The sequence below is a fragment of the Pantoea sp. M_10 genome, from assembly GCF_008631515.1.
Taxonomy (GTDB): Bacteria; Pseudomonadota; Gammaproteobacteria; order Enterobacterales; family Enterobacteriaceae; genus Pantoea; species Pantoea anthophila.
The window spans coordinates 114,645-158,212 of sequence record NZ_VWUL01000008.1 but is presented as its reverse complement, the minus strand read 5'-3'; the positions used below and the strand labels follow the sequence as shown (position 1 = coordinate 158,212).

Here is a 43,568-nt window from a genome sequence, read left to right as displayed (position 1 = left end):
TCCGGCGCGCTGAGGAGCAACCGGAGGCCAGGATGAGCCGACAGGACGTCGGCGAGAGGACGGCACGAGCCAGGGATGGCGAGTCCGGACGGTCCGTCGGCCGCAGGGCGTGACGAAGGCACCCCGCTACGCGGGGCGCAAAGGCTGCCGGACGCCGGGATTGTTAAGGGGCGGGCGTCCGCCCCTTGACGCGTCCGCCTGCACGGGCGAACTGAAACTCCCTCACGCCTGGCGGGCGAAACCCTCTCAGAGCCACCCCGCCGCCAGGTAATAACTCCCGCGCCCGACAAGCGAAACCCTCTCAGAGCCAGCCCGCCGCCAGGTAATCACTCCCACGCCCGACAGGCCAAACCCTCACAGAGCCAGCCCGCCGCCAGGTTATAACTCCCCGCCGCCAGGCGCTCCCCTTTTACTGCGAAACCGCATTCCGCTGCCGCTTAAGCAGCGTCGGAAACAGAAACAGCGACTGCCCCACCCCGCGGTTGGTCAGCGACCAGATCGCCACGGAACAGAGCGAGCAGAGCGCCACGATCACCACCGGATAGAAACAGGCCCAGAAAAATGAAAACCACGCCTGTTCAAACAGGTGATGCCGCTGCGCGAAGAGGATCGCAGACATACCAAAGAACTCGATAAAGATGCGGTGAATCACATAAATCTGCAGGGTATTGCGGCCCACCCAGTTGAGATAACGCATGCTGAAATGCTGATTCAGCCAGCGACAGGCCGCAATGCTGAATAACACCGCCAGCACACACAGGAACAGACTCTTATCCAGACCGAAGATCACATGGATACCCGCCACGGCGGCCAGTATCGCCCAGGGCATGACGTTCTCACGGCGCCATTCACTCAGACGCAGCATGGTCTGGCTCCAGAACGCGCCCAACAGGAAGAACAGGAAATACTGGGCCAGGCTCTGTGGTCCCCAGAACGGGATCACTTTCTCGACCGCCAGATAATTAAGCAGGATAGCCACCGCCACCAGGGCCAGCTTATATTCACGGAAAATTTTAGCGCAGAGGAAATAGAGTCCTAAGCCATAGAGATACCAGGAGGTACTCATCGCCATAAAGGTCAGCTTGAGAAACTCAAACAGCGAACCGGCATACGCAGCATTCAGGTTCTGTGAAATACGCTGCCCGGTAATTTCCGTGGAGATACCAATAATGGACCACCACTGAATAAAGCCCCACAGAATATAGAGATAAAAAAGATTAGTAATACGACTGGTAAATACCTGTTTCCAGGGCCGGTTGAGAATACCGTTGGCGGCCAGCAGTCCCGAAACAAAGAAAAAGGCTGGCATCCGTAAGGGTGACAGAACCGTATTAAACTGTATCCATATTTCGGCCGGGACCCATCCGGCGGAGAGATATTTTATTGTCCCTTCAAAACCGGGTAACACGGTGTGGTACAGGACCACCAGCAATATGCAGGCACCCTTCAGGGTGTCTACCCACAATATCTGGTCTGATTTCGTCTGGTTCATTAATTGACTCCTGCTGCGTAGGTCAGAATGCGGAAAAGGAAAGCGAGGAAATCTCTGTGGCTTTTATGATTATCCAGCGATTATTCGCCATTGATGCCGCATTGAATGTAGCGAAACTCCTAAAACCCATTATCTGGCCCTGACGTTACCGTTATTTACTTAGCAGAACGTTTCCTTACACTTATTGATTCTCCCTGCTCTTCGCCCGATATCATCCGCGGTGATGAATTAAAGGAAAATAATCTTTAATAATGCTGACGGGGTAAATAAGAGAAAGCGGAAGAAATAAAAACCAGTCAGCCGTTGATGAAAAGAAAAGATTTGTCAGATGTGGCAAAAGGTTTAACCGCTTATCAGCGCATTATGGTACGGCGACCCGAAATAGCATGACAGCGCGCTATTCCGGATTAAACAGAGAGGAGTAAAAAGCAATGCGGCCTTCCGGAGAAGGCCACTGAATTACTGACTGAGGAACTTGTCGAGGAACTGGCGGGTACGCGGCTGCTGCGGGTTACTGAACAACGCTTTCGCGTCGCCCTGCTCCACAATGCGCCCCTGATCCATAAAGATGGCGCGATCTGCCACGTCGCGTGCAAAGCTCATCTCATGCGTGACGATCACCATGGTGCGTTTCTCTTCGGCCAGTGCGCGGATGGTGCTGAGCACCTCCCCCACCAGCTCCGGATCCAGCGCCGAGGTGGGTTCATCGAACAGGATCACCTCCGGTCGCATCGCCAGCGCACGCGCAATGGCCACACGCTGCTGCTGTCCACCCGACAGACGGCGCGGATAGCTTCCCTCTTTGCCGTGCAGGCCGACCTTCTCCAGCAGCGTGCGGGCGCGGGTGACGGCCTCCGCCTTCGCTTCACCTTTTACGATCACCGGTCCTTCAATAATGTTCTCCAGCACCGAACGGTGCGGAAACAGATTGAAGTTCTGGAAGACAAAACCGACCTGCTGACGCAGACGACGCACCTGCTCTTTCTGTTTGCTCTGCGCCAGCGCGGCATCCACCGTAATCTCGCCGACCCGGATAGTGCCGCTGTCCGGCACTTCCAGCAGGTTAATACTGCGCAGCAGCGTGGTTTTACCTGAGCCGCTGGGGCCGATAATCGCCACCACTTCACCGGCGGCCACATCAAGATCGATGTCGTGCAGCACCGTCTGGCCATTAAATGATTTCACCAGCTTTCTGACTTCGATGGCACTCATTTCGACTCCGAATCCTGACGGTTAACATGCTGTTCCAGACGACTCTGCAACGCAGACAACACCGTGGCCATCACCCAGTAGATCAGCGAAGCCGCCAGATACATGGTAAAGACTTCCAGTGTACGCGAGGTGATCAGCTGCGCCTGACGGAACAGCTCCGGCACCTGGATGGTGGCGGCCAGCGAGGTATCTTTTACCAGGCTGATAAAGCTGTTGCCCAGCGGTGGCAGTGCGGTGCGCGCCGCCTGCGGCAGGATAACCCGGCGCAGGGTTTGCCAGCGCGTCATGCCGATACTCGCCGCCGCTTCCCACTGTCCGCGCTCAATCGCTGCGATGGCGCCACGCAGGGACTCCGAGGCGTAAGCCGCGGTGTTGAGCGAGAGACCAATCATCGCCGAGGGGATCGGGTCCAGCTCAATGCCAAACTGTGGCAGGCCGTAGTAGATCATAAACAGCTGCGCGATCAGCGGGGTGCCGCGAAAAATCGAGACATAGATCCGCGACAGCATGCGAAACGGCCAGAAGTGAGACAGCCGCATCAGTGCCAGCAGAAAGCCCAGCAGCAGGCCGAAGAACATGCCACCAATGCTGAGCTGCAGCGTGAACAGCGCGCCCTTTAATAAAAAAGGTGCTGAATCCAGCACCAGTTGAAGGCTTTCCTGCATTATTTCGTCACGTCCGCGCCAAACCATTTCTGAGACAGCTTGCTCAGCGAGCCATCTTTCTGCATATCAGCAATAGCCTGGTCGATCGCCTTCAGCAGATCGTCGTTGCCTTTACGCACGGCAACGCCCGCTTCCTGACGGGAGAAAGCGTCACCCGCTACCGCCATGGTATCGCCGGTTTTCTTCACCAGATCCAGCGCCGCCAGACGGTCAACCAGGATGGCATTCAGACGACCTGAGCGCAGATCCTGATATTTGGTCGGGTCATCATCATAGGTACGCACGTCCACGCCCTTCACGTTCTCACGCAGCCACTGCTCGTAGTTGGTGCCGAGACCCACGCCAACCTTTTTACCCGCCAGATCAGCCGGTTTGCTGATGGTGCTGGCGTTGGCCTTCATGGTCAGCGCCTGAATACCGGAGATGGTGTAAGGCGTAGAGAAGTCATACTTCTTCTTACGCTCATCGGAAATGGTCACCTGGTTAATCACCACATCGATGCGCTTCGCGTCGAGGGAAGCCAGCATGCCATCCCATTTGGTCGGTTTCAGACTCGCTTTAACGCCCATGTGCTGTGCCAGCTGCTGCGCAAATTCCACTTCAAAACCGGTCAGCTTGCCCTGCTCATCCTGGAAGCTGAACGGCGGATAGGTGCCTTCCAGACCCACCAGCAGCGTGCCGCGCTCTTTAATCTTGTTCAGCAGATTTTCCGCTGCAAAGGTTTTAACGTTGACGCCCGCAATCAGCGCCACGGCCATAACGCCCATCACCATCTGACGACCTGCACGAGAAAAGGACATATTTACCCCATTTTTGACAGTATTGTGTGTGTGTTTTTATAAGGGCAGCACGGCGAGTCGCTGCCAGTCCAGAATGATAACGCCCGGAGTATAAACTGTTTTATTCGCTTGTCTCAGATCGAAGGATGATAAGCAAATAACGCGGGCGCGCCGCCAGTATGAATAAACAGCAACGGGCCTTCGCGACGGAAGCGGTTCTGACTGATGCCATCAATCAGGCCGGCCATCGCCTTGCCGGTATAGACCGGGTCCAGCAAAATGCCTTCCAGCCTTGCCAGCAGTTTCACCGCCTCCATGCCCTCCTCATTGGGCTCACCATAGCGGGGCGCAAAGTACTCATCCCACAGCGTGATCGGGGCCGTTGCCTGCACCTCCAGTGAGGCTGCCAGCGACTGACGCAGCCGCTCAACCAGAGGTAACTGCGCGTCGGTCTGACGTGAAACGGTGACGCCCACCAGCTCGGTTTCCGGCAGCAGCTGCTCCAGGCCGACCGCCAGCCCCGCATGGGTGCCCGCGCTGCCTGATGCCACCACGACGGCGGCAAAATCCACCACGCCTTCGCTCTGATGTGCAATCTCCTGGGCGCACTCCACATAGCCTAGCGCACCCAGCGCATTTGAGCCGCCGACCGGAACGATATAAGGACGGAATCCCTGCGCTTCCAGACGTGTAGCCTCTTCAGCCAGCTGTTCGGCGGGATTATGCAGCGCATCCACGGCGATCACCTCCGCATCCATCAGATCCAGCAGCAGGCGGTTGCCGTTGCTCAGGTAGTTTTCAGCGTGGGTACCAATCGGGTTTTCCAGCAGTGCCACGCACTTCAGGCCGAGGCGGGCTGCCACGGCCGCTGTCTGGCGTACATGGTTGGACTGGATCGCGCCCGCCGTCAGCAGCACATCCGCCCCTTCGCGCAGCGCATCGGCCGCCAGGAATTCGAGTTTACGCAGCTTGTTGCCGCCCATCGCCACTGGCGTGAAGTCATCACGTTTGATGAAAATATCGCGACCCAGATAGTCGGAGAGGCGTGGCAGGTGTTCTAACGGTGTCGGGGCGCCCAGCAATTCAAGACGCGGGAATTGGTGTAACAGATGTAAAGACAATGCTGCCTCCGTTCGGGCATTCAAATTATCCTTACAGTGTTGCAGAAGATGCGCAAAGGATCACTCTGATTCAGGTGACCGTCGATGCGGTGAGGAAGCGGCGCCGTGCTCCCCCCTTCTCCGTTACCCGGCAGGCGGATAACAGAGTAACGTGCCGCAGGCACGCGGGGGAGCCCTCGGTGCAGACCAGGGTTACCCCTGCTGCCAGCCTAAGAATTGATCGTACTTGCGCAGCGCGATGCGGTAATTATTATTTCCGGCATCCGGCAGGTCGCTTTCCAGACACTGATGCCAGCTCTCTCCCTTAAGCCTGTCGGCGGGGAAATTTTTGGCTTTGAGCATCTCATCCAGCCGACGCAGCCGCACCACATATTCGCGAATCGTGCTGGGGCTCATTTCTGTCTGTTCAAACAGGTACTGTTTAAACGCCATAATGTCGAAATAATTCGGATGAGTATTGCAAAAAATATCGCTGCAGAAGCGACAGAGCGCGGTCAGCTCTGGCTGAAGCTTCAGCCACAGTTGTTCATCAATCATCTGGTCCATCCGAGCGATGGCCTCTTTATTGATGATCTGACCACGAAAAACGAGCGCCATTCGATCTAATACCTTGCCACAATGCGAACAGTTGCTCTGGCTGTGTTTATAGTCTTTAAGATAACGACTTAACGGTCTGGCCTTGGTCTTGGCTCCCATTACTGAGTCCCCGGTTTCTTATATTTTTGAATCGCCAGGAACTGATACTGCTAGCGCGCTCCCGTAAGCCGGGCCCGCAGGCGTTTAATCGCCTGACTGTGCAGCTGACTGACGCGGGATTCACCCACATCAAGCACCGCGCCAATCTCTTTCAGGTTCAGTTCTTCCTGGTAGTACAGTGTCAGCACCATCTTTTCACGATCGGGTAACGCTTCGATCGCTTCAATGACGCGCTCACGCAGACTCCCTTCAAGCAACTGATGAAGCGGATTAGCCTCTTCATGGCCTTCCGTCACCAGCTCCGCACTGTCGCCGTGCTCTTCCCGATACTCGTCGTAGGAGAAAAGTTGACTGTTGTTGGTGTCCAGCAGGATCTGCCGGTACTCCTCCATGGAAACGTTCAGCTGCTGCGCCACTTCCTGCTCGGAGGCGGAACGCCCCAGCGACTGTTCTACCTTGTGCATCGCTCCGGCCACCTCACGCGCGTTGCGGCGCACGCTGCGCGGTGCCCAGTCCCGACTGCGAAGCTCGTCGAGCATTGCGCCACGAATACGCTGCACGGCGTAGGTGGTAAAGGCTGTTCCCTGTAGCGCGTCATAACGCTCTACGGCATTCAACAGCCCTATCCCCCCGGCCTGCAGCAAATCGTCAAGTTCAACGCTGGCCGGCAGGCGAACCTGCAGACGCAGCGCTTCATGGCGCACCAGCGGCACGTAGCGCTGCCAGAGCGAATGCTTGTCCATCACGCCTTCGGCGGTATAGAAATCGTTCACGTTGACTACCCTGCGTTAATGATGTTATCGGCATGATTATCCAATTCTGTAGCGTTTTCGATTGGAGGAATAGGCGGGGTAAAACGAGGCTATTTCACTTTTGTTACCTCAGAATGCAGATCCTTCTGCACTCTTCAGCAGGGATTATCGACGGGCGCGCAGCCGTTGCCGTGTGGCGGGTGGCACCGCAGCCCACAGGCTGCAAATCCGGCCATCCAGCTCCTGATACCAGGGCGAAATATGTTGTTGTGCATCCTCGCCGGGATGCACGGTGATCTGTCCCGACTCACCATCAATGCTAATCAATCGGTTAATAAACAACCGCTGCAAATCACTGCGTAAAAACAGGCCGTTATCGATACTGTTGTCCGCCACCAGCCCGTCGTCGCTCTCCTGGGTGTCGATATGGCAGGCTTCGACCCAGGGCCAGCTATGCCGTTCGGTCAGCTCTGTGCCGGTCATGACACAGGCACCGTAGCGGGCTTTTACTCCGGCGATAAACTCCGCCTGGCTGGCCCGCTGCAGTACTCGCGCCTTGACGCGTCGTCCGACTTCCGTCCCCGGCATCACCGCCGCAGGCACCTTGTGCTCTGGCGTACTCAGCACCACGATAAACTGGATAGTCTGCGACTGCGGAAAACAGGGGTTCGCCTGTGGGTTAAAGAGCTGCCAGTAGGCCTCATCCTCATCCTGATGCATCATCACCAGTTTATAGCCGCGACTCTGTAGCAGATTCTGCGCCGTGGCAGATTGCGGATCGATCATGGCAAAAACCTGACTGCTGCCCATCACTTTCCACAGGTTGTCGCGCTTTTCGTTCTCGCTGCGGCGGAAATAGAGGAAAGAGAGATTCTGCTTCAGATAGTGCTCAAAGCGGCGCAGGTAATTCTTGCGCTCGTTATCACTGGAGATAAACAGCAGATCCTCTAGCGGGCTGTTGCTCTCTTCCTGGGCGAAGACCGCGCGTATCTTCAGGGTTCGCAACCCGGTTGAGGGACTCAGCAGTGCACGTGCCGTCAGCTCTTTTTCATCAGGGTATTGCTGGGCATAACGCCGGGCAATCTCTTCAAACGTCAGCCGCTCACCCGGCAGCAGGTCATAGTTGAAGCGCATAGACACTCCACAAAAGTTAACATCGAAAGTTATAGTGTTCTGTGAAGAGTTATCGGCAAGCGTGGCGGGAACTGTAACGGGCGGGGGTAGTTGTGATGCAGGTACAGGCAGCCTGACCGAGGCTGGTTCTGCAAAAAACCGATGTCGTCTGAGCGGCTTTGCTACATGCCGCTCAGACGGAATTTATGAGGATTGCGTCTTCAGCCATGCGGGGCGTTCACCCGGAAGATGAATCCAGCATGCATTGACTTCCTCATACAGAGCCTCACCCAGGCTTCGCATCATAGAGGGATTGTTAATCAGTTTATTAATCATAAATCGCCACTGAGACGTTTTATTTTTAATGCGCTTAACACTGACAATCGCTTTGTAGGCCTCATGATCGCTGGCAAGCACCGGATAACCGCAGGCTCCTAACTGCGCAATGACCCGATGGCCTTCTGCCTGGTTAGGAAGTATCTCTGCAAGAGGTGCCAGCGCCAGGTCCAGTTTCAGTGACTGAAACATCGCCGGGAGCCTGCTGTGCGGAACTTTACGATGATATTCGTGGACCGTATGCTTCCAGGCATCAGGACAGGCCCCGTATATAATCCAGTCAACACGTTCGCTCATTTCTCTGATAAGGGTATCAATCAGCATCCAGTCTTCTGTCATTAAACATGTCAGCACCACCCCCACTCTGGGCTTGCCTGAATGTTCAGACGGACGATCCTGAGGAGGAGCGAGCCGCTGCCATGCTGTACTGAGTTTGTCAGCCTGAAGCACCGCGTGTTTATCACGAAATAGTGTCAGCGCCGCACTGTTTCTGACCAGTAACGTATCAGCATTCTGCAGGCCTTCATCAGGACACTGCCCGTTGCGAAACGACTCTCTGGTGACTTCAACGACGAAACGGGTCTCCGGAAGCGCTGCTTTGTTTTTAATCAACTGCGCATGGCGGCTCGCCACGCTATCGCTGAACACAATATGCGCCGGGTTCAGCCGATAAAGTTCAACAGGCGTTGAGCGTTGACAGTCCAGTGCGGCAATCAGGCTGTCCGACGCTGTAGTCAGCCGGGAAAGTTCTTTCACACGCTGAGCTTCGTCATGGTCGCCGGCATTAAACACCCATAAGGCGCTGAGTGGAAAGCCTAATCTGGCGGCCAGCAGCGGACGATTATTTTCCCTGACAACCTCCCCCTCCTTCCGGCTGATATTGGGATTCGAGGCGGGGTCGTGAGCTATATATCGAAGCCATTTCTCTGTAAAAAGGCTATTTCCGGAAACTAACGACACATCCGTCAGTACGTCGTCATAACTGACTCTGGAGAGCGGAACCGCTATTTTAACCACGCCTGGCACTGAAGCCCGCAACAGCAGATCGCTGATGGCCTCAGGAAGAGTCGCAAACTGCTCATCCAGCCCTCCTGCCTGCTGACAGGATGAGGTACGGATCATAATACATTCAGTCGTCAGCAGCAGATGTTGCTGCGGAGCAACCAGGTCAGCCTGGCCTGGCGAGTCTGTTGACGATGCTATTTCAGCCTGACCATATTTTCGGCGAAAGCCGCCATCAATTCGTCCGGAAGAGTAAAGATCTTCACGGTTGTCGACCAGAAAAGGCGCACAGGCGAGGAGTTCAGCGCGGCCACAGTGATCCAGTAAGGCTTCCAGCCAGCGCGTATGATTAAAATAAATACCCGCAGAGAGGCAGAGTGTAAATTCGCCTCGCGCCACTGAAATGCCATAATTCATGGCGCTGACAGCATTAATTTTCTCGTCTACAAAAAAGACCCTGAAGATAGCGTTATTCATCGCTGCCAGAGAGGAGAGCCACTCTCTGACCGCCGGGTCCGTTGAGCCGTTATCAATAAAAATAATTTCATAGTCGATATCCTCAACGGTATCGACAAAGGTCGCTACTGCTCGCTTAGTGCGGTTAATGTCATCTTCCACGATAAGAATAACGGTTAACTTACTGATTTCGCTTGCGCCGTATCGGACAGTAAAAACAGAGCCCTCTCTTTCAACCAACGCCTGGCTGTACTCGCTGCCCGCAAGATATTCAGCCAGCAGAGATTCCTTTAAAGAGGTATGCTCACGTTCTTTTGATAAAAGCTGAATCAGCGGAACCGGAACGTGCCGGATATCGGCAGCAAGGCCAGCACTGACCAGCTGTAATAAAAACGCTGTTTCGACAGTGTGAGGAGAAATATTTCGCGCGCGAACAATCTCCAGACACAATTCGCGCCTGAAGAAGGCTCCACGGGCAAATCGCTCGGGCAGCGCCAGAAAATAATCCCGATCAAAATCGGGTAAAAACATCTCACACAGGCCGTCAGCCTGCCGGACAACCCGGTCAGAATAAAATGCCAGTGACGCCGCGGTTTGCTCTTTGAAAAGCCAAAGGCCGGAAAACAGCTCCGGATAAATGAGGTCACCGGATCGCAGAAATAATACCCATTCACACGGGTCTTCGATAAGCAGTTGATGTAACCAGCCGCTAAAGTGACCCTTGCCCTGCTCCTGTTCAGCGGAGGCATCGACAGCATAAATTTCAGCCTCCAGCCCCACATACCTGAGTGATGAAAGTATGCTGTCGCACGCAACGGCAGGATTGTCGTCCAGAATGATAACGCGAACAGAGAGAGCCGTTTCTGCGCTGCTGTGCGCGTAATTTTTTACCGGGTAGTCGGCAAGCCACTTTTGCGTTGAGACAACCTTCTCTTCATTTTTAATACCGGCAGCCGTCTGCGTTTTAATAAAAAAGTGGCGAAGCTGCTGTGAGAAATCCGCTTCAAATTTTCTCATGTGGTCGCGAACTTTCCAGAGCCGGGCACGCTCGCGCTCTAATTCAGCGGCATCATCACTGAAGCAGACCCCGGCCCCTCCCATATCGCGAATCGACGCCTCCGAGATCGCGAGTTTCTCATACCCCTGTGCAACCATTGAGACGACGGGCGTTCCACAAAGCGCAGCAAGATTACAGGTCCCGGACCATTCAAAGGTATACATCACGCTGGCCGATTTCAGAATCTCAGCCAGTTCCGCCAGAGGACGAGGATTCTTCACCGATATGATGACGATGTTGTCCGGTAAGGTTGTAAAATCCACCTTCTCTACCGGCACGCGATTCAGATAAAGAAGCGTCGTCGTTTTTGCTCTGCCATCGTCATAAAACAGCTCTAAATCCGGCCCCACCATCGTCAGAAAATCAACGTCAGGTTCATTGATAATCAGTTGGGAGCTATACCAGAAAAAGAGATCCTCTTCGGATTCGTTTAACCGGTTTCCATTGAGTAACCCTTCATGATTTAACATGTAGCGCACGCAGACGTCAGCGTTAAGCGGATTGCCCGAATAGATCTCCGGGTAGACCGCGATGGGGGTAAGCTGAGCTTTTTTATGCTGACGCCAGGTTTCCGCATCCAGTCTGGGCGTCTTCCAGGCGGGATTAATCACATTGCAGTCGACCATCCAGGCGTTACCGCCCTGCAGGTTTATCTGATGGCAGAGCTTGTGCAAAGCCTGAATCCCACCGGATGACTCCCGATAGTCAGGTGAAACAATATAATACGGATGTTTTAATTCAGACATGACCATTCCCGCCTGCCACGTTAATGGCATCTCCAGACCGCGTCACCATGACATTACATCAGGCTATCTGACGTGATAGCCCGACACTATCTTTTGCTGAAACTGATTAGGGCCGCCACGCCTGTGCCCATAAACGCAGATTTTCGCCTGTCAGCATCCAGTCTCGCCGGACGATGGCCTGCAATTCTCTGCCCATTTTTGCGCTGGCGTCGGGATCGGCCAGATGCATGCGGATAGCTTCGCGCCAGTCGATAAATTTGTTATTAACCCGCGTGACCGGCAGATCATCCTGCTGGTAGCAGGCCACGTTGCTGCAGATAACCGGCACGCCGCATGCACCATATTCCAGTAACCGCAGATTACTTTTACAGGCGTTGAATATGTTGTCTTCAACAGGTGCCAGCGCCAGGTCCAGATTCAGTGCCGCCAGTGCGGCCGGGTAAAGAGGCAGATCGACGCCACTGTGAATTTCGTGCACATAGGGTCGAAGTTTATCCGGGCACATGCCCATAAACACCCATTCAACCTCTCCCGACAATTCCCGCACGATGTCAAAAATCATCTCAAGGTCGCCCCGATGGCTGATCCCTCCGGCCCAGCCTACACGCGGTTTCCTGCCCTGATTGCGCAGGGATTGCAGTGTGCCCCAGGCTTCTGACGGCAGGCGGTTTTTAACGACAACGATATCCGGATGCATATCCCTCATCGCTTCCGCCAGTGGGGCTGTCGACACCACAAAGCGGTCGAAGAAGCTCAGGCTCTTGCGTATTAATTTTGCCGTCTCCTGCTTGTACGCCTGACGACCATGATGCTTCATAGGAAGGTTAATAATGTAGTCATCCAGCTCGAACACTTTAAAGACGTTGTGTAGTTTACCGACCCGTTCCATCCAGGTGTGAAAGGCCGGTGAATAGCGACGCTGAATAATCAGACTGTCGGGTCTGAACTGTCCCATTTCACTTAACGTCAGGAGTGTCATGCCGCTGCTACCCTGAGCGACGCCCTCCGCTATCATCGCTTTAAGCGGTTGGGTAATACGGTAGTGACCGCAGCCGTAGATATCGGCATTGTGGGCCAGGAATGAAGGCAGATTTTCCGCCCGGAGCGGCTGCCAGCTGAACTCATCATTCCTTAATTCAAAATGCCGGCTTCTCAGGGAGAGATTCGGGTTATAGGCAGGATCGCTGGCGATGACCGGCATCCATTGCGCGTAGACCTTATCTTCTTCCAGTTGCTTTAATTTCGTGGAGGCGTGTACCGTTTCATCCGGGAAAGGACTTTTGCGGGCAGCCGGCCGATGCAGTCGGGCATAGGGGGTCCAGACTGTCAGATACCCTTGCTCGCGCGCCTTCAGGCAGAGATCAACATCGCCATAAAGACGTTTGTTGTCGTCAAATCCTCCCAGCTCGTCAAAGACAGATTTACGCATCAGCACCAGATCGCCAGACACCGCGCTGTAATTCTGATCGAGATGCATGCGTCCCAGATAATTGGGTTCATTATCATCGTTGCCACGGAAAACCTCACCGACCGCTCCGTTAACACCGAGAACATAGCCCGCATGACGAATTTTATTGTCAGACGAAAGATGTTTTGCGCCTGTGGCAAACACTTCCGGCCTCTGCCCATGATTAAGAAGATTGTCGAGCCACTCGCCATCAGTAACCGCCATTTCACAATGCATAAACAGCAGATAGTCACCCACGGCCAGTTCAGCGGCACGATTCGCCATGGCACCGTGACTGAATCCGCCATCGAACATTACCGTTTTTATCCGTTGAGGATCGACGCTGCCAATATCGGACAGCCATCTATCCCGCTCAGGCGTTCCCTGGTTATCGCAGATAATGATCAGTTCATAGCGGTGATAGGTGGTTTTCTCGAGCAGCGTGGTGACACAGCTAATCAGTGAGGCAAGGTGCCAGTTCGCCAGGATAACGATCGAGACGACCGGCTTATCAGGATGGTTATACCGTAAGCGGTAATTGAAAAATTTATCTAACGCCGCCCGCCCATCGGGATAGCCACGGTTCTGCAGATGGCGTTCAAGAATGGCCACATCTTCCAGGATAGATCGGCTTTTAAGCTGCCCTGTCAGCAGCGGCTCAGCCACGTGACCGATGGCCTCGAAACCCTGAGACTCAATCAGTTTAACAATAAGATCAAACTCAGCTGATGACGGATAGTCAGCATCCAGGCCCCCCGCCGCTAAAAGTAATTCGCGCCGGAACAGCCAGTGTTGCGCCATTGTTTTCGGTGAACTGAGTAAGAGATCGAGATTCAAATCAGGCCGGAAAGCGGCCCCCACGGGCGCATTATCAATATAGAAAAACTCATCCGCGTAAAGCGCAAGATAACTGTTTTGCGCGACCAGCCTGGCGCTGAGGGCGGTCATTCCTGAATCATGCATCGTGCAGGAGGCATCCAGAAACATCACCCAGTCATCGTGACGTGCGTCGATAATCTGATTGATCACGCTTATTCGAGTCTGCTGCGTCGCGGCATAGCATTCCGCGTCAGCGGCACAGTCCAGATCCAGCGTCACGATGACGGGTTCGAACCGGACTCCGGTTCTCTCACCTTGTCTGATTGAGTTAAGCAGCGTTTCCAGATCGGCGACATTCTCTTCCGTCACGGTGATGATCACTAACACGCTCACATCATGGGCGTTAGCGGCGGCCATATCCATTAACCTCTTTTGCTGCATGGCATTCAGCGTGCGCGAACGTCGCCAGGCTGCCAGCACATCCAGCGTAAAATTCTTTTGTTGCTCCTCCGCCAGATTTCTCAGACTAAAGTGATCGGGCTGATCTAAACAGGCCACCTGCGCCAGATGGGGCGCATGGTCAGCCTCCCCGAACCAGCTCTCCTGACGGATTTGCTCATATAAATATTCACGACCGCTTGTAAAGAGTTCATCACTTTCGCGTTGATGAGGCTGGCGCTCAACATCTGAAGCACGCACGCAGCACAAAGGCGCAGAAAACCAGAGGAGATGAGTATGACTCAGAAGGCTGTAGCAGAAGGCCAGTGCCGGAATGGCCTGCAGTGCCGGATTACCCTGAGTAAGCAGCGCCTGGTCGAAAAGGCTGGCGCTGAGGTCGTCGCGGTAAAACAGCGCTGCCGTCAGTTCTCCCGGCAGACTGTATGCTTTCAGCGTCTGATTACGCAGAAAATCTCTGCCATTGATAATGAGATTTTCCTGGCTCAGGGCGGAAGTGGCGAGAAGCCCGTCAAGCCTTTCACCCTGTGGCCCCACCCGCTCACGCCGTGTCAACGCGACCCGGCAGTCAGGAAAGGCTTTCAGTCCAGCAACGCATGTTGAGATATTGTCAGGCTTAAGGAGATCGGCATCAGAGAGAAACTTGATATATTTTCCACGCGCAGCACTAAGCGCTGCCTCCAGAAGCTGAACGACCGTACCTTCTGTTTTTAAATAGCGGATAACATCGCCGTGCCGGGGAAGATACCGTTGCAGCGTCTGATGAATGAATTGCGCGTCACTGTAATCAGCCACAATGATTTCGATCGGCTGATAATCCTGATTGAGCGCGCTCTCCAGCGCCTCAGTAAACCAGGTGGCAACGTCTGCGGTAATGATGATGCTGACAAGGTCTTGTTGATGCATTTTGCTCTCTCTCACTGACTCCTCTTAGTCACAGCCGGCTAAGAGCAGCGCATATTTTGCTTTAGCATAGGCTTTGTGCCTGGGTTTAATCGGTGAAGTAAAAGAGCAAAAAGGGCCCATTCTGTCAGAACAGCCAGGCGCTTCTGTTTTACGCCCATAAAAAAACCCCGCCGAAGCGGGGTTTTTGCATCCATTCCTCAGGGGAATGATTAGCCCTGCAGCAGAGACAGAACCTGCTGTGGAACCTGGTTCGCTTTCGCCAGCACGGAGTTACCTGCCTGCTGTACGATCTGCGCTTTAGACATGTTTGAAACTTCAGTTGCGTAGTCAGCATCCTGAATACGAGACTGTGCAGCTGACAGGTTAGTGGTGGTGTTGCTCAGGTTAGTCACGGCTGAGTTCAGACGGTTCTGAATCGCACCCAGTGAAGAACGGAACTTATCCACGCTTGCAATCGCATCATCCAGCTTAGCCAGTGGGTTAGCTGATGCACCTGAAGTCAGGCTGGACAGGCTCATGTTAGTCGTGTCCAGTTTGAACGCTGCGGTGCCAGTAGTGGTTGAGGTATCAGCTGACTGTGGATCTACAGCAACATAGAAAGTTTTAGCATTTGCAGCGCCGCTCGCGATGTCAAAGCCATTTGCTTTCAGGTTGTTGGTTTCAGCATCGCTTGCTGAAGTTACGGTGACTTTAGCAAACATTTTGCCGTTGTCATCTTTGTAGACGGTACCAGAGTCTACAGCCACACCTGAAGCAGCAACACCCAGACGGGTAGACAGCTCATTAGCAGTTGATTCAGCAACAGTTGCGCCAGTTACGTTAGTGGTAGAACCGTAAGCAGCTTTGAACTCAGTTGCGCCAGCTGCAGTCGGGGTACCCGCAGGACCGTTGACGTTGAAGCTGTCCAGACCCAGGGTCTTGGAGTCGATTTTTTTCAGGTCGATAGTGATGGTTTCGCCATCGTTAGCGCCAACCTGGATGTTCATTTTGCCGTCTTTAGCCAGCACGTTCACGCCGTTGAACTGAGTCTGACCAGAAACGCGGTCAATCTCGTCCAGACGTGATTTGATTTCGTCCTGGATTGAAGATTTGTCAGAATCTGAGTTAGTACCACTTGCAGCCTGAACAGTCAGTTCACGGATACGCTGTAAGTTGTTGTTGATTTCTGACAGCGCGCCTTCAGTAGTCTGCGCAGCAGAGATACCGTCGTTGGCGTTACGGGCAGCCTGAGTCAGACCTTTGATGTTAGAGGTGAAACGGTTGGCAATCGCCTGACCAGCAGCGTCATCTTTCGCGCTGTTGATACGTAAACCAGAAGACAGACGCTCCATTGAAGTAGACAGAGCTGACTGGTTCTTGTTGATGTTGTTCTGAGTGATCAGCGAGAGGCTGTTGGTGTTAATGACTTGGGCCATGATAAATTTTCCTGTTAATCAAGTCTTTCGGTTAAGGTGTGGGCTTCAACCCGCCGGCTTCAGCGCCGTCAAAGTTGTTATCGTCTGCCGTCAAACAACCTTTAGAATTTTTTTAGTACCAGGCGAAATTTTTTGCTTCTGCCTGTCACGTTTGAAGTTATCGCCACCCTTTCCGACTTCTTTAGACCTGATTCATTAATTTTCTAACCGCTGAATTACCCTTCTCTATAGTGCCTGTTTAACTCATTACACTAAGGCAAATACCTTTAAACTTTCCGCATTCAAGGCCGATAACCCAGGTATTCATTTTCCCTGTCGACCTTATAAAGGAATTAACATGGCTAGTATTTCCAACCTTGGTGTGGGTTCCGGCCTGCCACTCAGTACCATGCTTGACAGTCTGCAGACCGCTGAAAAAGCCGCGCTGAAACCGATTTCTACCCAGCAGTCAGCGTATACCGCTAAGCTCAGCGCCTACGCGACGCTGAAAAGCTCACTGACGACGTTCCAGACGGCGAACAGTAAGCTCAACAGCGCCGATCTCTTTACTGCAACGACGGCGACCAGCAGCTCCAGCGCATTCAGCGCCACCACTTCTGGCAGCACCGTGGCGGGTAAATACTCTATCAGTGTTACTCAGCTGGCACAGGCACAGGTACTGACCTCAGCGGTGCAGAGCAGCAACACTGCTGCGCTGGGTGACAGCTCCGCGTCCAGCCGCAGCATTGCCATTACCTTGAAAGATGGCACCAGCAAAAGCGTGACGCTGACCAACGAACAGACCTCCCTGACCGGTATGCGTGACGCCATTAACGGTGCCAACGCTGGCGTCACTGCCAGTATCATCAAAGTTTCGGATGGCAGCTTCCGCCTCTCTGTCAGTGCGAATAAAACCGGCAGCGACAATGCGGTATCAACGATTGCCGTGACCGGAGATGACACGCTGCAGGGGATCGTTGGCTACGACGCCTCCGCCAGCAGCAATGCGATGACGCAAAGCGTTACCGCGCAGAACGCTAAACTGACGGTAAACAACATCGCGATTGAGAACAGCAGCAATCAGATCAGCGATGCGCTGGAAGGAATTACCCTGAATCTTACCGCGCAGACGGTAGGCGACCAGACGCTGACCATTACGAAAGACACGTCAAAAGCCTCAAGCGCCATCAGCACCTGGGTCGACGCTTACAATACGTTGCTGGATCAGTTCAACACGCTGACCAAATATACCAAAGTCGACACCAACAGCGATGCGCAGGACTCCAGCAATGGCGCCCTGCTGGGTGACAGTACCTTACGCACCATTGAAACCCAGCTGAAGAGCATGCTGACCAATGCGCAGAGCTCATCCGCCTACAAGTCACTGGGTCAGATTGGTGTCACCACGGACCCTACGACTGGCTCACTGAAGCTGGACTCCACCAAGCTGAGTGCAGCCCTGGATAAAGATGCCGCTGGCGTCAAAGAGATGATCGTCGGTGATGGTAAGACCGGCATCAGCGCGAAGATAGACAGCAAACTGACTGAATGGCTGGCCTCTAAAGGGATTGTTCAGGCCGCGACCGACGGCGTAAGTAAAACACTGAACAACTTAACCGCCCTTTATAACACCACCAGCGACCGCATCGACGCAGATATCGCGCGCTATAAAACGCAGTTTACCCAGCTGGATCTGGCGATCAGTAAACTGAACTCAACCAGTACCTATCTGACGCAGCAGTTCGATACGTCAAGTTCTTCTGAAAAATCATAGGAGTGACCATGTACACCGCTACAGGCACCAAAGCCTATGCAAAAATTGGCGTCGAAAGTGCCGTGATGAGCGCCAGCCAGCAGCAGCTGGTCGTGATGCTGTTCGACGGCGCACTGAGCGCGCTGATCCGCGCCCGTCTGTTTATGCAGGATGGCAATATTGAAGGTAAAGGCACCTCAATTTCTAAAGCTATCAATATTATCGAAGCTGGTCTGAAAGAGGGGCTTGCTGAAAACAGTGGTGACGAACTGGCAGATAACCTGCTGGATCTTTACAACTACATGACGCGTCGCCTGCTGCAGGCCAACCTGCACAACGATGTTGAAGCGGTCGGGGAAGTCGAAGGCCTGCTGCGCAACATCGCGGACGCGTGGAAAGAAGTGGTTCAATCTAACCTGATTCAGGACGCCGTTTAATGACTACTGCACCGCATCTGATTGCCGTTTACCAACAGTTACTCGATCTCAGCCAGGGCATGCTGCGTCACGCAGCACAGGGCGAATGGGATGAATTGATCAGCAGGGAGATGGAGTATGTCAGCGCGGTGCAGAATTTAGCCCAGTCGACAGATAAGGCCTCGCCATCGGCGCAGACGCAGGAGCAGCTGCGCCCGGTGTTGCGGCATATCCTGGATAACGAAAGTGAAGTGAAACGTCTGCTGCAGGCGCGGATGGATGAGCTGGCCGCGCTGGTGGGTCAGAGCAGCCGCCAGAAATCTGTCATGTCCGCCTATGGTAACCAGGGCGGTGTGGTGATGGTGCCCCGCGAAACCCTCTCCTGATCCCCTGCTCTGCCACGCCGCCAGATTTATTTTTCTGCGCGGCGTCTCTTTTCTGCCGCTTACTCCATACTTGATTTTCATCATCCCCCCTGGAGAGCGGTACATGCAAAACCCAACGTTATTACAGTTTTTCCATTGGTATTACCCGGATGGCAGCAAACTGTGGCCTGAAGTCGCCGATCGCGCGGCGTGGCTCAGCGAAACTGGCATTACGATGGCGTGGTTACCACCGTGTTACAAAGGGGGTTCGGGTGGTTATTCTGTCGGTTACGACAGCTATGATCTTTTTGACCTGGGGGAATTCGATCAGAAAGGCGGGGTTGCCACCAAATATGGCGACAAACAGCAGTTACTGGCCGCCACAGAGGCGCTGCGCAGCCATAACATCGGGGTGCTGCTCGATGTGGTGGTGAACCACAAAATGGGCGCGGACGAGAAAGAGGCGATCAGCGTTAACCGCGTCAATCCGGACAACCGCGATGAAATTGACGATGAGGTCGTCGAGTGTGAAGCCTGGACGAAATTCACCTTTCCGGCGCGCGCCGGGGAGTATTCGAAATTCATCTGGGATCACAAATGTTTCAGCGGCGTAGACCACATCGAAAATCCGGACGAAAACGGTGTGTTCAAAATCATCAACGATTACACCGCGGAAGGCTGGAACGACCAGGTGGATAACGAACTGGGTAATTTCGATTATCTGATGGGGGCCAACATCGATTTCCGCAACAATGCGGTCAGAGAGGAGCTGAAATACTGGGCGCGCTGGGTCATGGAACAGGTTCCCTGCACCGGTTTCCGCCTGGATGCGGTAAAACATATCCCGGCGTGGTTCTACAAGGAGTGGATCGACCATATTCAGGAGGTGGCTGAAGAGCCGATGTTTATCGTCGCTGAATACTGGTCGTTTGAAACGGAGAAGCTGCAGGAGTATGTGCATCAGGTGGAGGGCAAGACCATGCTGTTTGATGCCCCGCTGCATATGAACTTCCATCAGGCGTCAACCGCAGGCAGTGCCTACGATATGAGCCAGATTTTTGCCAATTCTCTGGTGGTCGCTGACCCGTGGCACGCCGTGACTATCGTGGCGAACCACGATACTCAGCCGCTGCAGTCACTTGAGGCGCCGGTTGAAGCCTGGTTCAAACCGCTGGCCTATGCCCTGATCCTGCTGCGTGAACAGGGCGTGCCAACCGTTTTCTATCCTGACCTGTTCGGCGCGACGTACGAAGATGAGGGTGGCGACGGTGAAACGCACAAGATTGAGATGCCGGTGATCCCGGAACTCGAAGGCCTGATCCGGGCGCGGCAGCAGTATGGCTGGGGTGTTCAGACCGACTACTTTGATCATCCCAACTGTGTCGCCTTCAGCCGCAGCGGCACGGAAACCCAGCCGGGTTGCGTGGTGATTATGTCAAACGGTGATGCGGGTGAGAAAAGCGTGCCCATGGGTGAAGGCTTTGCCGGTAAGGTGTGGCGCGACTATCTGGGTAACCGTGAAGAGACAATCACCGCCGATGAGCACGGCACCGCAGTATTTGCCTGCAACGGCGGCAGCGTCAGCGTCTGGGTAGTGGCGGACTGATTTTCTGCTGACCTCAGTATGAAGCCCCGGCAGACAGAGCATCAGAGTGGCTTTGCCCTGCCGGGGCTGTTTTACAGGTGGGGTTATGACTGGGCGTTGTGCTCGGTAATCGATGTACGCAGCAACTGGGGTTCGATATTCTGGATCACCGTGGCTTTAGGTTGCTTTGCCATCTCCTCCAGCGCCTGCTGACACTCAACCGTCGGACGGGCCACTTTTCGCAGCGTCAGGCCATCGTAGCTAAGCTCGCCATTGTCGACATCCAGCGGCATCACACGCAGCTGACGCGTCACGTTAACGTAGTCGCCATTCAGTCGGGTCAGCTTGCCGGGCTTGGCGATCACCCGCTGCCACTGACGGCAATCCAGCGTGCTGCCATCCGCATTAATAATGATGCTGCCTGTCGCCTGACCGCTGATCAGACCGCTCTGCGGTCCGACGGTTTGCCAGTTGCCCTGCAAATCGGCAGGTGCCGGGGTCTGCACCGCATTTTCATAATCGTTGATTTGCGCACAGCCACCCAGTGCCAGCGCCGCAATCAGCATCCACTTTTTCATGTTTAATCCCTAAAATCGCGTTAATGGCGGCTACGTTATAATTTTTTCCCCGCGCTGCGCAAGATATCTGACGGTTCGGGCTGCTGCTTCCCCCCGGATTGCAGCCCATTTCTCACCTTATCCGTTACCTGGCGTTCCCGGCGCGGCTGTCTGCGGGCGGCCACCGCCGCGACATTCCGGCGCGACGGTGCCTGACAACCGTAAGACAACCCGTTACACTGGCGCGCTGCAACAGACTTTCAGGAACAGAATGATGAAAACCCCAGAAGCCTACTACGCGCAGGCACGCGAGATGTTTTTTACCGCCCACCCGGACTTTCAGGCTGCCCTTGATGAACTGACTGAAAGCGATGCCCGCGCGGCCAATCTCTCACTGCGAGAGCTGCGCGAATGGCATGCTGAACGCATCTATGCGGCCTTCCTGCGTCAGAAGAATCTGGATGGCATGATTTTTTCTATCCAGCTCGCTGAGCCGGATAAAGCGGTGGCGGCTGAAGCTATCGAGGCTTATCTCAAATCGCATGCTGCATCACTGGGGATGAGCTGGGAAGAGTTCTGCATTAAAAACGAGCTCTGATTGAGGCGACCTCTGAAGACGCGTGCCGGTTAATCTTCTTCAGAGGTCAGTTTCACCCTGCCCGCGCGTTCAGGGGGTCCTGCCCTTCACCTCAACATAACTGGCCACGGCCAGCAGACGATTAATGTGGGTCAGCAGCAGATCAACATCGGACTGCATAAATTCGGCTGAAGAGCGGGAGGCGGTGACAATCGCATCCTGTACGGTTTCGGTAATGGTCAGGGAGTTATCCTGTTTTGCCTGTACCAGCAGCGCCGCAACCAGCAGCGACTGGGCTTCAATCTGAGCGGTCAGCTCTTTCGCATCCACATCCATTTTCGCCAGCTTAAGCAGAATATCGATTACCAGTTGTCGCATCGCGCAGGCCTCCTGAAGAGTAAGCCGCCATTATGTCGCGATGCGCGCGCATTTTTCCAGCTGAAGATAGCGGCCCGGACGGCATAAAAATTTGCGTCAAAACCGGTGCACAACCTTGCTACTGTTTTTATTTACAGTATTATAGATCAGCGATTTTGCCCTGAATGGATTGCCATCATGTTTGTTGAATTGATTTATGACAAGCGCAACGTTGCCGGTTTACCGGGTGCTCGCGAGATGATTCTTGAGGAGCTGGAAAAGCGGGTGCATCGGGTCTTTCCTGACATTGAAGTTAAGGTTAAACCGATGGAGCGTAATGCGATTGACACAGATTTGAGTAAGAACGATAAAGCGACGGTTGCGCGTATCGTGGAAGAGATGTTCGACGAAGCGGAAATGTGGCTGGTGGCCGATTAATCCCTGATCGGCCACCGCATCAGTCAGCGGGAGAGGAATCAGCTCTCCTGCTCACTGTGATTAATTTCAATCTCAATATCCTGAATGGCGGCATCCAGGTCGTCCAGCAGTTTACCCTGTTTGTTGAGCAACGCGTCGATTCGGTCAGCGTTGGTCTTGTCTTTATATTCACCGGCATCAAAGGCTAACCAGTGGCTGGAGAGGGTTTCAGTGTTGGTCTGCGCATAGTGGCGCATCTCTTTCAGCTGCGACGCTACGTCACGCAGATAATCATTTTTGGTCTTGGTTTCAGTTGAATCGCTCATGCTAATTTTCCTTCTGGTCAGTTTTCCAAAGTGATTAGGCTTTGCGGTTCATCAACCAGCCAATCAGCGGGCCTGCATTTAAGATAGAAAATGTCGCCCGGAGATTTAAACGTAGTTGATAATAGCGAAGCCGCTCTAAGAATAATCGGAAGTTACGGCTATTGCCCCGTTTCGGCCGAAGGTAAATCGCCCTCTTTTACCACCTCTTTGACTTTGTTGACCGTTTTATCTGCTGTGCGATCGGGCAGCGCATCAAGCTTATGCTGCAACGCCGCAACCTGATCCGTGAGCAGATCGACTTTGTCCTCACGGCGGGCGGCGATCACCCGGTAATCCGCCCGGATCTCCTCCACCCGTTTATTTGCGGTGTTGCTGACATAGAGAAAAATGATGGTCATCAGGATGCAGATCATCGAACAGCTCAGCAGAATTCCGCCGAGAATCACTTTTCGCCGGTATGTCAGAACAGTCAAAGGACTATTTATCGGTGTCATCGCTGCGATCCTCCAGAGTTGAGATAAGCCGATCAATTTCATTACGAAACTTATCGTTCTGATCGGTTTCGGTCATTGCCAGTAAAATACCCACTGCGTTTTTGATTAACCGGAGATCGGTTTCAAGCGTGGCAATACGCCGCAGATTTCTGTCGTGCCGTTCGCGTAACTCATCATTCTCCTCCCGTATCAGCGCATTGCTCTCTTTCAGCAACACCACCTGCTCTTTGTAACTGGTAATAATTTCGCCGCCTGCCCGATTACTGGTCACGATTGAGGCGATACCCGCCAACAACGGTTTCCAGAAAAGTGCTGCGGCGCCCCCACCCAGAACTAACGCACCCATACTGGTAATCAGACTACTTTCCATGCCACACCCCTTTTTCCGGTAAGGTCTCTGGAACTCACGGCATGCTTAACAGCCACCTTTTCCCCCACGAATTTAAGATTGCTTAAATACCAGGTTTAAGTATACTTAAGTCACTCTTAACCAAAAAGTCAAGCAGATGAAAAACGAAACCCTGGGTGATCGCATCCGACTCCGACGCAAGTCACTGCAGTTAACGCAGAAGCAGCTGGCGCAGCAGGTAAACGTGTCCCATGTGGCCGTTTCGCAATGGGAAAAAGAGGAGACTCTGCCGCGTGGCGAAAACCTGCTTCGGCTCTCTGAAGCACTGGGCTGCGCACCGGCCTTTCTGATAGAGGGTGATGGTCCTGTTTTCAGCGAAAGCGCCTGGGCCGGGCTGCACCAGATTCCTTTGCTGGCGCAGCGCGATGTGGCGCAATGGCTAAGTGATCCCGCTTCTGTCCGGCAGGATCGTCTGATGCATAACGATATGGCGCTGTCTCAGCAGAGTTTTGCCTTTCGGGTAGAGGATCAGTCGATGGCACCGGCGATTCTGCGCGATGATGTGGTGATTATCGATCCCAGCCTGTCACCGCAGCCTGGCGACAGCGTGCTGGCGCTACAGCAACAGGTCGCCCTGCTGCGAACCTGGCGTCAGCGAGGCAGTGAAGAGGGTGTCACGCAGTTTGAACTCGCACCGGTCAATATCAATTTCCCTGAGCTGCACTCCCGGCGCGATAACCTGAAGCTGATTGGTACGCTGGTCGAACTGCGCCGCTTTCGTCAGCCATAAAAAAACCCGCCGGGTGCGGGTTATCGGTTCTGCATTTAACCGTGGTGGCAATATGTCGGGAAATCAGAGTGCGTCGGTCAGCCGATCGACAACCACATTACCCTGCAGGTCGGTCTGCATAATCCGGTAGCTGACCGGCCATGAGCGGCGGGTTGTGAGTTTATCGAACAGCGTGACGCCGCCCTTTTTAACCCCTTCGCGGTTAACAATAATCCACTCGGTGACCTCTTCCTGACCCCGATTTCGCAGGCTCAGCGACCGCTGCTCGATTAACTGGTCTTCCGCTTCAATCTTTAAATGATCTCGTAACATAATCTCTATCTCCTGGTAACGCAGCTCACTATATGCCTTTTGTTAATCAGTTCAATCGAATTTTTTAATCGAAGTTACTAACAGCCTGGTGCTGGCGTTACCCGCAGTGAAGAGAGCTCCTTTCACGTCGATGTCTCTGACAGGGCCGGAGGCGAGATCTCAGCGCTGGTCTAGACTTACAGCACTGGGAACCAAAAGGAGCGAATGATGTTTAAGCACAAAACGAACGAAGAACGTAAGCATGAAGGTGATGTGAGCAAGAGTCTGCCGGAAGCAGCGCCGCACGTGGGCAACGCTTATGAGGAAGATGATCACCCTGCGACGGATGCCCCAAAAGATCACGGGGAAGTGCCGCGCAAAAATGACGACAGCCAGGATGATAAAAAAGATCCTTTCAAAGCGCAGTAACTCCTGTGAGGCGCGTCCTCCGGGCGCGCTGGTCTGTCACGCACTCTGTCGCCCTCCTCATTGTTAATCGATCGCTGAAGATTGACCGGTCTGATGCGCAGCCTGCTTTCCCCCTTCTCTTTTACGACGCTGAACAGCACACGACCATCGTGATGCAGCCGGATTATCATTGCGTAATACGCTATTATCTGTCCGGAATGACAGGGAGCCGTTTTCTTTGTCACGGCGCAGAGTGTCAGCAACGATGAGAGTGTCTGGAATGAAAAAAAGCGTTATTGCCCTGAGCCTGATTCTGCTGAGCGGATGCGTGGACATGGGACGCGTCGGACTGCATCCTCAGGTAAAAATGGCGTATTTTGACGGGCATCCCTGGCAGCTTGAGTCCTGCCTGAGTGAGGCGGCACAGAATCAGCAGCTTTACCTGGCTCAGGATGATCCGCTGCCGGGGGGAACAAAAAGATTTAACCTTGAACAGGATGGCGAAACGGTCGCGTGGGTCGAAATTGACAGGTTTAGCCGCAATCAGACCAGTGCCACCTTCTACGCTGACCCGAAGGCGTCTGACGTTCAGGCCGCAATTTCAGATATGGTCACAGCGTGTAAGACATCACGTTAGTCAGATAGCCTGGCCATGATTACAGCGTTTGCACGCAGGCAGCAAAGTATGGCCGCCCTTCTCCGATATTAACCACCTGAAGTGGCTGCACGCTGACAGAGGCGGCCAGGGCAGCCCGGCTTACTCCGCCTGTACACAATCGTAAGATCCGCGTATCCGAATCTGATTCTGGCTGGTTCGGACGATTTCAGCCCTGAGCTCTGCTTTCCCCGCGCGCGTTGTCTGCTCTAAATCAACCATGCCCGGCGCCCGGGCGTTTTTAGCCCGCAGCTTTACCGTTGCGTTTTCGTAATCCCCCTTCTCCTTACTGAACGTCACTCTCTGCGTTTTCGCACGTTCGCCATTGACGGAGAACCAGTGATTCTTATCCGCTTTCAGATAGAACGGCCCGCACTGCGTGGCAGAGAAGGCGGGGGCTGACAAGGCGAACAGACAGGCTATCAGGGTGACTCTTTTATTCATAATGCTGGCGTCCTGCTGGAGCGAAGGGAAACAGAGCAGCGATGCAGGGGAAACCGTGTTTCCTCCCTCGCCGCCCGGGATGTGAAGGAGTATAGCGAAGGGTGGCGCGATTGCTGACGCCGCTGTTCTCAGCCCCACCTCTTCTGTGCAGACTCGGGAGGGAGGTCCGTTATGCGACCTCACCCTTCACACGCTGCTTTTACCCGTCCAGCCGGTTCAGTTTTGCTACACCTGCATATTCATAATCTCGCTGTACGCTGAGACCAGCTTGTTTCTGACCTGAATCCCCATCTGCATGGAGATAGAGGATTTCTGGAGATCGACCATCACATCATTCAGCGCCACGCCGGGTTTCCCCATCTCAAAATCCTGCGCCTGGGTGCGGGCGGTCGTCTGCGTTTCGCTGATCTTATCCAGTGCGGCCTTCATGGTTGCACCAAAGTCGATCTGATTTGTGGCTTCACTGCTGCGGTTGCTGGCCTGCAGTGAGGTGACCTGAAGCTGCTGGAGTACGCCGTCAATAGCCTGAATAGACATGAACGATACCTTATAAAAGAGGGTGGGATTTTTTCTGTGGGCAAAAGTTAACACGTTGTCAATGAGACAAAGGCGCTAAATGACAGCAAAAAACCTACCTTATCCACGCATCGAATTTTGCTTATCACCTAATAATGCCTGGCATTGAAGTGGAAATTTTATCTACGCAGGTCAGGGAGTCTGTTTTGCCATCTCAACTTACCCGGTCAATTACGTCAGGCAGGAATCGGTCATGAATGCGAGTACAGCCGCCACACCAGATCAAGAAAAGAAAGGCTTCGGTGACCTGCTCGCTCGCCTGCGCGCCAATCCGCGTATTCCTCTTATCGTCGCCGCCGCCGCCGTTATCGCGATCGTCATCGCGATGGTGCTGTGGGCAAAACAGCCCAGCTACAGCGTGCTGTACAACAACCTCTCTGATGAAGATGGCGGGGCTATCGTCACGCAGCTGACGCAGATGAACATCCCCTATCGCTTCGCTGAAAACGGCGGCGCACTGATGGTGCCTGAGGCTAACGTGCACGAGCTGCGTCTGCGTCTGGCTCAGCAGGGTCTGCCGAAAGGCGGCTCGGTGGGGTTTGAACTGCTCGATAAAGAGAAGTTCGGCATCAGCCAGTTCAGCGAGCAGGTTAACTATCAGCGCGCGCTGGAAGGCGAACTGGCCCGCACGATCGAATCACTCGGGCCGGTCAAAAGCGCCCGTGTCCATCTGGCGATGCCAAAACCGACCCTGTTCGTGCGTGAGCAGAAAGCCCCGTCTGCCTCTGTCACCTTAACGCTGCAGCCTGGCCGTGCGCTCGATGAAGGCCAGATTCAGGCCATCGTCCACATGGTCTCCAGCAGCGTCGCCGGTTTACCGCCGGGCAACGTGACGGTCGTTGATCAGACCGGTCGCCTGCTGACCCGCTCCGACTCAGTCGGGCGCGATCTGAATGATGCACAGCTGAAATATGCCTCTGAAGTGGAAGCGCGTTATCAGCAACGTATTGAAGCGATTCTGAACCCTATCGTGGGCCAGGGCAACGTGCATGCGCAGGTCACCGCGCAGATTAACTTCGATACCAGCGAGCAGACTGACGAGAAATATCAGCCTAACGCGAATCCGTCAAATACAGCGATCCGCTCGCGTCAGACCAGCACCAGCGATCAATCGGGCAGCCCGTATCCGGGTGGCGTGCCGGGCGCACTCTCTAACCAGCCTGCGCCAGCTAACTCAGCGCCGGTCACAACGCCAAATAACAATGCGGCCAATGGCCAGAACGCCAATGGTCAGAATGCTAACGGACAGAACAACGCCGGCCAGACCACCAGCACCGCCACAGCCAGCGCGACGCCGACCAACTCACGTCGTGATGACACGGTGAACTACGAGCTGGACCGCACCATTCGTCATACCAAACTCAACGTGGGTGACGTACAGCGGCTTTCCGTTGCGGTGGTGGTGAACTTCCGTACCGACGATAAAGGCAAAACGGTCGCGCTGAATGAAGCGCAGCTGAAGCAGATTGAAGATCTGACCCGTGAAGCGATGGGTTACTCCCAGACGCGTGGCGACAGCATCAACGTGGTGAACTCGCAGTTCAACTCAACTGAGCCGGTGAGCACCGACCTGCCCTTCTGGCAGCAGCAGTCCTTCTTTGATCAGCTGATGAGTGCGGGTAAATGGCTGTTGATTGCCCTGGTGGCCTTCATTCTCTACCGCAAGATGGTGCGTCCGCATCTGGTGCGTAAGCAGGCTGCCGAGAAAGCCGCCGCCGAAGCCGTTGCCGCCCGCGCCACGCAGCAGGAAGAAGAGGAAGCCTTTAGTGTGCAGCTCAGCAAAGATGAGCTGGAGCAGGAACGTAAGTCTAACAACCGCATGAGCGCAGAAGTGATGAGTCAACGCATCCGCGACATGTCAGAAAACGATCCGCGCGTTGTTGCGCTGGTGATTCGCGAATGGATGAGTAAAGAGCTATGAGTCTGACCGGAACTGAAAAAAGCGCCATCCTGATGATGACCATTGGCGAAGAGCGCGCCGCGGAAGTGTTTAAACATCTGAACCAGCGCGAAGTGCAGCACCTCAGCGCCGCGATGGCCAGCATGCGTCAGGTGTCACACAAGCAGCTGACCGAGATACTGCGTGAGTTCGAAACCGATGCCGAGCAGTTTGCGGCGCTGAGCCTGAACTCCAACGAATACCTGCGCTCGGTGCTGACCCGTGCGCTGGGCGAGGAGCGCGCCGCCAGTCTGCTGGAAGATATTCTCGAAACGCGGGAAACCACCAGCGGGATGGAAACGCTCAACTTTATGGAGCCGCAGGCCGCTGCCGACCTTATCCGCGACGAGCACCCTCAGATCATCGCCACCATCCTGGTTCACCTCAAACGGGGTCAGGCGGCCGATATTCTGGCGCTGTTCGACGAGCGTCTGCGCCACGATGTGATGCTGCGTATCGCGACCTTTGGTGGGGTGCAGCCTGCCGCGCTGGCCGAACTGACCGAAGTGCTGAACGGCCTGCTGGATGGCACCAACCTCAAGCGCGCGAAGATGGGCGGCGTGAGAACCGCAGCCGAGATCATCAACCTGATGAAAACCCAGCAGGAAGAGGCGGTTATCGAAGCCGTTCGCGACTTCGATGGCGAGCTGGCGCAGAAAATTATCGACGAGATGTTCCTGTTCGAAAACCTGGTGGAAGTGGACGACCGCAGCATCCAGCGCCTGTTGCAGGAAGTGGAGTCCGAGCAGCTGCTGGTGGCACTGAAAGGGGCCGAACAGCCGCTGCGCGAGAAGTTCCTCAAAAACATGTCAGCCCGTGCGGCCGACATTCTGCGCGACGATCTGGCCAACCGCGGTCCGGTGCGGATGTCTGCTGTAGAGAACGAACAGAAAGCAATCCTGCTGATTGTTCGCCGCCTGGCCGAATCTGGCGAGATGGTGATTGGTGGTGGCGAGGAAACCTATGTCTGATGCATTTTCTGCCCGCCCGTGGCAGCTGTGGCAGCCTACCGATCTGGGTCGTTTTGATGAGCCTGAACCGGAGGCACTGCCGGAGATCGCTGAATCTGACGACGGCGTTGATGAGCAGCAGCAGCAGCTTGAACGTCTGCAGCAGCAGATGCGCAAAGAGGCGCAGGGTCAGGGTTACAACGAAGGCTTTCAGCAGGGCGTCACCGAAGGTCAGAAAGCGGGCTACGACGCCGGTTTTCAGCAGGGTCTGGCCGATGCTCAGCAGCAGCAGGCTCCCCTGCAGGCGCGGATGTCCCAGCTGGTCACCGAGTTTCAGAATACGCTGGAGTCGCTGGACAGCGTCATCGCTGCCCGCCTGATGCAGCTGGCGCTGGAAGCCGCGCGCTCGGTGATTGGCCAGGCCACCACGGTGGATGGCACCGCCCTGCTGCGTCAGATTCAGGGTTTACTGCAACAGGAACCGATGTTCAGCGGCAAACCTCAGCTGCGCGTCCACCCTGACGATCTGCAGCGCATTGAACAGACCCTGGGTCCGACGCTGGATCTGCACGGCTGGCGGCTGATCGCTGACAGCACCCTGCACCCTGGCGGCTGCAAACTCAGCGCGGAAGATGGCGATCTGGATGCCAGCGTCGCGACACGCTGGCAGGAACTCTGCCGCCTCGCCGCACCGGGAGAAATCTGATGACCACCCGTCTGAACCGCTGGCTGGGCTCGCTGGACGCCTTTGAAAAACGCATTTCCCAGGTGCAGCCGGTACGCCGTTATGGCCGTCTGACCCGCGCGACCGGCCTGGTGCTGGAAGCCACGGGCTTACAGCTGCCGCTGGGCGCAACCTGCATCATCGAACGCAACGATGGCAAAAACATCAGCGAAATCGAAAGCGAAGTGGTGGGATTCAACGGTCAGAAGCTGCTGATGATGCCACTGGAAGAGGTGGACGGCATTTTACCCGGTGCGCGGGTCTATGCGCGCCAGAGCGGCGACAATCCGCAGGCGGGCAAACAGCTGATGCTGGGCCCCGAACTGCTGGGCCGCGTACTCGACGGCAGTGGCCGACCGCTGGATGGTCTGCCATCACCGGATACCGGCTATCGCGCCCCGCTGATCACGCCGCCTTTTAACCCGCTGCAGCGTACGCCGATTACCGACGTACTGGATACCGGCGTGCGTGCCATTAATGCCCTGCTGACGGTGGGTCGCGGGCAGCGTATGGGCCTGTTTGCCGGTTCAGGCGTGGGTAAAAGCGTGCTGCTTGGCATGATGGCGCGCTACACCAAAGCGGACGTGATCGTGGTTGGCCTGATTGGCGAACGTGGTCGCGAAGTTAAAGATTTTATCGAGAACATTCTCGGGGCTGAAGGTCGCGCCCGTTCGGTGGTCATCGCCGCCCCGGCAGACGTTTCACCGCTGCTGCGTATGCAGGGTGCCGCCTACGCGACCCGTATCGCGGAAGATTTTCGCGACCGCGGCAAGCATGTGCTGTTGATTATGGACTCCCTGACCCGCTACGCCATGGCGCAGCGTGAAATTGCCCTGGCGATCGGCGAACCCCCGGCAACCAAAGGCTACCCGCCTTCCGTGTTCGCCAAACTGCCTGCGCTGGTTGAGCGTGCCGGTAACGGTATCGATGGCGGCGGTTCCATCACCGCGTTCTATACCGTCCTGACCGAAGGTGACGATCAGCAGGACCCGATTGCCGACTCCGCGCGTGCGATTCTCGACGGCCATATCGTGCTGTCGCGCCGGCTCGGTGAAGCGGGTCACTATCCGGCCATTGATATTGAAGCGTCGATCAGTCGTGCGATGACCTCGCTGATCGATGAGAACCACTATGCCCAGGTGCGCCAGTTCAAGCAGTTGCTCTCCAGCTTCCAGCGTAACCGCGATCTGGTCAGCGTGGGCGCCTATGCCGCCGGCAGCGACCCGATGCTGGATAAAGCCATCCGGCTCTATCCGCAGATGGAGGCTTTCCTGCAACAGGGCATCTTTGAGCGCAGCGATTATGACGACGCCAGCCTGCATCTCCATGCGCTGTTTGGCGCCTCAACCTGATTAACGCGAGGTAATGGCTATGAAAACGGCAAATGCTATCGATACGCTGCGCGACTTAGCGGAGCAGGATCTCGAACGGGCCGCCATCTATCTGGGCGATATGCGCCGCGGTCAGCATGCCGCCAACGAGCAGCTGACGATGCTGCTCGACTATCAGGATGAATATCGCAACAAACTTAACGATGACATGTCGAGCGGCATTGCCAGTACCCGCTGGACTAACTATCACCAGTTTATTCAGACGCTGGAAAAAGCGATTGAGCAGCACCGTAATCAGCTTAATAACTGGAATCAGCGCCTGGAGCAGGCGCTGATCAACTGGCGTGACAAACAGCAGCGGCTGAACGCCTATCAGACCCTGATCACGCGGGCAGCGGAAAATGCATTACGACAGGAAAACCGTCTCGACCAGAAACGGATGGACGAATTTGCCCAACGGGCCGCATTGAGGAGAGGCGAATGATTACGCTGCCAAACATTGCCATGAAAGCGACGGCTAAAACCGACGCAGAACCATCAGTCGCAACCGACGCTGCGGCAGGGTCAGATGCCCTGCCACAGGACTTTCTGACCGCGCTGGGAAACCAGCTGCTTGGCCTGGCAAAACAGCAGGGAAAAGCGGCGCAATCCGCTGACGCAAAAGCAGAAATGGTCGATGAGCGTCGACCGGCTTCTCCGCTCAGTGCGCTGCTGGCAACACGGGATAATCCTGCTAATCTGACCGCCCTGCTGAAACCGGAAAATATTAAAGCTGGGTCAAAATCAGCCGATGATAAAGAGAGCCTGGACGCGGCATCCTTAAGCGCCAGCGAGCTGCAGAATGTGCAGGCGCTGTTCGCCATGTTGCCGGGTGCGGCCACGGCGACAGCCAGCGCGCCACCGCCGATCAGCAGTGAATCGGGTGAGATGATTAGCCAGAGCGATGGCGGCCGTAAAGCGCTGACCGCGCTGACACAGATGCTGAACACGACACCGGAGAGCAGCTCATCGCAGAGCACTGCACCGGCTAAAGATGAGAAGCACGAGATAAAAGGTGCGGCGCTGAACGCGCCTGCAGCGAGCAACGCGGCGAGCCAGAGCAGCAGCACCGCGCAGAGCAGCAACAGCAGCCTGAACCTGGCCTCAGACAGCCATTTCCAGCAGGCGCTGAGTGCGATGATGAAGCAGGATGATCAGGCCCCGGCGCACAGCAGCGCCAGCGACAGTGGTCTGAACATCAGCGGCCCGATTACGAGCGCCAGCACCCTGCCCGCGCCGGTGACCGCGTCAGCGACCAGCAGCACCCCCTCAACGCCGATGCTGAATGCGCAGCTGGGCAGCGACGAGTGGCAGCAGGCGCTGAGTCAGCAGATTGTGATGTTCAGTCGCAACGGCCAGCAGAACGCGGAGTTGCGTTTACATCCGGAAGACCTCGGCGCTATCCAGATCAGCCTGAAACTGGATAACGACCAGGCACAGATTAGTCTGGTTTCCAGCCACAGCCACGTCAGATCGGCGCTGGAAGCCGCGATACCGCAGCTGCGCAGCGCGCTGGCAGAGAGCGGTATCAACCTGGGCGAGAGTCAGGTGAGCAGTGACAGTTCCGCGCAGAGCCAGAGCTTCCAGAATCAACAGGAGGCGCGCCGCGACGGACAGCATGGCCGCTTCTCCCTCCCCCAGGACAGTGACACCGACATTACGCCGATTGCCGTCCCCGCCGCCCTTCAGGCTCGCGTCAGCGGTAACAGCGCCGTCGACACTTTTGCCTGACAGCGATAAACGCTGAAGGTAAGCGTAAAACCCGCGTCTATTCTGCCCATTGGTTTGACTTAAGACGCGGGATAATCTGTCCCGTGAGCCGAGAGGCTTGCCCATAATTCACAGGAAGTAACTGCAACCATGTCTGATAACGCGAAAGCTAAAGGCCGCAAACGTAAACTCTTAATACCGGTGTTGCTCATTGTGACGCTGGCCGCTTGCAGCGTGGCAGGCTATGCAGTCTGGCGAATGATGAACAAACACGAGGGCGATAAGCCTGAGGTGGCGAAAGTTGAACCGCCTCCCGCTCCGGTCTTTTTTGCACTTGATACATTTACGGTTAACCTGGTCAATCCCGACAACGATCCTGACCGCGTGCTGTACGTAGGCTTTACCCTGCGTCTGGCCGATGAGGATACCCGTCGTCGGATGAATGACTATCTGCCTGAGGTGCGCAGCCGTCTGCTGCTGCTGCTCTCGCGTCAGAGTGCTTCGGCCCTGGCGACAGAGCAGGGAAAACAGGCGCTTGTTGAACAAATCAAACAGGCGCTGACACCTCCGCTGGTGAAAGGTCAACCTCCGCAGGCTGTAAACGACGTGCTGTTTACCGCCTTCATTTTGAGGTGAATCAATGGGCGATAGCATTCTCTCCCAGGCTGAAATTGACGCCCTTTTAAACGGCGACAGTGGCAGCGCGGAAGAAGAAAAGAAACAAAGCGGGCCGGAAGGCGATATTCGTCCTTACGACCCGAACACCCAGCGCCGCGTGGTGCGCGAGCGTTTACAGGCGCTGGAGATCATTAACGAGCGTTTTGCCCGTAGTTTCCGTATGGCGCTGTTTAACCTGCTGCGCCGTAGCCCGGATGTCAGCGTCGGGGCGATCAAGATTCAGCCGTATCATGAGTTTGCCCGCAATCTGCCGGTGCCAACCAACCTGAACCTGATCCACCTGAAACCGCTGCGCGGCACCGCGCTGGTGGTGTTCTCACCCAGCCTGGTCTTTATCGCCGTTGATAACCTGTTTGGTGGCGACGGACGGTTCCCGACCAAGGTCGAGGGTCGTGAGTTCACCCATACCGAGCAGCGGGTTATTCGCCGCATGCTGAAGCTGGCGCTGGATGGTTACAGCGACGCCTGGAAGGCGATTTATCCCCTGGACGTCGAATATGTACGTTCAGAGATGCAGGTAAAGTTCACCAACATTACCACCTCACCGAACGATATCGTGGTTAACACGCCGTTCCAGGTGGAGATTGGTAACCTGGTGGGTGAGTTTAATATCTGCATCCCGTTTTCAATGATTGAACCGCTGCGCGAGCTGCTGGTGAACCCACCGCTCGAAAACTCCCGCCAGGAAGATAACCACTGGCGTGACAACCTGGTCAAACAGGTGCAGCACTCTGAGCTGGAACTGATCGCTCACTTTGCCGAAACCTCGCTGCGTCTGTCACGGATCCTGCAGCTGAAACCCGGCGATGTGCTGCCGATTGAGAAGCCGGAACGCATTATCGCCCATGTCGATAGCGTCCCGGTTTTAACCAGCCAATATGGCACGATGAACGGCCAGTATGCGCTCCGTGTCGAACACCTGATTAACCCGATTTTGAATTCGCTGAACGAGGAACAGCCCCATGACTGACAGTAATAAACCGTCTGACGATATCTCTGCGGACGATCTGTGGGCTGAAGCGATGAATGAGCAGGTCGGCAGCAGCAGCGCGCCGCAAACCGATGACGTCTTTAAGTCATTCGACAGCCCGAATGTGGCAGGCTCACTGCAGGACATCGATCTGATTATGGATATCCCGGTGAAGCTCACCGTGGAACTGGGCCGCACCAAGATGACCATCAAAGAGCTGCTGCGTCTGACGCAGGGTTCCGTGGTGTCACTGGATGGCCTGGCGGGTGAACCGCTTGATATCCTGATTAACGGCTACCTGATCGCTCAGGGTGAAGTCGTGGTCGTGAACGACAAATATGGCGTTCGCATCACCGATATCATCACCCCGTCTGAACGTATGCGTCGTCTGAGTCGCTGAATATGACCAGCCAGAATCAAACGCTGCAACCGGCTGCACCTCAGGCCCAGGCGATCTCCACCGGCTCGATGCTGGCTCAGGTCAGCAGCGTATTAGCGTTAATTATTTTACTGATTCTGGCCTGCGCCTGGCTGGCACGCCGTGTCGGCTTCGCGCCGAAAAAGGTCAGCAGCCAGGAGCTGAAGCTCACAGCCAGCGTCTCCGTGGGCCAGCGTGAGCGGGTGGTGATTGTGGATACCGCCGATGCCCGTCTGGTGCTGGGCATCACCGCACAGCAGATTACTCACCTGCACACCCTGCCGCCGGGTGAACCGGCGTCAGTGACGCCGGTCAACAGTGCACCACAGGATTTTCGTCAGCTGTTACAGAACCTGGTTAAACGTCCCGGAAAAAACCCATGATGCGTCGACTGCTTCCTTTACTGCCACTCCTGTTACTGGCACCGGTTGCCCATGCCCAGCTGCCGGGCCTGGTGAGTCATTCGCTGCCCAATGGCGGTCAGAGCTGGTCGCTGCCGGTGCAGACGCTGGTCTTTATCACGGCGCTGACCTTTATTCCGGCGGTGCTGCTGATGATGACCAGCTTCACCCGTATCATCATTGTGTTTGGTCTGCTGCGTAACGCGCTGGGCACGCCCTCTGCCCCGCCAAACCAGGTACTGCTTGGCCTGTCGCTGTTCCTGACCTTCTTTATCATGGCGCCGACCTTTGACCGGATTTATCAGGATGCCTATCTGCCCTTCAGTCAGGACAAGATCAGCATGGATGTGGCGATTGAGAAAGGAGCCCAGCCGCTGCGTGATTTTATGCTGCGCCAGACGCGTGAAGCGGACTTAGCCCTGTTTGCCCGGCTGGCAAACGTGGCACCGATTGCCGGTCCGGAAGCCGTGCCGATGCGCATTCTGCTGCCCGCTTACGTGACCAGCGAGCTGAAGACCGCGTTCCAGATTGGCTTTACCGTCTTTATCCCGTTTCTGATCATTGACCTGGTCGTCGCCAGCGTGCTGATGGCGCTGGGGATGATGATGGTGCCGCCCGCGACCATCTCACTGCCGTTTAAACTGATGCTGTTTGTTCTGGTCGATGGCTGGCAGCTGCTGGTCGGTTCACTGGCGCAAAGCTTCTACTCCTGATCCCCTTTTCTTCCCGGAGCAACACATGACACCCGAATCAGTAATGGTAATGGGACAGGAAGCGATGCGCGTCGCCCTGATGCTGGCCGCCCCACTGCTGCTGGCTGCGCTGGTCAGCGGCCTGCTGATCAGCCTGATCCAGGCGGCAACCCAGGTCAACGAACAGACCTTATCCTTTATTCCCAAGATCCTGGCGGTGGCGACCACCGGGATTATTGCCGGCCCGTGGATGCTGAATCTGCTGCTGGACTATATCCGCACCGTCTTTACTAACCTGCCTTACATCATCGGCTGATGATTACTCTCGACAGCAGCCAGCTGGTTCAGTGGGTCAGCCAGTTCTTCTGGCCACTGGTGCGTATCATGGCGTTGTTCGCCACCGCACCGATCCTCAGTGAACGTTCCGTCAGTAAGCGTGTCAAAATCGGACTGGCGGTGATGATCACGTGGCTGCTGATGCCGCTGCTGCCTGCTGTTAATGTCACGCTCTTTTCCCCTGCCGGATTCTGGCTGCTGATCCAGCAGATGCTGATTGGCATCGCACTGGGCTTCACCATGCAGTTTGCCTTCGCAGCCGTGCGCTGCGCCGGGGAAGTGATTGGCCTGCAGATGGGTCTGTCGTTCGCCACCTTTTTCGACCCCGGCAGCCGTCTGAACATGCCGGTGCTGGCCCGCTTTCTCGACATGCTGGCGATGTTACTGTTCCTGACCTTTAACGGACACCTGTGGCTGATGTCGTTACTGGCGGACAGTTTTCATACCCTGCCGATTGGCGGTCACCCGCTGAATGCCAATGCTTTTATGGCGCTGGTGAAATCGGGCGGATTAATTTTCCTTAATGGCATGATGTTAGCGCTGCCCTTAATCGTTTTGTTACTCATGCTAAATCTGGTACTGGGTTTGTTAAACCGCGTTTCACCACAGTTATCGATCTTCGCAATCGGCTTCCCGATTACCTTATCAGTCGGAATTTTAACCATCAGCCTGCTGATGCCCCTTCTCGCCCCGTTCTGTGAGCATTTGTTCGGTGAAGTATTTGATTTACTCGCCCTGTTCCTGACAGAACTATCCCGAACCTGAACATTAACTTTCTAACTATCTTTCCATCACCACACTTAAGTATCGCAAAACCATCCGTGCATTTTCCGAACCATGTTTTCCAGAATGCAACTAAGGATATTCTGATAAATGTGCTGAGAGTCTGAAAATAATTCTTATTAAACCGGGCTTCGCGTATTTTAGTTGGGTGGTTCACAGAAGCTCTCAGACTGTGAATGTGCAGGCAAATCGGTCAAACCATTGAAATTACGAAGAAAAAAACTTTAACGAATTTTTCTTGTTAAAAAATGTTTTTTCCGGCATTGTCAACGCACGCTGAGACATCACACTTTCGTAAAACAAATGTTTTTGAGAATTGTCCTATCAGAAAACTCCGGGTTTTCAGGGATAGTGACAAGGCTCCCAAAAATTGAGTAATACTTAACCTCCGGCATTTCACTGGCACTCCCCGCCATAGTCGGAGAATGTGTGACGTCAGGGCAGCACAAATTTTTTGCAGAACGGGTCAGGGATGAAGACTTTTACGGGCGATTGCCTGTTACCACACTGCACGAGCAGAATAAAAAAGTACCTAAGAAATCTCTCTCGTATCGCAACGCGTATTCATCGTTGATTTAAACGGATAACAAATTGGTGAGGGTCGCTATTATGCCAACTATTATTATGGATTCCTGCAACTACACACGCCTGGGATTAACAGACTACATGTCTTTGAAAGGAGTTAAGAAGAAAAATATCTCTTCCGTCTCCGACATTGAGCAACTACAGCAGAAATGTGAGCAATTAAATCCTGGTGTCGTATTTATTAATGAAGATTGTTTCATTCATGAATCCGATTCCAGTGAGCGTATCCGCAGCATTATTACGCAGCATCCCGATACACTCTTCTTTATCTTTATGGCGATTAGCAATATCCATTTTGAGGAATATCTCTACGTTCGTAAGAACCTGATTATTACATCAAAATCGATGAAAACGTCGACCCTGGATTCCTTACTCAGTACCTATTTGCAGAAGAAACTCAACCAGTCTGCGCGCATCTCTTCGGGCATGGATGTTCACCCGCTGACGCTGAGCCAGACCGAGTCAAACATGCTGAAAATGTGGATGTCAGGTCATGACACCATTCAGATCTCAGATAAAATGCAAATTAAGGCCAAAACGGTATCGTCACACAAAGGTAATATTAAACGCAAAATCAAAACCCATAATAAACAGGTGATTTATCATGTGGTGCGTTTAACCGATAATGTGACCTCGGGTATTTACGTTAATATTCGCTGATCGTTAAACCAGAAAAACCGGCTCCGATGGGCCGGTTTTTTTTTGCTCAGAATTGGGAGCCACGTCTCACTCTTACCGCTAAGTCTTTACTCTCCTTTGCCGATGTTAAGCCTTATAACAACAGCCCTGAGAGAGCAAGGATATGAACACTGCATTAGATAATGATGGACAAAAAAGCGCGGGCATCTGGCAGAACCTCCGCCTGGTACCGCTGTTTAGCCTCATCTTCGGCGGCATTCTGCTGCTGTTTGCACTCTGTATTGGCGTCGCCAGTTACTTTCTTACCTTAAGCAATCACTCCCTCGATGATGCCACCGACGAAATTCAGGTTCGTATGGGGCTCGCCAACAGTTCAAACCATCTGCGTACGGCACGTCTGACGATTATTCAGGCCGGTGCGGCTGCCCGCATTGGCGAAATGGATGAGTTTCGCGCGAACGTCGCGGCAGCCGAAAAACGTATCCAGCAGGCCAAAGAGGGCTTTGCGGTCTATGAAGCGCGTAAGGTGAAGTCGCCCTCTGATACCGAACTCGATGCCACGCTGCAGGCACGCTTCAATAACTACATTACTAAAGGCCTGCTGCCGATGATCAATGCCGGTAAGCAGGGCAGCTTTGAGGGGATCATTGCTCAGGAGACGGATGTCACCCGCAAGCTGGATGATGAATATAATCAGGTGCTGCTGAAGGCGATTAAAATCCGGACCGACCGGGCGAATGCCATTACCGCTGAAGCCGATACGCAGTCACGCATCGGTTTTATTGCGATGGGCGTCGCGTTTGTGGCTGCACTGGTACTGGTTCTGCTGACCTTTGTCTTCCTGCGGCGGATTGTGATCAATCCTTTACGGCAGTCAGTGGAACGCATCGAACGCATTGCGCAGGGCGATCTGACCTCCGCTCCCCTGCCCTGTGGGCGCAGTGAAATCGGTACGCTGATCCATAACCTGCAACTGATGCAGCAGGCACTGGTCACCACGGTCGGAACGGTGCGAGAAGGCGCTGTCGCCATTTATCAGGGGTCCAGCGAAATCTCCGCCGGTAACACCGACCTCTCTTCCCGCACCGAGCAGCAGGCCGCCGCGCTGGAACAGACCGCGGCCAGCATGGAAGAACTTACCGCCACCGTGAAGCAGAATGCGGAGAACGCGCATCACGCCAGTCAGCTGGCTGCCGATGCCTCCGGCAAGGCCCGCAGCGGCGGCGAGCTGGTCAGCGGTGTGGTGAAAACCATGACCAATATTTCCGGCAGCTCGAAGAAGATTGCGGAGATCACTAACGTCATCAACAGCATTGCGTTTCAGACTAACATCCTGGCGCTGAACGCGGCCGTCGAGGCGGCGCGTGCCGGTGAACAGGGGCGCGGCTTTGCGGTGGTCGCCAGCGAAGTGCGGAATCTGGCCCAGCGCAGTGCGCAGGCGGCAAAAGAGATTGAGTCCCTGATTGCCGAGTCGGTCGCACTGATTAATGACGGTTCACAGCAGGTGGGCGCAGCCGGGAATACGATGGGTGAGATTGTCGAGGCGGTGCGTCGGGTGACCGATATTATGTCAGAGATTGCGGCCGCCTCCGACGAGCAGAGCCGCGGGATTCAGCAGGTCAGCCAGGCGGTGACCGAGATGGATAACGTCACTCAGCAGAACGCCTCGCTTGTGGAAGAAGCGACAGCCGCCGCCGCGTCACTGGAGGATCAGGCGGGTAAACTGACCCAGGCCGTCGCCGCCTTCCGCCTGCAGGCTTCACCGGCGGCCACCGCGATGGCTTCCCGTCCGGCTGCACCGGTTAAAACGGTGGCCGTCGCACCCCGCCCGGCGCTGGCTGGCAGCAACGAAAACTGGGAAACCTTCTGAGTCATTAAGCAGGGTCGCGGGCGACAGCGCTCAGGGCCCTTCTGTGCAAAAAGCCGCCTCCGGGAACGAAGAGGCGGCTTTTTTACGCGCGTCAGGCTCAGGCGTCGTGGTAAGGCTCAACGAAGATCCCATCCGGCTGATGCGTCTCATTAAAAAACCAGATACCCAGCGGATAATCTTCGAGCGCAACCAGAAACATTGTGCCCTCGTTGAACGGCTCCATCGCCAGAATGGTGCCCACGCGACGCGGGCCGCCATCCGTTCTGACGCTGACGCGGTCATTTACCTTCATGTCGGTTCTCCTGATGATTTACTGCGTACAGTCTAACCGAAGAACCTGAGGGATGCAGCGCGTTAGCGGCGGGCAATGACCCATACGGCATGGATAATGCCGGGGATGTAGCCACAGAGGGTCAGCAGGATATTCAGCCAGAACGCGCCGCCAAACCCGACCTGCATGAACACGCCCAGTGGGGGCAGCAGGATAGCAATAATAATTCTTAAGAGGTCCATAACCATTCCTTTAGGTATTGAAAAAATTCAGCTTTATTCTCAACTATAGCTGAATCTGCTCTGTTAACAGGAAAAGTCAGGTAAATCTGAGTAAGGATGCCCTTTTTCGATTCTTTAACAGTGCACGGCAGGATTTCTTACGCGCCTGACCGTTACACTCTCCCTGCTGCATCGCCCCCCCGGCAGCGCAGCATTCCTGCAATAACAAGGATTTTGCCCGCACTCTGCGGGCTTTTTTTGATCTGCGATTAACCCTTCCTCGCCTTTCTCTGCCGCCTTCTATACTTACAGTTCTGTTTGCTCTCAGGAGTCTGAAAATGACAGAGGAAAAGCACGACAGCGCGGCGCAGCCAGCCGAACTCAGAGTAGATATGGAAGGATTACTGGCGGCGATTCAGGCCAGAACGTCGGATGAGATACGGGACGCTATGGAAGCAGGACCGTCGCCACGACGCGAGATTGATGGTCAGGTTTTTCGTTCCGGCGCCGAACTGGGGGAGGCGTTTGAGATCGACATCAGTGACTGTCGCGCCTGTGAAGCTAACCGCTGAAATCGATTTCAAAAAAATACCCGGCATGGAAGCCGGGTAAAAATTCAATTCGTTACACCAGGGAATTCTTAACACCGTTGCAGAATACCTGATTGCCCGGACTGAACAAGTATCAGATATGCACGTTTCTGCAACCGCCCCACTCACGCTGACGCGATACAGGTTAAAAACACCGCGCTGCACAGTCACTTAGCCCTGCACAATTCCTGCATCCCCCACTTTCCTGCGGGCCTGTTTTTAAGAATATTCCTGGATTTCTGGCCGGTGTGGCAGGAAAAAAAGTGTGCGCCATATTCAACTATAATATTGAAAAATCGCTGCTTTAGCGGCGAACGTGATGAAAGGAGCCTGTTCATGCCCGATCTTCAGCACCCCTTAATGGTAATTACCGATTTGGATGGTTCACTGCTCGACCATCACAGCTATCGCTGGGATGCGGCCACGGAATGGCTGACCACACTCCGGGAGCATGCGGTGCCGCTGGTCATCTGCTCCAGCAAGACCGCAGCTGAAATTGTCCCGCTGCAGAAAAAGCTCGGCATCGCCGGTTCCCCCTTTATTGCGGAAAACGGTGCCGTGGTGCAGACCCTGGATCAGCAACGGATTCGTCTGCCTGATCGCGCCCTCAGCTATGAGGCGCTCTGTGAGCGTCTGGCTGGACTGAAAAGCCACTTCCGCTTCACCGGGTTTCACGACTTCTCCGATCCGGAGGTGGCCGCCATGACCGGTCTGAGTGAAGCGGATGCGGCCCTCTCCCGTCAGCGGGATGCGTCAGAAGTAGTGGTCTGGCGCGACAGCGATGAGGCCTTTGACCGGTTTCATGAGGCACTGCATGCAGAAGGGCTGGCGCTCACTCAGGGCGGCCGTTTCTGGCATGTGATGCCGGCAGGCAGTGGCAAAGGCGAAGCCCTGCGCTGGCTGCTGGCACACTCTCCCGGCGAGCCACGCGTCACTATCGGGCTGGGGGATGGGCCAAACGACGCCCCGATGCTGGATGCGGTGGATTATGCGGTCGTCATCAAAGGCTACAGTAAAACGCCGGTGACCCTCAGCCGCACCGATCAGCAGCAGGTTTATCACACCGCTCACCACGGCCCTGAAGGCTGGCGTGAAGGGCTCGACTATTTTTTGACTCAACCTCAATGAGCTGCCCACGGGCATGAAAAGGATGAAGCGATGAGTGACTTTTATCAGAATGGCGTAATCACCAACTTCCATAACCTCACCCACCGCAGCGTGGAGTCGCTGGAAAAAGAGATGGTTCGCTTTGCCCGCAAACGCAAAATGGGGCTGATCCTGCCGTCGCTGTTTTCCGAACTTGAAGGTCCGGCACTGACCAATATCGTCGATGAGCTGGCAAAAGTGCCCTACCTGGATGAAATTGTGATCGGGCTGGATCGGGCCGACCGCGACCAGTTCCTGTTTGCCCGCGACTTCTTCTCCCGGCTGCCGCAGCGCCACCGTATCCTGTGGAACGATGGCCCGCGCCTGAAGGCGATCGATGCGGAGCTGGATAAAGAGGGGCTCTCCCCCACCAATCCGGGTAAGGGGCGCAACGTCTGGTTCTGTACCGGCTACACGCTGGCCTCCGACCGCACCAGCTGTGTGGCCCTGCATGACTGCGATATCG

The 43,568-nt window shown here is 54.9% G+C and carries 48 protein-coding genes (1 of these 48 only partly in view); 27 read left to right on the top strand and 21 right to left on the bottom strand.

The features are described from left to right. Nucleotides 1-409: 409 nt before the first annotated feature. From F3I47_RS19325 to F3I47_RS19270, 11 genes are all read right to left on the bottom strand, one after another. Nucleotides 410-1,492 carry an acyltransferase family protein gene (locus F3I47_RS19325; RefSeq protein ID WP_150029831.1) on the bottom strand — a complete coding sequence of 361 codons (1,083 nt, stop codon included), beginning with the start codon at nt 1,490-1,492 and terminating at the stop codon, nt 410-412. Between the two features lie 459 nt (nt 1,493-1,951). Then, on the bottom strand, nt 1,952-2,704 hold the full coding sequence (tcyN, locus tag F3I47_RS19315) for an L-cystine ABC transporter ATP-binding protein TcyN (protein WP_150029829.1): 753 nt from the start codon (nt 2,702-2,704) through the stop codon (nt 1,952-1,954). Then, entirely contained in the window at nt 2,701-3,369 is a 669-nt protein-coding gene (gene tcyL / locus F3I47_RS19310; protein ID WP_150029828.1) for a cystine ABC transporter permease, read from the bottom strand. Before tcyL ends, tcyN begins: the two co-directional genes overlap by 4 nt. Further along, nucleotides 3,369-4,169 carry a cystine ABC transporter substrate-binding protein gene (tcyJ, locus tag F3I47_RS19305; protein WP_009089627.1) on the bottom strand — a complete coding sequence of 267 codons (801 nt, stop codon included), beginning with the start codon at nt 4,167-4,169 and terminating at the stop codon, nt 3,369-3,371. Before tcyJ ends, tcyL begins: the two co-directional genes overlap by 1 nt. A 113-nt stretch (nt 4,170-4,282) precedes the next feature. Then, entirely contained in the window at nt 4,283-5,269 is a 987-nt protein-coding gene (locus F3I47_RS19300; protein WP_046102064.1) for a D-cysteine desulfhydrase, read from the bottom strand. A 192-nt stretch (nt 5,270-5,461) separates the two neighbouring features. Then, the gene (fliZ, locus tag F3I47_RS19295; RefSeq protein ID WP_009089624.1) at nt 5,462-5,965 is read right to left on the bottom strand and encodes a flagella biosynthesis regulatory protein FliZ; all 504 of its coding nucleotides are present in this window, start codon (nt 5,963-5,965) and stop codon (nt 5,462-5,464) included. Nucleotides 5,966-6,015: 50 nt separating this feature from the next. Further along, nucleotides 6,016-6,738 carry an RNA polymerase sigma factor FliA gene (locus tag F3I47_RS19290; RefSeq protein ID WP_058958307.1) on the bottom strand — a complete coding sequence of 241 codons (723 nt, stop codon included), beginning with the start codon at nt 6,736-6,738 and terminating at the stop codon, nt 6,016-6,018. Between the two features lie 144 nt (nt 6,739-6,882). Further along, nucleotides 6,883-7,851, bottom strand: coding sequence for an HNH endonuclease signature motif containing protein (locus tag F3I47_RS19285; protein WP_009089620.1), 969 nt, complete (start codon nt 7,849-7,851; stop codon nt 6,883-6,885). A 183-nt stretch (nt 7,852-8,034) separates the two neighbouring features. Then, nucleotides 8,035-11,427 carry a glycosyltransferase family 2 protein gene (locus F3I47_RS19280; RefSeq protein WP_150029827.1) on the bottom strand — a complete coding sequence of 1,131 codons (3,393 nt, stop codon included), beginning with the start codon at nt 11,425-11,427 and terminating at the stop codon, nt 8,035-8,037. Nucleotides 11,428-11,533: 106 nt separating this feature from the next. Continuing rightward, the gene (locus tag F3I47_RS19275) at nt 11,534-15,055 is read right to left on the bottom strand and encodes a glycosyltransferase (protein ID WP_150029826.1); all 3,522 of its coding nucleotides are present in this window, start codon (nt 15,053-15,055) and stop codon (nt 11,534-11,536) included. A 209-nt stretch (nt 15,056-15,264) separates the two neighbouring features. Next, nucleotides 15,265-16,470, bottom strand: a complete 1,206-nt coding sequence (locus F3I47_RS19270) for a FliC/FljB family flagellin (protein WP_009089615.1) — start codon at nt 16,468-16,470, stop codon at nt 15,265-15,267. Between the two features lie 337 nt (nt 16,471-16,807). On the opposite strand from F3I47_RS19270, the gene fliD reads away from it, so the two are divergent. From fliD to amyA, 4 genes are all read left to right on the top strand, one after another. Then, on the top strand, nt 16,808-18,223 hold the full coding sequence (fliD, locus tag F3I47_RS19265; protein ID WP_009089613.1) for a flagellar filament capping protein FliD: 1,416 nt from the start codon (nt 16,808-16,810) through the stop codon (nt 18,221-18,223). A gap of 8 nt (nt 18,224-18,231) precedes the next feature. Next, nucleotides 18,232-18,639: a flagellar export chaperone FliS gene (gene fliS, locus F3I47_RS19260; protein WP_009089611.1), complete on the top strand. Its 408-nt coding sequence runs from the start codon at nt 18,232-18,234 to the stop codon at nt 18,637-18,639. Beyond that, entirely contained in the window at nt 18,639-19,004 is a 366-nt protein-coding gene (gene fliT, locus F3I47_RS19255; protein WP_009089609.1) for a flagella biosynthesis regulatory protein FliT, read from the top strand. Before fliS ends, fliT begins: the two co-directional genes overlap by 1 nt. Nucleotides 19,005-19,107: 103 nt before the next feature. After that, complete coding sequence (gene amyA, locus F3I47_RS19250; RefSeq protein WP_046102069.1) at nt 19,108-20,589, top strand: alpha-amylase; 1,482 nt, start codon at nt 19,108-19,110, stop codon at nt 20,587-20,589. Between the two features lie 83 nt (nt 20,590-20,672). On the opposite strand, the gene yedD is transcribed toward amyA, so the two are convergent. Then, complete coding sequence (yedD, locus tag F3I47_RS19245) at nt 20,673-21,146, bottom strand: lipoprotein YedD (RefSeq protein WP_009089605.1); 474 nt, start codon at nt 21,144-21,146, stop codon at nt 20,673-20,675. Between the two features lie 253 nt (nt 21,147-21,399). On the opposite strand from yedD, the gene F3I47_RS19240 reads away from it, so the two are divergent. Then, a complete protein-coding gene (locus tag F3I47_RS19240; RefSeq protein WP_009089604.1) occupies nt 21,400-21,723 on the top strand; it encodes a DUF6388 family protein in 324 nt (107 codons plus the stop codon). 69 nt (nt 21,724-21,792) lie between these two features. On the opposite strand, the gene iraP is transcribed toward F3I47_RS19240, so the two are convergent. Then, nucleotides 21,793-22,080, bottom strand: coding sequence for an anti-adapter protein IraP (gene iraP / locus F3I47_RS19235; RefSeq protein ID WP_009089602.1), 288 nt, complete (start codon nt 22,078-22,080; stop codon nt 21,793-21,795). A gap of 177 nt (nt 22,081-22,257) precedes the next feature. Here iraP and F3I47_RS19230 point away from each other — a divergent pair, with 177 nt between their 5' ends. Next, complete coding sequence (locus F3I47_RS19230; protein ID WP_009089600.1) at nt 22,258-22,497, top strand: DinI-like family protein; 240 nt, start codon at nt 22,258-22,260, stop codon at nt 22,495-22,497. Between the two features lie 38 nt (nt 22,498-22,535). Here F3I47_RS19230 and F3I47_RS19225 read toward each other — a convergent pair whose 3' ends face one another. The 3 genes from F3I47_RS19225 to F3I47_RS19215 form a co-directional block, all read right to left on the bottom strand. Beyond that, entirely contained in the window at nt 22,536-22,802 is a 267-nt protein-coding gene (locus F3I47_RS19225) for a hypothetical protein (protein ID WP_009089598.1), read from the bottom strand. A gap of 158 nt (nt 22,803-22,960) precedes the next feature. Then, on the bottom strand, nt 22,961-23,200 hold the full coding sequence (locus F3I47_RS19220) for a hypothetical protein (protein WP_223812754.1): 240 nt from the start codon (nt 23,198-23,200) through the stop codon (nt 22,961-22,963). Between the two features lie 79 nt (nt 23,201-23,279). After that, complete coding sequence (locus tag F3I47_RS19215; RefSeq protein ID WP_009089595.1) at nt 23,280-23,666, bottom strand: hypothetical protein; 387 nt, start codon at nt 23,664-23,666, stop codon at nt 23,280-23,282. Nucleotides 23,667-23,802: 136 nt separating this feature from the next. On the opposite strand from F3I47_RS19215, the gene F3I47_RS19210 reads away from it, so the two are divergent. Beyond that, on the top strand, nt 23,803-24,435 hold the full coding sequence (locus F3I47_RS19210; RefSeq protein WP_150029825.1) for a helix-turn-helix domain-containing protein: 633 nt from the start codon (nt 23,803-23,805) through the stop codon (nt 24,433-24,435). 63 nt (nt 24,436-24,498) lie between these two features. Here the strand turns inward: F3I47_RS19210 and F3I47_RS19205 are convergent, their stop codons facing one another. Then, nucleotides 24,499-24,747: a hypothetical protein gene (locus tag F3I47_RS19205; RefSeq protein ID WP_046102074.1), complete on the bottom strand. Its 249-nt coding sequence runs from the start codon at nt 24,745-24,747 to the stop codon at nt 24,499-24,501. Between the two features lie 207 nt (nt 24,748-24,954). Here F3I47_RS19205 and F3I47_RS19200 point away from each other — a divergent pair, with 207 nt between their 5' ends. Together F3I47_RS19200 and F3I47_RS19195 are read left to right on the top strand one after the other, a co-directional pair. Next, nucleotides 24,955-25,155, top strand: a complete 201-nt coding sequence (locus F3I47_RS19200; protein ID WP_046102075.1) for a hypothetical protein — start codon at nt 24,955-24,957, stop codon at nt 25,153-25,155. Nucleotides 25,156-25,414: 259 nt separating this feature from the next. Beyond that, nucleotides 25,415-25,771, top strand: coding sequence for a hypothetical protein (locus tag F3I47_RS19195; protein WP_046102076.1), 357 nt, complete (start codon nt 25,415-25,417; stop codon nt 25,769-25,771). Between the two features lie 120 nt (nt 25,772-25,891). Here F3I47_RS19195 and F3I47_RS19190 read toward each other — a convergent pair whose 3' ends face one another. Together F3I47_RS19190 and fliE are read right to left on the bottom strand one after the other, a co-directional pair. Further along, nucleotides 25,892-26,233 (bottom strand): hypothetical protein, encoded by a 342-nt coding sequence (locus F3I47_RS19190; RefSeq protein ID WP_150029824.1) that lies wholly within the window; start codon nt 26,231-26,233, stop codon nt 25,892-25,894. Nucleotides 26,234-26,458: 225 nt separating this feature from the next. After that, a complete protein-coding gene (fliE, locus tag F3I47_RS19185; protein ID WP_009089566.1) occupies nt 26,459-26,770 on the bottom strand; it encodes a flagellar hook-basal body complex protein FliE in 312 nt (103 codons plus the stop codon). Nucleotides 26,771-27,002: 232 nt separating this feature from the next. Between fliE and fliF the strand changes: the two genes are divergently transcribed. The 15 genes from fliF (at nt 27,003) to F3I47_RS19110 (ending at nt 40,874) form a co-directional block, all read left to right on the top strand. After that, nucleotides 27,003-28,730 carry a flagellar basal-body MS-ring/collar protein FliF gene (gene fliF / locus F3I47_RS19180; protein ID WP_150029823.1) on the top strand — a complete coding sequence of 576 codons (1,728 nt, stop codon included), beginning with the start codon at nt 27,003-27,005 and terminating at the stop codon, nt 28,728-28,730. Next, nucleotides 28,727-29,719: a flagellar motor switch protein FliG gene (gene fliG, locus F3I47_RS19175; RefSeq protein WP_009089561.1), complete on the top strand. Its 993-nt coding sequence runs from the start codon at nt 28,727-28,729 to the stop codon at nt 29,717-29,719. Before fliF ends, fliG begins: the two co-directional genes overlap by 4 nt. Further along, nucleotides 29,712-30,404 (top strand): flagellar assembly protein FliH, encoded by a 693-nt coding sequence (fliH, locus tag F3I47_RS19170; RefSeq protein ID WP_046102078.1) that lies wholly within the window; start codon nt 29,712-29,714, stop codon nt 30,402-30,404. Before fliG ends, fliH begins: the two co-directional genes overlap by 8 nt. Next, the gene (gene fliI / locus F3I47_RS19165; RefSeq protein WP_009089558.1) at nt 30,404-31,774 is read left to right on the top strand and encodes a flagellar protein export ATPase FliI; all 1,371 of its coding nucleotides are present in this window, start codon (nt 30,404-30,406) and stop codon (nt 31,772-31,774) included. The genes fliH and fliI overlap by 1 nt, the downstream gene beginning before the upstream one ends. A 19-nt stretch (nt 31,775-31,793) precedes the next feature. Further along, nucleotides 31,794-32,237 (top strand): flagellar export protein FliJ, encoded by a 444-nt coding sequence (gene fliJ, locus F3I47_RS19160; RefSeq protein WP_009089556.1) that lies wholly within the window; start codon nt 31,794-31,796, stop codon nt 32,235-32,237. Next, nucleotides 32,234-33,523 (top strand): flagellar hook-length control protein FliK, encoded by a 1,290-nt coding sequence (locus tag F3I47_RS19155; protein ID WP_150029822.1) that lies wholly within the window; start codon nt 32,234-32,236, stop codon nt 33,521-33,523. The genes fliJ and F3I47_RS19155 overlap by 4 nt, the downstream gene beginning before the upstream one ends. A gap of 129 nt (nt 33,524-33,652) precedes the next feature. Further along, nucleotides 33,653-34,138 (top strand): flagellar basal body-associated protein FliL, encoded by a 486-nt coding sequence (gene fliL / locus F3I47_RS19150; protein ID WP_009089553.1) that lies wholly within the window; start codon nt 33,653-33,655, stop codon nt 34,136-34,138. Between the two features lie 4 nt (nt 34,139-34,142). Further along, nucleotides 34,143-35,150, top strand: coding sequence for a flagellar motor switch protein FliM (gene fliM / locus F3I47_RS19145; protein ID WP_009089551.1), 1,008 nt, complete (start codon nt 34,143-34,145; stop codon nt 35,148-35,150). Further along, nucleotides 35,143-35,550 carry a flagellar motor switch protein FliN gene (gene fliN / locus F3I47_RS19140; protein WP_058957683.1) on the top strand — a complete coding sequence of 136 codons (408 nt, stop codon included), beginning with the start codon at nt 35,143-35,145 and terminating at the stop codon, nt 35,548-35,550. Before fliM ends, fliN begins: the two co-directional genes overlap by 8 nt. 2 nt (nt 35,551-35,552) lie before the next feature. Then, nucleotides 35,553-35,951, top strand: a complete 399-nt coding sequence (fliO, locus tag F3I47_RS19135) for a flagellar biosynthetic protein FliO (protein ID WP_046102081.1) — start codon at nt 35,553-35,555, stop codon at nt 35,949-35,951. Then, entirely contained in the window at nt 35,951-36,682 is a 732-nt protein-coding gene (gene fliP / locus F3I47_RS19130) for a flagellar type III secretion system pore protein FliP (protein ID WP_009089546.1), read from the top strand. The genes fliO and fliP overlap by 1 nt, the downstream gene beginning before the upstream one ends. A gap of 25 nt (nt 36,683-36,707) precedes the next feature. After that, nucleotides 36,708-36,977 (top strand): flagellar biosynthesis protein FliQ, encoded by a 270-nt coding sequence (gene fliQ / locus F3I47_RS19125; protein WP_003854466.1) that lies wholly within the window; start codon nt 36,708-36,710, stop codon nt 36,975-36,977. Continuing rightward, nucleotides 36,977-37,762, top strand: coding sequence for a flagellar biosynthetic protein FliR (fliR, locus tag F3I47_RS19120; protein ID WP_009089544.1), 786 nt, complete (start codon nt 36,977-36,979; stop codon nt 37,760-37,762). Before fliQ ends, fliR begins: the two co-directional genes overlap by 1 nt. 627 nt (nt 37,763-38,389) lie before the next feature. After that, nucleotides 38,390-39,025, top strand: coding sequence for a transcriptional regulator RcsA (gene rcsA / locus F3I47_RS19115; protein WP_009089542.1), 636 nt, complete (start codon nt 38,390-38,392; stop codon nt 39,023-39,025). A 142-nt stretch (nt 39,026-39,167) separates the two neighbouring features. After that, the gene (locus F3I47_RS19110) at nt 39,168-40,874 is read left to right on the top strand and encodes a methyl-accepting chemotaxis protein (protein WP_150041142.1); all 1,707 of its coding nucleotides are present in this window, start codon (nt 39,168-39,170) and stop codon (nt 40,872-40,874) included. 97 nt (nt 40,875-40,971) lie between these two features. Here the strand turns inward: F3I47_RS19110 and dsrB are convergent, their stop codons facing one another. Together dsrB and F3I47_RS19100 are read right to left on the bottom strand one after the other, a co-directional pair. Continuing rightward, on the bottom strand, nt 40,972-41,166 hold the full coding sequence (gene dsrB / locus F3I47_RS19105; RefSeq protein ID WP_009089538.1) for a protein DsrB: 195 nt from the start codon (nt 41,164-41,166) through the stop codon (nt 40,972-40,974). Between the two features lie 62 nt (nt 41,167-41,228). Then, nucleotides 41,229-41,387 (bottom strand): YqaE/Pmp3 family membrane protein, encoded by a 159-nt coding sequence (locus tag F3I47_RS19100; RefSeq protein ID WP_009089537.1) that lies wholly within the window; start codon nt 41,385-41,387, stop codon nt 41,229-41,231. Between the two features lie 317 nt (nt 41,388-41,704). Between F3I47_RS19100 and F3I47_RS19095 the strand changes: the two genes are divergently transcribed. From F3I47_RS19095 to F3I47_RS19085, 3 genes are all read left to right on the top strand, one after another. Next, nucleotides 41,705-41,938 (top strand): DUF2525 domain-containing protein, encoded by a 234-nt coding sequence (locus tag F3I47_RS19095; RefSeq protein ID WP_150029821.1) that lies wholly within the window; start codon nt 41,705-41,707, stop codon nt 41,936-41,938. 354 nt (nt 41,939-42,292) lie between these two features. Beyond that, on the top strand, nt 42,293-43,084 hold the full coding sequence (locus F3I47_RS19090) for a mannosyl-3-phosphoglycerate phosphatase-related protein (RefSeq protein WP_150029820.1): 792 nt from the start codon (nt 42,293-42,295) through the stop codon (nt 43,082-43,084). A gap of 30 nt (nt 43,085-43,114) precedes the next feature. After that, nucleotides 43,115-43,568: the start of a glycosyl transferase gene (locus F3I47_RS19085; RefSeq protein ID WP_009089531.1), read on the top strand. 767 nt of this gene lie beyond the right edge of the window; 454 of the gene's 1,221 nt are visible here — the first part of the coding sequence; it begins with the start codon at nt 43,115-43,117; the stop codon falls past the right edge of the window.

Bases quoted from the DNA above. Each gene is read 5' to 3' on its own strand.
- fliO (WP_046102081.1), top strand. From the start codon at position 35,553: ATGACCAGCCAGAATCAAACGCTGCAACCGGCTGCACCTCAGGCCCAG.
- F3I47_RS19100 (WP_009089537.1), bottom strand. From the start codon at position 41,387: ATGGACCTCTTAAGAATTATTATTGCTATCCTGCTGCCCCCACTGGGC.
- fliJ (WP_009089556.1), top strand. From the start codon at position 31,794: ATGAAAACGGCAAATGCTATCGATACGCTGCGCGACTTAGCGGAGCAG.
- fliQ (WP_003854466.1), top strand. From the start codon at position 36,708: ATGACACCCGAATCAGTAATGGTAATGGGACAGGAAGCGATGCGCGTC.
- F3I47_RS19205 (WP_046102074.1), bottom strand. From the start codon at position 24,747: ATGTTACGAGATCATTTAAAGATTGAAGCGGAAGACCAGTTAATCGAG.
- F3I47_RS19230 (WP_009089600.1), top strand. From the start codon at position 22,258: ATGTTTGTTGAATTGATTTATGACAAGCGCAACGTTGCCGGTTTACCG.
- fliZ (WP_009089624.1), bottom strand. From the start codon at position 5,965: ATGGGAGCCAAGACCAAGGCCAGACCGTTAAGTCGTTATCTTAAAGAC.
- fliE (WP_009089566.1), bottom strand. From the start codon at position 26,770: ATGTCTATTCAGGCTATTGACGGCGTACTCCAGCAGCTTCAGGTCACC.
- F3I47_RS19270 (WP_009089615.1), bottom strand. From the start codon at position 16,470: ATGGCCCAAGTCATTAACACCAACAGCCTCTCGCTGATCACTCAGAAC.
- F3I47_RS19240 (WP_009089604.1), top strand. From the start codon at position 21,400: ATGAAAACCCCAGAAGCCTACTACGCGCAGGCACGCGAGATGTTTTTT.
- fliH (WP_046102078.1), top strand. From the start codon at position 29,712: ATGTCTGATGCATTTTCTGCCCGCCCGTGGCAGCTGTGGCAGCCTACC.
- fliF (WP_150029823.1), top strand. From the start codon at position 27,003: ATGAATGCGAGTACAGCCGCCACACCAGATCAAGAAAAGAAAGGCTTC.
- F3I47_RS19110 (WP_150041142.1), top strand. From the start codon at position 39,168: ATGAACACTGCATTAGATAATGATGGACAAAAAAGCGCGGGCATCTGG.
- F3I47_RS19285 (WP_009089620.1), bottom strand. From the start codon at position 7,851: ATGCGCTTCAACTATGACCTGCTGCCGGGTGAGCGGCTGACGTTTGAA.
- F3I47_RS19190 (WP_150029824.1), bottom strand. From the start codon at position 26,233: ATGAATAAAAGAGTCACCCTGATAGCCTGTCTGTTCGCCTTGTCAGCC.
- F3I47_RS19155 (WP_150029822.1), top strand. From the start codon at position 32,234: ATGATTACGCTGCCAAACATTGCCATGAAAGCGACGGCTAAAACCGAC.
- fliS (WP_009089611.1), top strand. From the start codon at position 18,232: ATGTACACCGCTACAGGCACCAAAGCCTATGCAAAAATTGGCGTCGAA.
- iraP (WP_009089602.1), bottom strand. From the start codon at position 22,080: ATGCGACAACTGGTAATCGATATTCTGCTTAAGCTGGCGAAAATGGAT.
- F3I47_RS19225 (WP_009089598.1), bottom strand. From the start codon at position 22,802: ATGAGCGATTCAACTGAAACCAAGACCAAAAATGATTATCTGCGTGAC.
- F3I47_RS19325 (WP_150029831.1), bottom strand. From the start codon at position 1,492: ATGAACCAGACGAAATCAGACCAGATATTGTGGGTAGACACCCTGAAG.
- F3I47_RS19280 (WP_150029827.1), bottom strand. From the start codon at position 11,427: ATGTCTGAATTAAAACATCCGTATTATATTGTTTCACCTGACTATCGG.
- fliD (WP_009089613.1), top strand. From the start codon at position 16,808: ATGGCTAGTATTTCCAACCTTGGTGTGGGTTCCGGCCTGCCACTCAGT.
- F3I47_RS19095 (WP_150029821.1), top strand. From the start codon at position 41,705: ATGACAGAGGAAAAGCACGACAGCGCGGCGCAGCCAGCCGAACTCAGA.
- tcyL (WP_150029828.1), bottom strand. From the start codon at position 3,369: ATGCAGGAAAGCCTTCAACTGGTGCTGGATTCAGCACCTTTTTTATTA.
- yedD (WP_009089605.1), bottom strand. From the start codon at position 21,146: ATGAAAAAGTGGATGCTGATTGCGGCGCTGGCACTGGGTGGCTGTGCG.
- rcsA (WP_009089542.1), top strand. From the start codon at position 38,390: ATGCCAACTATTATTATGGATTCCTGCAACTACACACGCCTGGGATTA.
- tcyN (WP_150029829.1), bottom strand. From the start codon at position 2,704: ATGAGTGCCATCGAAGTCAGAAAGCTGGTGAAATCATTTAATGGCCAG.
- fliR (WP_009089544.1), top strand. From the start codon at position 36,977: ATGATTACTCTCGACAGCAGCCAGCTGGTTCAGTGGGTCAGCCAGTTC.
- tcyJ (WP_009089627.1), bottom strand. From the start codon at position 4,169: ATGTCCTTTTCTCGTGCAGGTCGTCAGATGGTGATGGGCGTTATGGCC.
- fliT (WP_009089609.1), top strand. From the start codon at position 18,639: ATGACTACTGCACCGCATCTGATTGCCGTTTACCAACAGTTACTCGAT.
- F3I47_RS19200 (WP_046102075.1), top strand. From the start codon at position 24,955: ATGTTTAAGCACAAAACGAACGAAGAACGTAAGCATGAAGGTGATGTG.
- amyA (WP_046102069.1), top strand. From the start codon at position 19,108: ATGCAAAACCCAACGTTATTACAGTTTTTCCATTGGTATTACCCGGAT.
- fliM (WP_009089551.1), top strand. From the start codon at position 34,143: ATGGGCGATAGCATTCTCTCCCAGGCTGAAATTGACGCCCTTTTAAAC.
- F3I47_RS19220 (WP_223812754.1), bottom strand. From the start codon at position 23,200: ATGACCATCATTTTTCTCTATGTCAGCAACACCGCAAATAAACGGGTG.
- F3I47_RS19210 (WP_150029825.1), top strand. From the start codon at position 23,803: ATGAAAAACGAAACCCTGGGTGATCGCATCCGACTCCGACGCAAGTCA.
- F3I47_RS19215 (WP_009089595.1), bottom strand. From the start codon at position 23,666: ATGGAAAGTAGTCTGATTACCAGTATGGGTGCGTTAGTTCTGGGTGGG.
- dsrB (WP_009089538.1), bottom strand. From the start codon at position 41,166: ATGAAGGTAAATGACCGCGTCAGCGTCAGAACGGATGGCGGCCCGCGT.
- F3I47_RS19275 (WP_150029826.1), bottom strand. From the start codon at position 15,055: ATGCATCAACAAGACCTTGTCAGCATCATCATTACCGCAGACGTTGCC.
- F3I47_RS19195 (WP_046102076.1), top strand. From the start codon at position 25,415: ATGAAAAAAAGCGTTATTGCCCTGAGCCTGATTCTGCTGAGCGGATGC.
- fliL (WP_009089553.1), top strand. From the start codon at position 33,653: ATGTCTGATAACGCGAAAGCTAAAGGCCGCAAACGTAAACTCTTAATA.
- fliI (WP_009089558.1), top strand. From the start codon at position 30,404: ATGACCACCCGTCTGAACCGCTGGCTGGGCTCGCTGGACGCCTTTGAA.
- F3I47_RS19090 (WP_150029820.1), top strand. From the start codon at position 42,293: ATGCCCGATCTTCAGCACCCCTTAATGGTAATTACCGATTTGGATGGT.
- fliG (WP_009089561.1), top strand. From the start codon at position 28,727: ATGAGTCTGACCGGAACTGAAAAAAGCGCCATCCTGATGATGACCATT.
- fliP (WP_009089546.1), top strand. From the start codon at position 35,951: ATGCGTCGACTGCTTCCTTTACTGCCACTCCTGTTACTGGCACCGGTT.
- fliN (WP_058957683.1), top strand. From the start codon at position 35,143: ATGACTGACAGTAATAAACCGTCTGACGATATCTCTGCGGACGATCTG.